Annotated in this window: 53 protein-coding genes (2 of these 53 only partly in view); 24 read left to right on the forward strand and 29 right to left on the reverse strand. The window is 44.0% G+C overall.

Annotated features, from left to right (window positions below; all coding sequences use genetic code 11):
- Window positions 1-3,179, reverse strand: the 5' end (the start) of a protein-coding gene (locus tag CLV51_RS18310; RefSeq protein WP_158267058.1) for a Calx-beta domain-containing protein. 3,898 nt of this gene lie to the left of the window's left edge; 3,179 of the gene's 7,077 nt are visible here — the first part of the coding sequence; it begins with the start codon at window positions 3,177-3,179; its stop codon lies off the left edge, out of view.
- 517 nt (window positions 3,180-3,696) lie between these two features.
- Here CLV51_RS18310 and ahcY point away from each other — a divergent pair.
- Both ahcY and CLV51_RS18320 read left to right on the forward strand, forming a co-directional pair.
- Entirely contained in the window at window positions 3,697-5,025 is a 1,329-nt protein-coding gene (ahcY, locus tag CLV51_RS18315; protein WP_106529493.1) for an adenosylhomocysteinase, read from the forward strand.
- A 149-nt stretch (window positions 5,026-5,174) separates the two neighbouring features.
- A complete protein-coding gene (locus tag CLV51_RS18320) occupies window positions 5,175-5,906 on the forward strand; it encodes a pyridoxine 5'-phosphate synthase (RefSeq protein ID WP_106529494.1) in 732 nt (243 codons plus the stop codon).
- A 266-nt stretch (window positions 5,907-6,172) separates the two neighbouring features.
- On the opposite strand, the gene lon is transcribed toward CLV51_RS18320, so the two are convergent.
- The 4 genes from lon to CLV51_RS18340 form a co-directional block, all read right to left on the reverse strand.
- Window positions 6,173-8,575, reverse strand: a complete 2,403-nt coding sequence (gene lon / locus CLV51_RS18325; RefSeq protein WP_106529495.1) for an endopeptidase La — start codon at window positions 8,573-8,575, stop codon at window positions 6,173-6,175.
- Window positions 8,576-8,776: 201 nt separating this feature from the next.
- Window positions 8,777-9,385: a porin family protein gene (locus CLV51_RS18330; RefSeq protein ID WP_106529496.1), complete on the reverse strand. Its 609-nt coding sequence runs from the start codon at window positions 9,383-9,385 to the stop codon at window positions 8,777-8,779.
- A gap of 112 nt (window positions 9,386-9,497) precedes the next feature.
- Complete coding sequence (locus tag CLV51_RS18335) at window positions 9,498-10,406, reverse strand: TorF family putative porin (protein WP_146151316.1); 909 nt, start codon at window positions 10,404-10,406, stop codon at window positions 9,498-9,500.
- Window positions 10,407-10,521: 115 nt separating this feature from the next.
- Window positions 10,522-11,790 carry a metallophosphoesterase gene (locus tag CLV51_RS18340; protein WP_106529498.1) on the reverse strand — a complete coding sequence of 423 codons (1,269 nt, stop codon included), beginning with the start codon at window positions 11,788-11,790 and terminating at the stop codon, window positions 10,522-10,524.
- Between the two features lie 450 nt (window positions 11,791-12,240).
- Between CLV51_RS18340 and CLV51_RS18345 the strand changes: the two genes are divergently transcribed.
- The 9 genes from CLV51_RS18345 (at window position 12,241) to CLV51_RS18385 (ending at window position 19,944) form a co-directional block, all read left to right on the forward strand.
- On the forward strand, window positions 12,241-12,921 hold the full coding sequence (locus CLV51_RS18345; protein ID WP_106529499.1) for a metal-dependent hydrolase: 681 nt from the start codon (window positions 12,241-12,243) through the stop codon (window positions 12,919-12,921).
- 67 nt (window positions 12,922-12,988) lie between these two features.
- Window positions 12,989-13,810, forward strand: a complete 822-nt coding sequence (locus CLV51_RS18350) for a ParA family protein (RefSeq protein WP_106529500.1) — start codon at window positions 12,989-12,991, stop codon at window positions 13,808-13,810.
- A complete protein-coding gene (locus tag CLV51_RS18355; protein WP_106529501.1) occupies window positions 13,794-14,711 on the forward strand; it encodes a ParB/RepB/Spo0J family partition protein in 918 nt (305 codons plus the stop codon). Before CLV51_RS18350 ends, CLV51_RS18355 begins: the two co-directional genes overlap by 17 nt.
- The gene (locus tag CLV51_RS18360) at window positions 14,704-15,405 is read left to right on the forward strand and encodes a DUF5683 domain-containing protein (RefSeq protein ID WP_146151317.1); all 702 of its coding nucleotides are present in this window, start codon (window positions 14,704-14,706) and stop codon (window positions 15,403-15,405) included. The genes CLV51_RS18355 and CLV51_RS18360 overlap by 8 nt, the downstream gene beginning before the upstream one ends.
- Window positions 15,406-15,444: 39 nt before the next feature.
- A complete protein-coding gene (gene dapB / locus CLV51_RS18365; RefSeq protein WP_106529503.1) occupies window positions 15,445-16,155 on the forward strand; it encodes a 4-hydroxy-tetrahydrodipicolinate reductase in 711 nt (236 codons plus the stop codon).
- Between the two features lie 121 nt (window positions 16,156-16,276).
- Window positions 16,277-16,696, forward strand: a complete 420-nt coding sequence (locus tag CLV51_RS18370; RefSeq protein ID WP_106529504.1) for an RrF2 family transcriptional regulator — start codon at window positions 16,277-16,279, stop codon at window positions 16,694-16,696.
- A 245-nt stretch (window positions 16,697-16,941) separates the two neighbouring features.
- On the forward strand, window positions 16,942-17,625 hold the full coding sequence (locus CLV51_RS18375; RefSeq protein ID WP_106529505.1) for a phosphoadenylyl-sulfate reductase: 684 nt from the start codon (window positions 16,942-16,944) through the stop codon (window positions 17,623-17,625).
- A 45-nt stretch (window positions 17,626-17,670) separates the two neighbouring features.
- Entirely contained in the window at window positions 17,671-18,579 is a 909-nt protein-coding gene (gene cysD, locus CLV51_RS18380) for a sulfate adenylyltransferase subunit CysD (RefSeq protein ID WP_106529506.1), read from the forward strand.
- A 117-nt stretch (window positions 18,580-18,696) separates the two neighbouring features.
- Window positions 18,697-19,944: a sulfate adenylyltransferase subunit 1 gene (locus CLV51_RS18385; protein WP_106529507.1), complete on the forward strand. Its 1,248-nt coding sequence runs from the start codon at window positions 18,697-18,699 to the stop codon at window positions 19,942-19,944.
- 195 nt (window positions 19,945-20,139) lie between these two features.
- Here CLV51_RS18385 and CLV51_RS18390 read toward each other — a convergent pair whose 3' ends face one another.
- On the reverse strand, window positions 20,140-21,078 hold the full coding sequence (locus CLV51_RS18390) for an NAD-dependent epimerase/dehydratase family protein (protein WP_106529508.1): 939 nt from the start codon (window positions 21,076-21,078) through the stop codon (window positions 20,140-20,142).
- 325 nt (window positions 21,079-21,403) lie between these two features.
- On the opposite strand from CLV51_RS18390, the gene kdsA reads away from it, so the two are divergent.
- Both kdsA and CLV51_RS18400 read left to right on the forward strand, forming a co-directional pair.
- Window positions 21,404-22,219, forward strand: coding sequence for a 3-deoxy-8-phosphooctulonate synthase (gene kdsA, locus CLV51_RS18395; protein ID WP_106529509.1), 816 nt, complete (start codon window positions 21,404-21,406; stop codon window positions 22,217-22,219).
- Window positions 22,220-22,252: 33 nt separating this feature from the next.
- On the forward strand, window positions 22,253-22,678 hold the full coding sequence (locus CLV51_RS18400; RefSeq protein ID WP_106529510.1) for a hypothetical protein: 426 nt from the start codon (window positions 22,253-22,255) through the stop codon (window positions 22,676-22,678).
- Between the two features lie 101 nt (window positions 22,679-22,779).
- Here CLV51_RS18400 and CLV51_RS18405 read toward each other — a convergent pair whose 3' ends face one another.
- Window positions 22,780-23,001, reverse strand: coding sequence for a PspC domain-containing protein (locus tag CLV51_RS18405; protein WP_106529511.1), 222 nt, complete (start codon window positions 22,999-23,001; stop codon window positions 22,780-22,782).
- A 344-nt stretch (window positions 23,002-23,345) separates the two neighbouring features.
- Here CLV51_RS18405 and CLV51_RS18415 point away from each other — a divergent pair, with 344 nt between their 5' ends.
- Together CLV51_RS18415 and CLV51_RS18425 are read left to right on the forward strand one after the other, a co-directional pair.
- Complete coding sequence (locus tag CLV51_RS18415; protein ID WP_106529513.1) at window positions 23,346-25,616, forward strand: aconitate hydratase; 2,271 nt, start codon at window positions 23,346-23,348, stop codon at window positions 25,614-25,616.
- Window positions 25,617-25,941: 325 nt separating this feature from the next.
- Complete coding sequence (locus CLV51_RS18425) at window positions 25,942-26,523, forward strand: LOG family protein (RefSeq protein ID WP_106529515.1); 582 nt, start codon at window positions 25,942-25,944, stop codon at window positions 26,521-26,523.
- Here the strand turns inward: CLV51_RS18425 and CLV51_RS18430 are convergent.
- Together CLV51_RS18430 and CLV51_RS18435 are read right to left on the reverse strand one after the other, a co-directional pair.
- Window positions 26,520-27,497 (reverse strand): DUF4421 domain-containing protein, encoded by a 978-nt coding sequence (locus CLV51_RS18430; protein ID WP_158267059.1) that lies wholly within the window; start codon window positions 27,495-27,497, stop codon window positions 26,520-26,522. The genes CLV51_RS18425 and CLV51_RS18430 overlap by 4 nt on opposite strands.
- Window positions 27,498-27,620: 123 nt before the next feature.
- On the reverse strand, window positions 27,621-28,091 hold the full coding sequence (locus CLV51_RS18435) for a metallophosphoesterase family protein (protein WP_281261528.1): 471 nt from the start codon (window positions 28,089-28,091) through the stop codon (window positions 27,621-27,623).
- 54 nt (window positions 28,092-28,145) lie between these two features.
- On the opposite strand from CLV51_RS18435, the gene purU reads away from it, so the two are divergent.
- On the forward strand, window positions 28,146-29,015 hold the full coding sequence (purU, locus tag CLV51_RS18440; protein WP_106529518.1) for a formyltetrahydrofolate deformylase: 870 nt from the start codon (window positions 28,146-28,148) through the stop codon (window positions 29,013-29,015).
- Between the two features lie 41 nt (window positions 29,016-29,056).
- Here the strand turns inward: purU and CLV51_RS18445 are convergent, their stop codons facing one another.
- A complete protein-coding gene (locus CLV51_RS18445; RefSeq protein WP_106529519.1) occupies window positions 29,057-29,659 on the reverse strand; it encodes a hypothetical protein in 603 nt (200 codons plus the stop codon).
- A 184-nt stretch (window positions 29,660-29,843) separates the two neighbouring features.
- Window positions 29,844-30,431 (reverse strand): hypothetical protein, encoded by a 588-nt coding sequence (locus tag CLV51_RS18450; RefSeq protein WP_106529520.1) that lies wholly within the window; start codon window positions 30,429-30,431, stop codon window positions 29,844-29,846.
- Between the two features lie 80 nt (window positions 30,432-30,511).
- On the opposite strand from CLV51_RS18450, the gene CLV51_RS18455 reads away from it, so the two are divergent.
- A complete protein-coding gene (locus CLV51_RS18455) occupies window positions 30,512-31,345 on the forward strand; it encodes a CHAD domain-containing protein (RefSeq protein WP_106529521.1) in 834 nt (277 codons plus the stop codon).
- 52 nt (window positions 31,346-31,397) lie between these two features.
- Here the strand turns inward: CLV51_RS18455 and hutG are convergent, their stop codons facing one another.
- From hutG to CLV51_RS18485, 6 genes are all read right to left on the reverse strand, one after another.
- Window positions 31,398-32,405 (reverse strand): formimidoylglutamase, encoded by a 1,008-nt coding sequence (gene hutG, locus CLV51_RS18460; RefSeq protein WP_106529522.1) that lies wholly within the window; start codon window positions 32,403-32,405, stop codon window positions 31,398-31,400.
- Window positions 32,406-32,408: 3 nt separating this feature from the next.
- Entirely contained in the window at window positions 32,409-33,638 is a 1,230-nt protein-coding gene (gene hutI, locus CLV51_RS18465; protein ID WP_106529523.1) for an imidazolonepropionase, read from the reverse strand.
- A gap of 11 nt (window positions 33,639-33,649) precedes the next feature.
- Entirely contained in the window at window positions 33,650-35,320 is a 1,671-nt protein-coding gene (hutU, locus tag CLV51_RS18470; RefSeq protein ID WP_106529524.1) for a urocanate hydratase, read from the reverse strand.
- Complete coding sequence (gene hutH, locus CLV51_RS18475; RefSeq protein WP_106529525.1) at window positions 35,298-36,866, reverse strand: histidine ammonia-lyase; 1,569 nt, start codon at window positions 36,864-36,866, stop codon at window positions 35,298-35,300. The genes hutU and hutH overlap by 23 nt, the downstream gene beginning before the upstream one ends.
- A 30-nt stretch (window positions 36,867-36,896) precedes the next feature.
- Window positions 36,897-37,376, reverse strand: coding sequence for a MarR family winged helix-turn-helix transcriptional regulator (locus CLV51_RS18480; protein WP_106529526.1), 480 nt, complete (start codon window positions 37,374-37,376; stop codon window positions 36,897-36,899).
- Between the two features lie 147 nt (window positions 37,377-37,523).
- Window positions 37,524-37,925 carry an SET domain-containing protein gene (locus tag CLV51_RS18485; RefSeq protein ID WP_106529527.1) on the reverse strand — a complete coding sequence of 134 codons (402 nt, stop codon included), beginning with the start codon at window positions 37,923-37,925 and terminating at the stop codon, window positions 37,524-37,526.
- Window positions 37,926-38,050: 125 nt separating this feature from the next.
- Between CLV51_RS18485 and CLV51_RS18490 the strand changes: the two genes are divergently transcribed.
- The gene (locus tag CLV51_RS18490; protein WP_106529528.1) at window positions 38,051-38,491 is read left to right on the forward strand and encodes a bestrophin family protein; all 441 of its coding nucleotides are present in this window, start codon (window positions 38,051-38,053) and stop codon (window positions 38,489-38,491) included.
- Between the two features lie 58 nt (window positions 38,492-38,549).
- A complete protein-coding gene (gene mgtE / locus CLV51_RS18495; protein ID WP_106529529.1) occupies window positions 38,550-39,926 on the forward strand; it encodes a magnesium transporter in 1,377 nt (458 codons plus the stop codon).
- 229 nt (window positions 39,927-40,155) lie between these two features.
- Here the strand turns inward: mgtE and CLV51_RS18500 are convergent, their stop codons facing one another.
- On the reverse strand, window positions 40,156-40,689 hold the full coding sequence (locus CLV51_RS18500) for a histidine phosphatase family protein (RefSeq protein WP_106529530.1): 534 nt from the start codon (window positions 40,687-40,689) through the stop codon (window positions 40,156-40,158).
- A gap of 102 nt (window positions 40,690-40,791) precedes the next feature.
- On the opposite strand from CLV51_RS18500, the gene CLV51_RS18505 reads away from it, so the two are divergent.
- The 4 genes from CLV51_RS18505 (at window position 40,792) to CLV51_RS18520 (ending at window position 48,150) form a co-directional block, all read left to right on the forward strand.
- Window positions 40,792-43,161, forward strand: coding sequence for a S9 family peptidase (locus tag CLV51_RS18505; RefSeq protein WP_106529531.1), 2,370 nt, complete (start codon window positions 40,792-40,794; stop codon window positions 43,159-43,161).
- Between the two features lie 289 nt (window positions 43,162-43,450).
- Window positions 43,451-45,286, forward strand: coding sequence for a glutamine--fructose-6-phosphate transaminase (isomerizing) (glmS, locus tag CLV51_RS18510; RefSeq protein WP_106529532.1), 1,836 nt, complete (start codon window positions 43,451-43,453; stop codon window positions 45,284-45,286).
- Between the two features lie 99 nt (window positions 45,287-45,385).
- Window positions 45,386-47,587, forward strand: a complete 2,202-nt coding sequence (locus CLV51_RS18515; RefSeq protein WP_106529533.1) for a DUF4954 family protein — start codon at window positions 45,386-45,388, stop codon at window positions 47,585-47,587.
- Window positions 47,575-48,150, forward strand: a complete 576-nt coding sequence (locus CLV51_RS18520; protein ID WP_106529534.1) for a DNA-3-methyladenine glycosylase I — start codon at window positions 47,575-47,577, stop codon at window positions 48,148-48,150. Before CLV51_RS18515 ends, CLV51_RS18520 begins: the two co-directional genes overlap by 13 nt.
- A 254-nt stretch (window positions 48,151-48,404) precedes the next feature.
- On the opposite strand, the gene CLV51_RS18525 is transcribed toward CLV51_RS18520, so the two are convergent.
- The 9 genes from CLV51_RS18525 to CLV51_RS18565 all read right to left on the reverse strand — a co-directional run bounded on the left by CLV51_RS18525 (window position 48,405) and on the right by CLV51_RS18565 (window position 56,122).
- Window positions 48,405-49,457, reverse strand: coding sequence for a cytochrome-c peroxidase (locus CLV51_RS18525; RefSeq protein ID WP_106529535.1), 1,053 nt, complete (start codon window positions 49,455-49,457; stop codon window positions 48,405-48,407).
- A gap of 7 nt (window positions 49,458-49,464) precedes the next feature.
- The gene (locus tag CLV51_RS18530; protein ID WP_106529536.1) at window positions 49,465-50,247 is read right to left on the reverse strand and encodes an MbnP family protein; all 783 of its coding nucleotides are present in this window, start codon (window positions 50,245-50,247) and stop codon (window positions 49,465-49,467) included.
- A gap of 67 nt (window positions 50,248-50,314) precedes the next feature.
- On the reverse strand, window positions 50,315-51,553 hold the full coding sequence (locus tag CLV51_RS18535) for a sugar MFS transporter (RefSeq protein ID WP_106529537.1): 1,239 nt from the start codon (window positions 51,551-51,553) through the stop codon (window positions 50,315-50,317).
- Window positions 51,554-51,613: 60 nt separating this feature from the next.
- Entirely contained in the window at window positions 51,614-52,396 is a 783-nt protein-coding gene (locus tag CLV51_RS18540; protein WP_106529538.1) for an L-fucose dehydrogenase, read from the reverse strand.
- 16 nt (window positions 52,397-52,412) lie between these two features.
- Entirely contained in the window at window positions 52,413-53,240 is an 828-nt protein-coding gene (locus tag CLV51_RS18545; protein WP_106529539.1) for an amidohydrolase family protein, read from the reverse strand.
- A gap of 70 nt (window positions 53,241-53,310) precedes the next feature.
- The gene (locus tag CLV51_RS18550) at window positions 53,311-53,640 is read right to left on the reverse strand and encodes an L-rhamnose mutarotase (RefSeq protein WP_106529540.1); all 330 of its coding nucleotides are present in this window, start codon (window positions 53,638-53,640) and stop codon (window positions 53,311-53,313) included.
- A 5-nt stretch (window positions 53,641-53,645) separates the two neighbouring features.
- Window positions 53,646-54,497 (reverse strand): fumarylacetoacetate hydrolase family protein, encoded by an 852-nt coding sequence (locus tag CLV51_RS18555; protein ID WP_106529541.1) that lies wholly within the window; start codon window positions 54,495-54,497, stop codon window positions 53,646-53,648.
- A 17-nt stretch (window positions 54,498-54,514) separates the two neighbouring features.
- Window positions 54,515-55,261 (reverse strand): hypothetical protein, encoded by a 747-nt coding sequence (locus CLV51_RS18560; protein WP_106529542.1) that lies wholly within the window; start codon window positions 55,259-55,261, stop codon window positions 54,515-54,517.
- Between the two features lie 78 nt (window positions 55,262-55,339).
- Window positions 55,340-56,122, reverse strand: coding sequence for an SDR family NAD(P)-dependent oxidoreductase (locus tag CLV51_RS18565; RefSeq protein WP_211302039.1), 783 nt, complete (start codon window positions 56,120-56,122; stop codon window positions 55,340-55,342).
- A gap of 147 nt (window positions 56,123-56,269) precedes the next feature.
- Here CLV51_RS18565 and CLV51_RS18570 point away from each other — a divergent pair, with 147 nt between their 5' ends.
- The gene (locus tag CLV51_RS18570) at window positions 56,270-56,947 is read left to right on the forward strand and encodes a M15 family metallopeptidase (RefSeq protein WP_106529543.1); all 678 of its coding nucleotides are present in this window, start codon (window positions 56,270-56,272) and stop codon (window positions 56,945-56,947) included.
- Here the strand turns inward: CLV51_RS18570 and CLV51_RS18575 are convergent, their stop codons facing one another.
- Both CLV51_RS18575 and CLV51_RS18580 read right to left on the reverse strand, forming a co-directional pair.
- Window positions 56,948-57,340, reverse strand: coding sequence for a hypothetical protein (locus CLV51_RS18575; protein ID WP_106529544.1), 393 nt, complete (start codon window positions 57,338-57,340; stop codon window positions 56,948-56,950). It lies immediately after the preceding gene.
- A 267-nt stretch (window positions 57,341-57,607) separates the two neighbouring features.
- A protein-coding gene (locus CLV51_RS18580; RefSeq protein ID WP_106529545.1) for a 2-isopropylmalate synthase crosses the window boundary here: on the reverse strand, window positions 57,608-57,671 show its final stretch. It continues 1,442 nt past the right edge of the window; only the last 64 of its 1,506 coding nucleotides appear in the window; its start codon lies off the right edge, out of view; it ends in the stop codon at window positions 57,608-57,610.

Raw genomic sequence — 57,671 nt, forward strand, 5'->3', positions numbered from 1 at the left:
TTAGGCAATGTAGCCGTAAGCGTACTACTGGCACCTTCCAAAACGGGGTCTGGTGTGCTGCTCAAAATAATAGTAACCGGATATTGTGCATCCTTAATAGTAAAATCCAGACCTGGTACCGGTGTAATGGTGTATGGAGTACTATAGGCATCACTAACCCCCGGAGCTAAATGAATATTTTCAGGTCCTTCCACCAGCATATCCGGTAAAATATTAAGCAATGCTGTACCTGCACCGGAAGGTCCGTTTAGTATTACAGCAGCAGGTAAATTGTAATCTGCATTACGTGTAGCCGTTCCTGTTGTATTTGATAAATCTACTGTAATCGGTATTTCAGTAGTAACACCGGCAGGTAAGGTAAAGTTAACAGGCGTACTGGTGGGGTTGCCCACTTCATTCAACGCTGTATTAAGCGCGGAGAATGTCAGCAAAGTATTGGCAGGATTTCTCCTGGTAAGATCATTAATTACCAGACTAGCATCTCCTACCTGGTAGCCGGTGGCAGCACCGGATATATTTAAGATCTCATCTTTCTCAATAATAAGATCACTGATGGCATTGATAACAGTATACTGCGTGGTAGCGGAAGTTGTATTTTTGGGCAGTGTGATAGCTGTTTGCAAAAATCCAAAATCACTATTACTAGCTTCCGTACCAACACTGTTTTTAGTAAGCGCGATAGAAATATCTTTTGCAGATGTATAACCAACTGGCAGCGCTATTTTAAAACGGGTACTATCCCCTTCATTAAGAGGAGTTGTTACCGCCGTGAGCGTAAGTTTTTTCTGGCTTACATCTGTTTGATCATTAATTGTCAGTGTTACACTACTACCTACAGTAATGCCAGTTTGCAGCGAACTACCATCTACAATCAGATCGCGGGTATCATCAAATACCTTGTTGGCTGTTGCACTGAAAAAAATGTGGTTGGAAGCCAATGCATCCTTTACAATGGTAACACTAGCAGGAAATGGTACATAGCTGCCCGGAAGAGCGGTAGAGGCGCTTCCTGCAGCCAGGTTAATGGTAATAGGAATTTCAGTAGTCAGCCCTGTTGGCAGTTCTGCCCAGAACTCTGCTCCGGGGGTATCTCCTTCGTTAGTACTGGTTACCGGAAGATGTAAAGTAATAGGATTCTTTAATGGCAGATCACCATCTATGATACTGATCGAAAATGGTGCAGCCGTAAAAGCAGTAGGCGTACCATCTGAACCTGCTGCTGAGAGTACCAGTGTTTCATCTCCCTCAATACGTTGATCTGCTATCAAACTGAGATTAACAGGAAACGAATGATCAGTGATAGTACCAGTGGAAGGTAGCAGCTTATAATCTGCCACTGCCGTGGCTACTCCTGATAGTTGACTGATATTTACGGTAATAGGAATAAGCGTAGTTACCCCGGTTGGTAAACTAACATTCAATACGCCGGCATTACCTTCTTTAAAGGAGGTAAAAGCCGGATCAGGTACCAGTGAAATAATCAGGTTTTCAGGATGGTTCCTGGTATCATCAGTAATATTAATTGGGGTACTTGTAGTTGTTTGTGCCTGCCCCATCACTACTGCGTCTACCTTAAACTTCAGTATTTGTGTTGGCTCCAGTATTTTATCTGCAACTGCTGTGATATTAATGTCTGCGTCGTGACCACCAGCAGGAATCAATACCTTGGCAGGCAGGGTATAATCCGCTGCAGTAGCAGTAGTTCCTGCCACGGTGGTGAGTGTTACCCAGGTGTCTTCTGAAACGGTAACGGTACCGGGTAAACTTACTTTGCCGGTGACGGTATTTCCTTCGTTGATACTGGCGGGTACCATAAGTGTGAGCGTTCTGTCTTCATCATCTCTGATCGTATATTTACAGGTAGTAGCAGCACCAATACTTACCAAACCAAGACTACTGCACACAGGGGGCACCAATTCAAATGTAACATCCCTGTTATATTGTAGTATATCATTTCCATGGATGATTACATTTTGAAGAGCAATTGTTTGCCCTGCTGTATATGTACCTGCCGGAATCATATATCCCGGCTCAAAATCATAATCTGTTCCCTGAACAGCAGTACCAGGGTTATTCACTTTCACATTGATATAGGAAGGCGCATTGAGAACACCACCAGTTAATACTTTCAGTTTCAAACTGGCTGGAAAGTGATTATTACCGGCATTGCCTTCATCATCCATTGCAGTAGGGGTGGCAAATTCAACCTGGATAGGTGTACTTCCGGTACTGGTAGGTCTGGAAGTTAATACACTACTCCTGATCGCTGCATAATCAGCGAAAGTAGGATCAGCACCATAACCAACCATGACGGCTGTACCAGATGCAACATTGGCATTGTCAATCTGGGGCATAGCAACGGCCGCCGCCAATCCCTTGTTCGCACCTGAAACCGTGTTGACAATATTCGATAACGCATAGTTAACCTTATCATCCCGGTAATATTGATCCCCGGCATAATAAGTATCAAATTTATCATTATTGGCAACAAATACATGTGTAAACGCCGGCGTACCAGGGCAAGTGGAAAGGTCTTTGAATTGCCCTACCAATGTGGGATGGGGCGTATTATCAATAAATCCTTTTGCACAAGTGCTGGAGGCAGGAGCATCCTGATCAGCAGCGGGATAAGTTGGATCCTGCTGAATGACGGAATATTCAGAAACATACAGATAAGGCTTATATGAGGGAGACTGTGGAGATATTACGGTATAATCCGTAATAAAATAATTATCCCCTTTCACATAGCTGATTGTCATCGTAACATTAGCATCTGTAAAAAAGGGAAAGCGGGCAATCTTGAGCGTACCGGTGATATTTACCCGGTATGGATTTGCTGTGGTGCCTGCGCCCAATACCTCAGATATCTCACATATTACTGGTTTAATATTGGCCGAACCAGTGTTCAGAGAAACATTCTTCATGATAAAAGAGCTGTTAATTCCCTGGTCACTATAGGCACCGGAGTAAGACTCTGTATTACCTAAGCGGTAAACCTGGATTGCTCCTTTTGTAGTCTGCCCACTATTATTATCTAAAGCTATTTCTATTCTCAGCCCACTTCCAGGCGTAGCGGTTCCACCACCGGGATTAATAACCCTTACAGCTTGCGCGCCGGCTGAAAAAGCCTGCAATAATAAAATCAGCAGCATTGTTGCATACCATGCGAGGGTTGACATAGTAAGCCTATATACTTTCTTAGGATGGGATAGGAGTAACATATAAGTGTGTAAATTTCTATTTATACATATAGATTTTAAGTCAAAAATGTGAAAAACAGTCCTTTGTAAAACCCTATATGCGAATATCTGTAATTGGCTCTCCCGGCACCTGTTGTAATGTTTCCTTATCTCTATCTGACGAAACTGAAAAACCGCTGCCGGCAATTATTTTAATATCTCAAATTGTACTGTGGCAAATTGCTGAAGACGCACTAATGGCGTTTTTTATGGTTTATGTATTTAATATGCGCTTTCACTTGTTCTACATTCCTCAATAATTAAATATTAAAACATATATTTTAATATGCAAATCTATAATAATATTCATATTAAATCAAATTTATTTATCTGAAGATGAGATCAGCAGGATGTAGGAAGATGATTAACAAAATTTTACACTGCTTACTGCGCTGGCCGCTCAGTACCATTATGTAAAAAGTTAAAATAACCATAGATTTGCAAAAAATAATTCAGAATGTCTACAATTGCGAAATCAAACATTGACTTTAACCTTCAGTACAAGGTTAAGGATATGTCCCTGGCGGCCTGGGGTCGTAAGGAGATAGAGCTGGCTGAAGCCGAAATGCCAGGACTGATGTCATTAAGGGAAGAATATGGCAACAGTAAACCATTGCAAGGCGCGCGCGTTGCTGGTTGTCTGCATATGACTATCCAAACAGCTGTGTTAATCGAAACATTGGTACACCTCGGTGCTGAAGTGCGCTGGAGTTCTTGTAATATTTTCTCTACACAAGATCACGCTGCTGCTGCTATCGCTGCTGCAGGGGTTCCTGTATTCGCCTGGAAAGGTCTGAACGAAACAGACTTCGACTGGTGTATCGAACAAACCCTGTTCTTCGGTGGTGCTGACCGTCCGCTGAACATGATCCTGGACGATGGTGGTGACCTCACCAACATGGTTTTCGATAAATATCCTGAGCTGATCCAACACATCAAAGGCCTGAGCGAAGAAACCACCACTGGTGTACATCGCCTTTACGAGCGTATGAAAGCCGGCACTTTACCAATGCCAGCTATCAACATCAACGATTCTGTTACCAAATCCAAATTTGATAACAAATATGGTTGTCGCGAATCCTGTGTAGATGCTATCCGCCGCGCTACCGATGTAATGATCGCCGGTAAAGTTGCTGTAGTAGCAGGTTTTGGTGACGTAGGTAAAGGTTCCGCTGAATCACTGAGAGGTGCCGGCGCCCGTGTAATCATTACCGAAATTGATCCTATCTGCGCTTTACAAGCTGCAATGGAAGGTTATGAAGTAAAAAAAATGAACGACGCTGTGAAAGAAGCTGACATCATCGTAACCACTACCGGTTGCCGCGATATCATCAACGGCGAACACTTCAAACTGATGAAAGATAAATGCATCGTTTCCAATATCGGTCACTTTGATATTGAAATTGATGTAGCCTGGTTAAACAAAAACTATGGCAACACTAAAATTGAAATCAAACCTCAGGTAGATAAATATACTATCGACGGTAAAGATATCATCCTCCTGGCTGAAGGCCGCCTGGTTAACCTGGGTTGTGCTACCGGCCACCCTTCTTTTGTAATGAGTAACTCTTTCACCAACCAGGTACTGGCTCAGCTGGAACTGTGGCTGCATTCAGACAACTACGAAAACAAAGTTTACGTACTGCCTAAGCACCTCGATGAAAAAGTAGCCCGTTTACACCTGAAGAAAGTAGGTGTGGAACTGGATGTACTGACATCTGCACAATCTGAATACCTCGGTATTCCGGTAGCAGGTCCTTTCAAACCAGACTACTACAGATACTAATAGCAGCGATTAGCTGTTAGCTTTAGTAAAAATGCAGCGGAGATGAAGTATGATACTTCTATTTCCGCTGCATTTTTACTAAAAGCTAACAGCTAAAAGCTAATCGCTTTCTGCTTTGTGCTTTCTGCTATATAAAGTAATTTTGCAGCATGACTAAGCTGAGTGTAAACATCAACAAGTTTGCTACCCTGCGAAATGCACGTGGCGGCAACCTACCGGATATATTAAAAGTGGCACAGGATTGTGAGCGCTTCGGTGCCGATGGTATCACCGTTCATCCCCGCCCGGATGAACGCCATATTCGCTACCAGGATGTAAGAGACCTGAAACCCCTTGTTACCACCGAATTCAATATTGAAGGGTACCCTTCCAAAGACTTCATGGACCTGGTCCTGGAAGTAAAACCACACCAATGCACACTGGTTCCTGACCCCCCGGATGCAATTACCTCCAACACCGGCTGGGATACCGTTAAATATCAGTCACAGTTAAAAGAGGTGATCTCTACACTGAAAAAAGCAGGTATCAGGGTTTCCATCTTCCTGAATGCAGATGTAAGTAAAGTAGCAGGCGCTAAAAGTGCCGGCGCAGACCGTATCGAACTCTATACGGGCCCTTACGCAGAAGAATATACGAACGCACGCACACAGCCGCAAAACCTGCAGCTGTTCAACGATTATAAAAACACCGCACGGGAAGCCACCGCCTTAGGCCTGGAACTCAATGCGGGTCATGATCTCAACCTGGAAAACCTTCGTTTCTTCAAACTGCACATCCCGCAACTGAAAGAAGTATCCATCGGCCATGCCCTCGTTGCAGACGCCCTCTATTTTGGATTAGAAAATACCATACAGTTGTATAAAAGGCAATTGATCGATTAGCTGTTAGCGTTTAGCGATTAGCTGTTAGCTGTTAGTAAAAATGCAGCGGAGATGAAAGTATTACACTTCTGTCTCCGCTGCATTTTTACTAACAGCTAATCGCTAAATGCTAACAGCTCTAATAAACGATAAAGCCATTCCAGGTTAATGGAATGGCTTTATCAACCCTTAAAACAATCAACATGAAGCTCATACCGGGGTCACAACAAAACCGATATGAACATTATATGAGTTACCGTCATGACTGACAGCAATGTTACGCATGTTTACCTCTTTAATAACGCAATTTCCAGCACTTGGTTCATTTGCTTCACATAATGGAACTTCATCCCTTTAATATAGGCCGGATTAATTTCCTTTATATCCTTCTCATTTTGCCAGCAAAGAATTATTTCACGGATACCTGCCCTTTTGGCGGCCAGTATTTTTTCCTTGATACCACCTACCGGTAATACCTGCCCACGGAGTGTAATCTCTCCGGTCATAGCCAGATACGACTTCACCTTACGGCCGGTAAATACAGATGCCAATGCTGTCAGCATGGTTATGCCGGCACTCGGACCATCTTTAGGTACTGCTCCCTCAGGCACGTGTACGTGTATACTTTTTTGCGTAAACAGCTTTGGATCCAGCTTCAGCTCTATTGCATGTGAATGCAGATAGCTCAGGGCGGTTACTGCCGATTCCTTCATTACATTACCGAGGTTACCGGTTAACTTCAGGTCGCCTTTACCTTCGCTCAGGCTGCTTTCAATAAACAGGATATCACCACCTACGTAAGTCCAGGCAAGCCCCACAGCCACGCCGGGAGGATTACCTACTTTATAGATCTCATTTGAATAACGGGGTTTACCCAGTATTTTCTGTAATGTAGCATCTGTAATGGCTTCCGGCAAAGGACGATGCATCGCCACTTGTTTGGCAAGGTTACGCATAACAGCCGCAAATTGCCTGTCCAGCTCACGCACACCACTCTCGCGGGTATAATCAGATATAAGTTGCTCTATCACGCTGTTGGCTAAACGAAATTTAGCGTCTTTCAAACCATGCGCATCTTTCTGCTTGGGCAGCAGGTGTCTTTTTGCGATCTCTACTTTTTCTTCAATAGAATACCCGCTCAGATCAATGATCTCCAGCCTGTCGCGCAGCGCCGGATGAATTGAATTGATGTTATTGGCAGTAGCAATAAAAAGTACCTTACTCAGGTCAAATTCCAACTCCAGGTAATTATCGTAGAAGGCGCTGTTTTGTTCGGGGTCCAGTACTTCCAGTAAAGCAGAACTTGGATCGCCGCGCATATCGTTACCTATCTTGTCAATTTCATCCAGGATCATTACCGGGTTGGAGGATTTGATTTTTCGGATAGACTGCACCACCCTGCCCGGCATCGCACCGATATAGGTTTTGCGGTGTCCTCTGATCTCACTTTCATCATGTAATCCACCCAGGCTCAAACGCACGTACTTGCGACCTACCGCATTGGCAATAGAACGCCCCAGCGAGGTTTTACCAATACCCGGAGGGCCTACGAAACAAAGAATAGGAGACTTCATATCGCCCTTCAGTTTCAATACAGCCAGGTATTCCAGTATACGCTCTTTGATCTTTTCCATGCCATAATGGTCATGGTCCAGTATTTTCTTCGCCTTTGTCAGGTCGTAGCTATCTTTTGTGTATTCGCCCCAAGGCAGATCCAGCAAGAGATCCAGGTGATTATATACCACACTGTAATCCGGGGTGCTGGGGTGCATACGCTCCAGTTTCTCAATACCTTTAGCAAAAGCTTCTGCTGCAGTGGCCGGCCATTTCTTTTCTTCGGCTTTGCGCTTCATTTCCTTGATCTCACGATCATTGGCATCGCCACCCAGTTCTTCCTTGATGGACTTCATCTGCTGCTGCAGGAAGTAATCCCGCTGCTGCTTGTCGAGGTCCGCCTTGGTTTTATTGGTAATCTTGTTTTTCAGCTCTGCCAGCTGCAATTCTGTTTGCAACAATTTCATCAACAACTCTGCACGTGTACGCAGGTTGTTGATTTCCAGCAGTTGCTGTTTATCTTTTACATCAGAATTGAGATTGGAAGAAACAAAGTGAACCAGGAAAGAGGGGTTTTCAATGTTTTTCAGGATGATGCTGGCTTCTGATGGCAGGTTTGGCGACAGCTGAATGATTTGGGCAGCCAGATCTTTGATGGAAGAAATGTATGCTTCAAACTCCGAATCATCTTCTGCAGCTTCATCTTGTAAGACCGTAATTTTTGCTTTGAAATACGGATCTTCTGTAACTATTTCATCTATTTTGAAGCGTTTGCGGCCCTGGATAATGATAGTGGTACCACCATCGGGCATCTTAATGAGCTTTACAATACGTGCCACAGTGCCCACATCGCTCAAATCCGCTACGTTCGGATCTTCTATCGTACTGTCTTTTTGCGCAACAACACCGATCAATTTGTCAGTCTTATACGCGTCATTTACTGCTTTTATAGATTTATCCCGGCCTACAGTGATAGGTAGTACAACACCCGGGAATAATACTGTATTTCGTAATGGTAATAATGCCAGTTCATCGGGAATCTTTTCATCCTCCTGTCCTTCCCCGTCTTCATTCAAAGGGATAATAGGCATGAACTCCATTTCATCTTCCGAATTTCCTAAATAAAATCTATTCATCTGAGATATTTAAAGCCTCATGAGGACATTCTGTCAGACAATCCTGTATTAGTCCTCTTTTTTTTATGTATACCTACATTGGCAAGTTTGGTGCCAAGTGACGCACTGGCAGACGCCATTGGATCGTTCAGAAAGGGTGAAAAAGAAAATGTCCCGACCAAAGCCGGGACATTTATCTTATAAAAATAAAATTAAAAAAATCTACAGCGTAACACCTACTCCTATCTGGATGCTCTGATTTTTCCAGTTGCTGGTGTTAGCTACATCTTTGTAATCTTTCACGTCGTTGAAACCAATGATGTAACGGGCACTGATGTTGATAATCGGGAGTTGCAGCCACAAACCAGCTACACCGGAAATATCACCACCTTTGAAAGCCTGATTGGCAGCGCTAAGTACTTTCTTGTCGCTTACCATAGCTCCAAACTGAGGTCCTACCTGTAATTTAATACGGGGACTGCCCAAATCAATATTAGCCAGCAATGGGATACTCAGGTAATTCATGTTAATGCTTTTTCCATTATCACTCAGATTACCTGTGTTATAAATCTGGCTGAAATCGTCTGTAGTTTTGGTTTTGGTAGAAGAGAACACTAATTCACCCTGTACTCCAAAACCCTTGATCAGGTTTACCTGCGCAAAACCGCCAATGTGGTAGCCCAACTTAAATCCATTCTGAAAGCCTGTACCATCAAGCTTTCCAAGATTTGCACCTCCTTTTACACCAAAGCGCAAAAGTTTGTTTTGTGCATTAACAGTTGAAACAGCAGCCATCATCAGCACTGCTACGGCGAAAAACAGTTTTTTCATAAAATATGTATTGTTAGTAATGGTTAAAATATAGACGTCTTTAATAACAGATACCCCTATTTTGTAATTACGATTTCCGTAGATACAAATTTCGTGCTATTTGTTAAAAGAATCAGAAACTGTACGCCATACGCGCTGTAAAATAACTCATTATGTTTTGTTCAGTGCCTGAGAAAGGCTTGAAAACAGTGAAGGAAGGCGCCAGGTTCAGCCGCCCGATAAAATAGGATAAATTCAAAGTAACATCTATAGCCCGGGCTTCAAAATTGGAATGATCTTCAAAATTCAGTTCTTTCCCGGGATGTTTTTTAACCTGCTTTAATTTAGGCGATCGTGTTACATACTGAAAGGCCTTGAGGTTGCTATAATAATTGGCCGTGCCCATAGTAAAATTCACTGATGGGGTAAACAGCACCACATCTCTCCTGCTCATCACGGCATTAAAAATAAACGGATGCCTGAGGGCGGCAATGAAATTAAAATCGTTACCACGGAAGGTTTCTTTTGTGTGGTTTCCTTCCAATGCATCTTTTCCCCAGCCATAATCCAGGCTCACACCCGGTTGCACCCACCATTTACGATAGTAGAAATATGCAAATAATTCATTCGTTATAGGCGTAGTGGGTACATCGCTGGAGTCCGTAAACTCATAATGTGTATAGGAAATTCCTGTCAGGAAATTTTTGTTTTTCGTGTAGTCGTAACCGGCAGTCAGATCCCATTCAAACCAGGGTTTGTTGAGGGAATTAAAAAGATAATAAGCGCTAACGCCGGCGTAAAAACCGCTTTTATGATAATAAGATAAGGAGGGAGAGACAAATGTTTTTAAGATAATCGGCAATTCGAAGTTGGTAGTTTTGCTACCATAAGCCGGATTGTTGCCATAACCAACACCTAATACAACTTCACTCTTTTCCTCTTTGCGCAACAACGAATCCAGCTGTTTTTCCAGCTCAGCTAAAGATTGGCTCGCCGCCACATGGCTACATAGCAATAACAAGATTAAGAAGTATAGGCGCATGTTTTAAGTAGTACGTGCCCACAATATAAGCGTAATTCAGCATTTAACTACGCGCTACCCGTGAATGAGGATAATGTGCAGTTAAACGCTGTTTTTTTGTCGTTCAGCTCATAAATTATACCAGGTCGATGACGGTAATTTCAGGAAGTACACCTACTCTGCCCGGATAACCCAGGAAACCAAAACCTCTGTTTACATAAAGGAATTGTTCGCCATTTTTGTACAGTCCTGCCCATTCTTTATAAAAGTATTGTGCAGGGCTCCATTTCAGTCCGGGTATTTCAATACCAAACTGCATACCGTGGGTATGGCCGGCCAGCGTGAGCGCAATATCCGGATAATCGGTACGTATCTGTGAATCCCAATGGGTTGGATCGTGTGACAACAGGATCTTGAACGGAATATGATCAGTGCCTTCGTAAGCGCGTTTCAGGTCGCCATAACGCGGGAAGCGTTTTAGTGCGCTCCAGTTTTCTACGCCCAGCAAAACAATCTGTTCACCATTGCGCTCCAGGATAGCATTTTCATTCATCATCAGCTTCCAGCCCAGTTCTCCATGAATGGCTTTTAAGCGTTCCAGGTTCTCATGCTGCAAAGCGCTGTAGCCATTGGGCGTTTTATCCGGCCATGGGTAATAGTCGCCATAGTCGTGATTACCAAGGGTAGAATATACGCCCATGGGGGCTTTTACCTGGCTAAACACATCCATCCATTCATGCATTTCATCGGCACGGTCGTTCACCAGATCGCCGGTAAACAGTATCAGGTCCGGCTTCTGGTCGTTGATCAGCTTTACTCCTTTTAACACAGCTTCCCTGTTGGCAAAGCTGCCGGAGTGGATGTCTGATATCTGCACAATGCGCAAGCCTTTAAATGAGGCTGGCAGATGCTTAAAGCTCATTTTTATTTTATGTACCCGGTAATTGTATTTGTTGGAGAAGCCATATACGAGGGTAGCAAACAGTGATCCTCCGGCAATCAGCCCCAGTCTGTTCAGGAACTGGGATCGGGATAAGCCGCTTACCACGCCTTCCATAGCTACCGCCTGGCTTTCGCCGGTAAGTTTGCGAAACACCCATAACACTCCTCTGCGCAGGTCGTCAATTAACAGGAATACAGCTGTTAACAGTTTAGCCAGCACCAGTCCTATGAAAATGGCCATCAGATAGGATTTCAGCTGAGCCGGCCAGTTATGCCAGTTAATATAAGGCAGTAATGCTATCATTATCAGACAGCTGACAGATATCAACCAATAAACAGTATAGGTAACATTTCTTACCCTGGGGGTAGACATATACACCATGGCCCGTATGGCCTGGAATACATAAATATCCAATAAAAGGAGGAAAACTATAAGGATGACGGAATTTAACCCAGATCGCATTATGAAAATTTAATATAGATATAAAATGAACAAGCAATTTAATACAACTTATCTGGTCAGAAAAGTTAAAACCAGTTGGTTGTTGGTATGTAGACGAATAACACGCGGATGAATTGTATGTTTTTATTTTTTTTATTAGGAAGAGAGAAACATTACATTTGCTGGCCGACCGGGCTTATTGTAGATAATTTTAATATTTTCTTAATATATTAATCTTACCCCTGCTGAAACTGGCTAATAATTAACCCATTAACATGTTGAGGGAACTGTTCTGCGAACAGTTTGTGTATAAATAAATATACTACAGCGCCCGAATTTTACCTAATCGTTGTATTTTTGTCCGATTGGGGCTACTTTTAAATAAAGGTGAAGGATTAATAGCAATTAATTGAGGTGATACAAGATACAAAATTCTCAATTATTACATATTAATTGTTAATTGGTTAGACGATGAAATATACTTGTTACGGACATTCCTGCTTTGCGGTGGAAATAAAGGGTAAAAGGATTCTTTTTGATCCTTTCATCACCCATAATGAGCTGGCGAAAAAAGTAGACATCCATGCCATAACGGCGGATTACATTTTTGTTTCTCATGGTCACGAGGATCATACTGCGGATCTTGTGGAGCTGGCAAAGAGAACCAATGCCACAGTAGTATCTAATTTTGAGATAGTTACCTGGGCAGGTAAGCAGGGCATAGAGAAATTGCATCCCATGAATACCGGTGGTAAATGGAAATTTGACTTTGGCACCGTAAAATGTGTGGTGGCACAGCATTCCAGCAGCTTACCCGATGGTACCTATGGTGGCAATCCTATGGGATTTGTGTTTATGACGGAAGAAGGCAATTTTTATTATTCCGGCGATACGGCGCTCACAATGGATATGGAACAGATACCGACAATAGCAGCACTGGATTTTGCAGTGTTACCTATTGGCGATAATTTCACCATGGGCATAGAAGATGCCATTGCTGCAGCTGAACTGATAGAATGCGATAAAATAATCGGTGTACACTACGATACTTTCGGCTACGTTAAGATTGACACAAAGGAGGCCGTGCAACAATTTGAAGATGCTGGTCTGGATCTATTGCTACCTGAAATAGGAAGTACCATAGAGATTTGAGGAAGAGGCGATCATTGCTAATTTATCCTTTATCCTATAAATAACCTTTGAATTTTTAAATTACACAATGGCTAGAATAATCGCAATCGCTAACCAGAAAGGTGGCGTAGGAAAAACTACAAGTGCAATAAACCTGGCAAGCAGCCTGGCTGTGCTGGAATTTAAAACACTGCTGGTAGACGCCGACCCACAGGCAAACAGCACCACAGGGCTTGGTTTTGACCTGCGCAATGTGCAGCAAAGCCTGTATGACTGCATGGTGAATGATGTTCAGGCCAAAGATATCGTACTGGAATCCGATACACCCAACCTGAAAGTAATGCCTTCCCATATAGACCTGGTAGGTGCGGAAATGGAACTCATCAATCATCCTACCCGGGAAAGAGTGATGAAACAGGTGATAGATAGCGTAAAAGATGATTATGATTTTGTTATAGTTGACTGCTCTCCCTCACTTGGTTTGATTACTGTAAATGCCCTCGTGGCCTCTGACTCCGTGATTATCCCGGTACAATGCGAATTTTTTGCACTGGAAGGTTTGGGAAAATTGCTGAATACCATTAAAATTGTACAGAGCAATCTGAATAAGGAACTGGAAATTGAAGGCATCCTGATGACCATGTATGATGGTCGTTTGCGCCTGAGCAACCAGGTGGTGGATGAGGTGAAACAACACTTTGAAGAAAGCGTTTTTAACACTATCATACACCGCAATACCAAACTGGGTGAAGCTCCCAGCTTTGGTAAATCTGTAATTATGTACGATGCAGCCAGCACAGGTGCCATCAATTATTTGAATCTGGCAAAAGAAATTCTGCAGAAACATGATTACACACAAATTAAATCTAAAGACAAAATCCTAGCTATTAACGATGACCAATCCAAGTAAGAAAGAGGCGTTGGGTAAAGGCATCCGCTCACTGCTTCAAAACATAGATACTGATCTGAAGCAAACCGCTGGCGCCCTGGGCGAAAAAGCGGCTGCGGCTGCAACCGGTATGGAACGCATATCGCTGGATCAGATTGTGACCAATCCGAAACAGCCGCGTCGTGACTTTGATGAGGTTTCTTTACAGGAGCTGAGCCAGTCTATCAGGCTGCACGATGTTATTCAACCTATTACGGTTGCCAGGATCACCAATAAGAAATTCCAGCTCATTGCAGGGGAAAGACGTTTAAGAGCCAGCAAAATGGCTGGTTTGAAAGACATCCCCGCCTACATCCGTCAGGTAAATGATCAGGAATTGCTGGAACTGGCGCTGCTGGAAAATCTTCAGCGCGAAAACCTGAATGCCATTGAGGTGGGATTGAGTTACAAACGGTTAATGGAAGAATGCACCCTTACACAGGAGCAGGTAGCCGACCGTATGGGCAAAGAAAGAAGTACTGTAACCAACTATATACGTTTGTTGAAGCTGCCGCCTGATATCCAGGTAGCGGTGCGTAACGCACAACTCAGCATGGGCCATGCCCGTGTACTGACCGGTGTTGAAAATGTGGAGAACCAACTTTTTCTGTATAACGAAATACTGAAAAACGGTTTGTCTGTAAGACAAACAGAAGAACTGGCACGCAGAATTAACCAGGCAGATAAGGGTCATCAACAGAAGTCTGTAAAAATAAAATTACCGCCGGCTTTCCAGAAGATACAGGACAACCTGGCTTCTCATTTTTCTACAAAAGTGAAACTGGACAGAGGCAAAAGCGGTAAAGGCAGCATTTTGATTGAATTCTATTCAGATGAAGAGCTGGATAGTATCCTCGAAAAAATAGATATATACGGTGGCTAAGAAGGCTGGATACATGTTTCATTCACTACGTTACTTTTTCCTGGTATTGCTGACGATTGTTATGTCTGTTCCCTTGCGGGCACAGCACGATACTTTACGTCCGGCTGCCAAAACAATGGATACTGTGATCCGGCTCACCAAGGCGCCCGGAACAGATACCCTTAAGTCAAAGCACTACAAGGATTCTACCTTCGCAGTGGCAACACCACTGCCTCATAGTCCGCGTAAAGCAGCTTTGTACTCCGCCGTATTACCCGGCCTGGGACAGGCTTACAACAGAGAGTACTGGAAAATACCACTGGTATATGCCGCATTGGGTACCTGTACTTATTTTTTCATTGATAACATGAAATTGTACAAATCCTTCCGGGATGCCTACCGCATACGTAAGAATGGCAACCCTGGTATTGTAGATCAATATGCCAACCTGATTCAGGATGCAGAGGGATTAAAACAATACAGGGATTACTACCGGCAAAACGTGGATTACTCTGTATTATTCTTTGTGCTGGCGTATGGTTTAAATATTGCAGATGCCACAGTATTCGCGCATCTGCGCACCTTTGATATGTCCAGTGATCTCAGTATGCGTATATCACCTACTTTGATCAACAACCGTACACTGGGCATAGGTGTGAATATTTCGCTGGGAGGCAAAAAAGCTGGTAATAGCCGGTACGTTGCCGGTCGCTGATAACTATCAATCAATATCAACATACAATTAGCAAGGGTCATGAAAATAGCGCTCATCGGATATGGTAAAATGGGACAGGCAATAGATGCTATTGCTACTGCTAAAGGGCACGAAATAGTGCTCCGGGCAAACAGTAAACACCCGCTGGCAAAGGAACACCTGGAACAGGCAGACGTAGCCATTGAATTTACCACTCCTGAAACAGCTTATCATAATGTATTAAAGTGCTTTGAAGCCAATGTACCCGTAGTTTGCGGTACCACGGGATGGCTGGATAAATTGCCTGAAATAAAAGCGATTTGTGCAGAAAAGCAGCAGGCGTTTTTACATGCTACCAACTTCAGCATTGGTGTGAACATATTTTTTGAAGTAAACAAGAAGCTGGCCGCCCTGATGGCCAGTCAGTCGCAATATGATGTATGGATGGAAGAAATTCACCATACACACAAAAAAGATGCACCAAGCGGTACTGCCCTTACACTGGCAGAACAGGTACTGGCGTCTGTAACACGTAAGACAGGTTGGGCAAATGAAGAAAGCAAACAACCGGAAACCCTGTCTATCATTTCCAAACGCATAGATCCGGCTCCGGGCACACATACCATTACCTATACCTCCGGCATTGATGATATCACCATTACGCATACTGCCCATTCCAGGGAAGGTTTTGCCGCAGGTGCCGTTGTTGCCGCAGAATGGCTGAAAGGCAAGACAGGGGTATTCACCATGAGAGATGTGCTGAACCTTTAGTTTTTATCTGTCAGTGCCTGTCTTTGGGCCTAATAGCTAACAGCTAAAAACAGCTTATCTTTGTTTGGTCAAAAATGTTCACCGACCTATAGTTCATCCGGGGGGATGCAAACCAGTCAGTATGTTATCAAAAAAAACACAATACGCATTTCACGCACTAGTACACCTGGCAGAGAATATGGATAAAGGACCCATCCTTATCTCAGAAATCGCACAGGAAAAAAATATCTCTATCAAATTCCTGGAAAATATATTGCTGGAATTGAAGAATGCAGGTATTCTGGGTAGTAAAAAAGGAAAAGGTGGTGGTTATTACCTCCTGCGACCTCCAAAAGAAATTGCATTGGCTAAGATTATCCGCTTGCTGGACGGGCCTATTGCCCTGCTCCCCTGCGTGAGTCTGAACTATTACGAACGTTGCGAAAACTGTCGTGATGAAGCTGTTTGCGGCCTTAACGAAGTCATGAGTAAAGTAAGGGACTCCGCCTTAAAAATACTGGAGAATAAGACCTTGAAAGATATCCTTACCCGGAATTCATAACCGGGGATACTACACCAAACGTTACAGCCGGCAATCTGGCCGGCTACCGATATTATCTCCCTACTGGAGTGTTTTGTTAATCCTGCTTCCGATATATTTCTCGCTACCACAGGGCCTTTCATAGGTAATGTGTAATTTTTTATTTTATTAGTCTATCTTTTTTATAGGATTTATGTATTTTTGTTTACGGAGTAGCTGTAATTACTCCGCTGGCACTAGACATACAATTAATAAGGAAGATCTACATGACAGACATTACCACCGCACTTGCCAACAAACCGATAGTGGAAGCTATACAGTATTTACTGGAACAATATCCCGGCGCTGTAGCATTCTCTACTTCTTTTGGCCAGGAAGACCAGGTGATATCAGATATTATCTGGCGCAACCATTTACCGGTCAGGGTATTCACCCTGGACACGGGCAGGCTTTTTCAGGAAACATACGACCTGATGGACCTCACAATGGCCCGTTATAAACAACCTGTGGAAGTTTTTTTCCCGGAAACATCCGCGGTAGAAAAGCTGGTAGCTGAAAAAGGTCCCAACAGCTTTTACGAATCAGTGGAAAACCGCAAGGAATGCTGTGGCATTCGCAAGGTAGTACCACTGAACAGAGCATTGGAAGGTGTTAAAATATGGATTACCGGGCTACGTGCGGAGCAATCAGAAAACCGCCATAGCATGGAAACCCTCGAATGGGATGAGCAACGCCGTCTCTACAAATACAATCCGCTGATTCACTGGGGTTATGATGAAGTGTTGTCTTACCTGGCAACACATCAGGTACCTTATAACAAGCTGCACGACAAAGGCTTCGTGAGCATTGGCTGTGCACCGTGTACACGTGCCATTGAGCCGGGAGAACATCCGCGCGCCGGCCGGTGGTGGTGGGAACAGTCGCACAAAGAATGCGGCCTGCACGGATAGCATATTAAACAAGGTACAAGGATTTTGAAGTTTTAAATATAGTCTATGACTAATCAAATAAATTGGGAATTTCCACAGGCGCTGGAAGATGAAGCGATCTACATACTTAGGGAAACAGTTGCTCAGTTTGAGAAACCAGTGCTCCTGTTTTCAGGTGGCAAAGACTCTATTACCTTAGTAAGACTGGCACAGAAGGCCTTTTACCCCGGTAAAATTCCCTTTTCCCTATTACATGTGGATACTGGACATAATTTTCCTGAAACCATTGAATTCCGCGACTGGCTGGTAAATACGCTGGGCCTGGATATTATCGTAAGAAATGTACAGGATAGCATTAACCAGGGAAAAGTGCAGGAAGAAACCGGCAAATATGCCAGCAGAAATGCTTTGCAAACCGTTACCCTCCTGGATGCTATCGAAGAAGGTAAATTTGATGCCTGCATTGGTGGCGCCCGCCGTGATGAAGAAAAGGCCCGTGCTAAAGAAAGGATCTTTTCTGTACGCGATGAATTTGGACAATGGAACGCTAAAATGCAGCGCCCTGAACTGTTTGATATCCTCAATGGAAAAATTAATATAGGCGAAAACGTTAGGGTATTCCCTATCTCCAACTGGACTGAGCTGGATGTATGGAACTATATTCGCCGTGAAAAACTGGAAATTCCTTCTATCTATTTCTCTCATGAAAGAGAGATCATAGAACGTGATGGACTTTACTGGCCTTATTCTCCTTATCTCAATACTACTGCTGATGAAGTGCCTTACCGCCAGAAAGTACGTTTCCGTACTGTAGGTGATATGACCTGTACCGCAGCTGTTGTTTCTGAAGCGGATAAACTGGAAGATATCATTGCCGAAATCATGGAAGCAAAGATCTCTGAACGTGGTGCCCGTATAGATGACAAACGCTCAGAAGCCGCTATGGAAAAGAGAAAACAAGCAGGATACTTTTAGCAGCTGTTAGCTATTAGCTTTTAGCTTTTAGTTTTCTATGCACATTAATTTTATTTGAACAAATTTCTTTGGCTATAAGCTAAATGCTAATAGCTAAAACCTAAAAGCTAAAACAATATGGAGGTTTTACGTATAGCCACTTCCGGTAGTGTAGATGATGGTAAAAGCACATTGATTGGCCGTTTATTATATGACACCAATTCTATTCCGCAGGATAAAATGGAAGCGCTCCATGCCGCCAGCAAGCGCAAAGGACTTGATTTTACAGATCTCTCCTTATTAACTGACGGACTGGTAGCAGAACGTGAGCAAGGCATCACGATAGATGTAGCACACATTTATTTTTCCACACCAACCCGCAAATACATTATTGCGGATACGCCGGGGCATATTGAATATACCCGCAACATGGTAACCGGTGCTTCCAATGCACAGGTATCACTGATCCTGATTGATGCCCGCAGAGGTATTGTGGAACAAACACACCGTCACTTTTTTATTGCCAACCTGCTGCGTATTCCGTACCTGGTAGTTTGTGTAAATAAAATGGACCTCGTGGAATATAGTGAAGCCCGCTTCAATCAGATTATGGAAGATTTCCAGCAAATGCTGGACAATGCAGGGTTTAAGGGACAGGAAGTAAAATTCATTCCCATCTCCTCTTTATATGGCGAAAACGTAGCAACACGTACCGGTGCTATTAACTGGTATGAAGGCGCTACTTTGCTGGAATACCTGGAACAGGTGTCTTTTGATCATGAAGATCGTTTACATCCGGCACGCTTCCCTATACAGAGCGTGATCAGGCCCAGAACTACCGAGTACCACGACTTTCGCGGATTTGCCGGTAAAGTGGCCAGCGGCCATTTTAATGTAGGGGATGAAGTAGTATCATTGCCTTCCGGACAAAAAAGCCGGATCAAAACAATTGAACAATTTGAAAAACAATTAACGGTAGCGCATGCACGTGAAAGCGTGATCATTACCCTGGAAGATGAAATAGACAGCAGTCGCGGTAACATGCTGGTAAAGGCCACAGAAGTGCCTGTACAGCTAAAAGAAGTGAGTGCGCACATCTGCTGGATGGATCAGCAAAAACTAACTGCCGGCAAAACGTATTTATTGCAGCATGGTATTAACCGTGTGAAAGCAAAAGTGCAGCAAATCAACTACGTAACAGATGTAACCAGCCATCTCCAAACAGCAGATAAAGCTGATATGGGGCTCAATGATATCGGTAAAATTTCGCTTAAAACTGCTGCCCCGATATTTGCAGATTCCTATCATACAAATCCCGCCAATGGCGCTTTTATACTGATAGATGAATTTAATAACACCACCGTAGCAGTAGGATTTATAGAATAGATTGTCTTTCTCCCGATTAGGATGATTATACTGATTACCCTGATTTTATTTTTTTGATTTAAAAAAGATTAGCGAAGATCAAAGCGATATTATTCGCTTAATCTTCGCTAATCTTTTTTAAATCTTTCTATACTCAAAAAAATAAAATCAGGGTAATCAGTATAATCATCCTAATCGGGAGAAAGACAATCTCCGCTAAATATTTGCCAGCATATCCGCCGTCATCTTGCTCAAGTCAAATTCGTGTTTCCAGCCCCAGTCGTTACGTGCCAGGGAGTCATCAATGCTATCGGGCCAGCCATCAGCAATCTGCTGGCGGTAATCCGGCTCATAGGCGATGGTGAACGCTGGAATATGTTGTTTGATTTCTGCTGCTATTTCTTTTGGAGAGAAACTCATTCCGGACAGATTATATGCAGAACGCACAGATATTTTGGAGGCATCAGATTCCATCAGTTCAATGGTAGCCCTGATAGCATCCGGCATGTACATCATTGGGAGGTACGTATTTTCAGCCAGGAAGCTGGTATATTTTTTATGTTCTTTCGCCTCATGGAAAATTTCAATCGCATAGTCTGTGGTACCACCACCAGGTGCTGATTTGTAGCTGATCAGGCCGGGATAACGCAAACTTCTTACGTCTACGCCAAAACGGTGGTTGTAATATTCACACCAGCGCTCACCTGCAAATTTGCTGATACCATAAATGGTAGTAGGCTCAATGATGGTGTGCTGTGGTGTATCCATTGCCGGTGAATTAGGACCAAAAACAGCGATGGAACTAGGCCAGTATATTTTGTCAAGATTTTCTTCTTTCGCAATATCCAGTACATTCAGCAGGCTTTGCATGTTGATATGCCAGGCCAGTAAAGGATTTTTTTCGCCGGTAGCAGACAGTATCGCCGCCAGCAGGTAGATCTGGGTGATGTTGTGCCTGATAACCAGTACATGCAACATTTCCTTGTTCATTACATCCAGCGACACATAGGGTCCGGTTCCTTTCAGCAAATCATGCTCTTCACGCAGATCGGATGCCAGTACGTTGGCATCTCCATACATTTTCCTTAACGCCAGGGTCAGCTCCACGCCTATTTGTCCACAGGCACCAATAAGCAGAATCTTATCTTTCTTCATACAAAACTATAATTGTAAGCTATTTTTTAAATCGGACCGTAATATTAACGGGTTCGCGGATATTTCCGCACACCACATCTCAGCGCTTGACAATGCTATAACAATAAAAACTCCCACGGGTTATATTGATTGTTTTGGCATTACAATACTATGACAATTTTGTCTTTTCACATGATTAGACTGATTATGCGGATTACCCGATTTCTTTTGTTCATCTTAAAGACATTAAAAGTTTAACAAAATCGGCGTAATCAGCATAATCAGTCTAATCGGGAGAAAGACTATCTTTGCACCTTCTATTAAATGACCCAATTTTTAATAAAATATGAAGCATTTAAAATCATTGTTCAAAGAGCAATACAACCCGGAAAATTTCTTCCTGATTGCAGGTCCATGTGTGATTGAAGAAGAAGAAATACTGATGACAGTAGCGGAAAAAGTAACGACTATCTGTAAAAGATTAGCTATCCCATATATTTTTAAAGCATCATATCGTAAAGCCAATCGTACCAGTGTGCATTCTTTCACTGGTATTGGTGATGTAGAAGGGCTGGAACTGCTGCAGAAAATAGGAAAAACATTTAATGTACCGGTTACTTCAGATATTCACTCTGCTGCAGAAGCTGCCATGGCAGCGGCTTACGTAGATGTATTACAAATACCTGCATTTCTTTGCAGACAAACAGATATCCTGATTGCTGCTGCAGAAACAGGTAAAGTGGTGAATGTAAAAAAAGGACAGTTTCTCAGTGGTGAGTCCATGAAATTTGCCGTGGAAAAGATCAAAGGAGCTGGCAACGACCATATCATGCTGACAGAACGCGGTACCACCTTTGGTTACCAGGACCTGGTAGTGGATTATCGTAATATTCCTATCATGAAACACCTGGGAGAGCCTGTAGTAATGGATTGTACGCATTCCCTGCAACAGCCAAACCAAACCAGCGGTGTAACCGGTGGCAATCCGCAAATGATCAGTACCATTGCCAAAGCAGCTATTGCTACCGGTGCAGATGGTTTATTCATTGAAACACATCCGGATCCTTCCAAAGCGAAGTCTGATGGTGCCAATATGCTGCGCCTGGATCTGCTGGAAGAGCTCCTGGAGAAACTGGTAGAGATCAGAAAAGTAGTGAGATAACCTTTTTTATTCTGCCTTGTTTTATGTAAATTCATGAAACACAAAAATCAGCTCACTATGATTAGTATCAATGCATTAAAATCAGGTGATACCGTTATCACAAACTATGCTGGGGCAGAGAAAGAGGGAAAGATTTTGCAGATAGATCATGAAGATAAAAAGGTATTGGTTGCTACCAGTGATAACAATGAATTTTGGTATGACCTTGACAACCTCTATCCTATTCATCTTTCAGAAGCTGAATTGCTAAAGTTGCAATTTCATAAAGACGAGGCTGCCTCTTCAAATGGTAGTCATTTGTATGTGAGAGGGCCGTTTTCCGTACGTTTATACACAGAAGGACACAAACCCTTACTAGAGCTTCACTACCGGGATGAAACGCGGGGATTGAATGAGCCTATCACGTTAAATGAGCTGCAGAATCATTATTATGCAATGACAAATTTCCACCTGGAATAAAAATATTATCACCATAAAAAAAACACTGCCCACCGGCGGTGTTTTTTATTTAATAGCTATGCATGAATGCTTTGCTGTTGTTTAGCAGTAGCAATGATGAGTTATAAATAACGTAGCGGATTTCTCCTGGCATTCTGGATATAGTGCTTCATGTTCATCCAGAAAGCAAGAATCATATATACGATGAGTGGGGACCCCATCGTCAGAAAAGTGGCATAAATGAAAAAGATACGTATCCGGGAAGTGGCTACTCCTAGTTTATCTCCTATAGCAGCACATACACCGAACGCCTTCCATTCCACAAAATCTTTTATCCGGTTCATGAACCAAATTTATCAAATTCCTGCCGTAAAACCAAGTAGAAAACCGGGGATCGTTGCTGCTTCTGTAGTGGCCTGAATATCAGTAAGTTTATGCGGGATGGGCTTCTTTAAGTGCGGGAATGGTAAATTAAGCAACCGCGATAACTTTAATATAACAATAAATACTACTTTTTGAAGCCACAATAATAACCCCATTTCCTTGTCAGGAAAGTGTTTAAACATTGCGTTAAAGTATAGAAAGTTTATGTTGGGATGGTACAGGCTTCAGTATTTAATTTAAAAACTTGCTGATTTTAGTTAATTTTGCGTGCAATTTTTAACCGCTCTTAAAATATTTTTTTCCCATGGTGTTTGATATTGACATGATTAAAAAAGTGTATGCGGCACTACCGGGTAAGGTGGAAGCAACCCGTAAGATGTTAGGTCGCCCGCTCACACTTGCCGAGAAGATTTTGTACGCTCACCTTTATGCACCTACTACCTCGCCTTATGAGAGAGGCAAATCCTACGTTGAATTTGCTCCGGATCGTGTAGCAATGCAGGATGCAACCGCCCAGATGGCATTGCTCCAGTTTATGACCTGTGGTCGTGATCAGGCAGCGGTTCCTTCTACGGTACATTGTGATCACCTCATACAAGCCAAGGTAGGCGCTACAGAAGATCTGGCAACTGCTATTGACACCAATAAAGAAGTTTACGATTTCCTTTCTTCTATTTCTGATAAGTATGGCATTGGTTTCTGGAAACCAGGTGCTGGTATTATCCACCAGGTAGTGCTGGAAAACTACGCATTTCCCGGTGGTATGATGATCGGTACTGACTCCCACACCCCTAATGCCGGCGGTTTAGGCATGGTGGCGATTGGCGTTGGCGGTGCTGATGCAGTAGATGTAATGGCAGGTTTACCCTGGGAGCTGAAAATGCCGAAACTGATCGGTGTGAAGCTGACAGGAAAAATGAGCGGCTGGACTTCCGCTAAAGATATTATCCTGAAAGTTGCTGGTATCCTCACTGTAAAAGGTGGTACAGGCGCTATCGTGGAATACTTTGGTGAAGGTGCGGATAGCCTGAGCGCTACCGGTAAAGGTACTATCTGTAACATGGGTGCTGAAATCGGTGCGACCTGTTCTCTCTTCGGTTACGACAGCAAAATGGCTGACTACCTGAAAGTGACCAGCAGAGCTGAAGTAGCTGCACTGGCTGACGGCGTAAAAGAACACCTGCGTCCTGATGCTGAAGTATATGTAGATCCTGCTAAATACTACGACCAGGTAATTGAAATTAACCTGAATGAACTGGAACCACATGTAAATGGTCCGTTCACTCCGGATCTGGCATGGCCTATCTCCAAATTTGCACAGGCGGTGAAAGAAAACAACTGGCCTGAAAAACTGGAAGTAGCCCTGATCGGTTCCTGCACCAACTCTTCTTACGAAGATATTTCCCGCTCTGCTTCCCTGGCTCAACAGGCCATCGACAAGCAACTGGATATGAAATCCGAATTCACTATCACTCCGGGTTCTGAACTGGTACGTTTTACCATCGAAAGAGACGGTTTACTGAATACTTTTGACCAGGTTGGTGGTGTAGTACTGGCCAACGCCTGCGGTCCGTGTATAGGCCAGTGGGCGCGTCATATTGACGATCCTACCCGTAAGAACTCTATCATCACTTCCTTCAACCGTAACTTCGCGAAGAGAAATGATGGTAACGCTTCTACCCACGCATTTGTAGCTTCTCCGGAAATTGTTACCGCACTGGCGATTGCAGGCTCTCTGTCTTTCAACCCACTGACCGACAAACTGAAGAACAAAAATGGTGAAGAAGTAATGCTGGATGAACCAGTTGGTTTTGAACTGCCTACCAAAGGTTTCGCGGTAGATGATGCCGGCTACCAGGCACCTGCTGCTGACGGTAGTGCTGTTCAGGTGAAAGTATCTCCTACCTCTGATCGTCTGCAACTGCTGGCGCCATTTGCTGCATGGGAAGGTACTGATCTGAAAGGTCTGAAACTGCTGATCAAGGCAAAAGGTAAATGTACGACGGATCATATCTCTATGGCAGGTCCATGGCTGAAATACCGTGGCCACCTGGATAACATTTCCAACAACATGCTGATTGGTGCGATCAATGCATTCAACGATAAAAGCGATACCGTTAAGAACGAATTAACCGGCGAATATGGCGCAGTTCCTGCTACCATGCGCGCTTACAAAGCTGCTGGCTTAGGTGCAGTAGTAGTAGGTGATGAAAACTACGGTGAAGGCTCCAGCCGCGAACACGCTGCCATGGAACCCCGTCACCTTGGTGTACGTGCTATACTGGTGAAATCATTTGCCCGTATCCACGAAACCAACCTGAAAAAACAGGGTATGCTGGGTCTGACTTTCGCTAACAAAGAAGACTACGATAAAATTCAGGAAGATGACAATATCGATATCCTCGGTTTGACTTCTTTTGCTCCAGGCAAACAACTCACTATTGTACTGCATCACAAAGATGGCAGCACAGACGAGTTTGCAGTAAACCATACTTACAATCAACAACAGATTGAGTGGTTTAAAGCTGGTGGTGCACTGAACGTAATCCGTGCAGAAGCTGCCAAAAAAGCGTAATCATCTACGTTTGAAAATATAAAAGAGACCGTCTCCAACAGCGAGACGGTCTCTTTTTTTATGCGGCTATTTCTTTTTAACTTGCCCGCCTAAAGCCTCCCTTGTTTATGCCCGCAGATATAAAGACTACCTGGCTGGAACTGAACAGACAGCAAAGGAATACGCGATCTATCCAAATGCAGTATACAATCCCGGACGTAAAAAAGTGTTGCAGCACTTCCTTGGAATGCCTGCTATTTATTGTACGGGTACATTCAGCACATTGTATGAAAAGCCCGCCAGGCAAAACATACAAACAGAAATTGAAACTTTATAACTGAGATATATGAAACGAATTGTGGTTTTTTGCGGCTCCAGTGCGGGGCAGGATCCAATATATACACAGCAGGCCACCTTATTAGGCGCCGCTTTGGCCAAACGCAATATAGGGCTGGTATATGGTGGCGCAAAAGTAGGCCTGATGGGCGCTGTAGCAGATGGTGCAATAAATGCCGGTGGTGAAGCAATTGGTGTAATCCCTCATTTTTTACAACAAAAAGAACTCGCGCATGAAGGGTTAACAGCATTAATACTGGTAGATACCATGCACGAACGAAAAACTAAAATGAATGAATTGTGCGATGGAGTGATTGCATTGCCAGGCGGCTTCGGCACTATGGAAGAACTCTTTGAAATGCTTACCTGGGGCCAGTTAGGATTGCATAAAAAGCCAATAGGATTATTGAATATAAATGGCTTTTATGATGCACTCAACCAACTCTCTCACACCATGACGGCAAAGGGTTTCCTTACAGCAGAAAACCGTGATATGCTGTTATGCAATGATAATATTGAGGGACTGTTATTACAAATGGAAAAGTACCAGGCGCCTTCCAAAACCAAGTGGATCACACCTTCACAGAGTTAAATCTCTTTTGTTTTCCACAATGGTTTTTTCAATGCAAACCTGCGGACTAAACTTACCCTGAAATTGCCGGTACCAAATGTTTGATAAGTGCCTGGTATCGGCATTTTACTGCGGGTGGTCATGCCTACATAGTGAATGCCTGCAAAGTAGCGACTGGAATTATATCCTATAGAACCACGGATGGTGTTGCTGAACTGTAATCCGACGTTGTGGCTGACATGACCGTTTTCAAAAAAAAGCCTGGTTTGATTGGCACCTAACCCTCCTGTGAATGACAAGGATACAAAAAAATGTTTTTTAAATACATACGTGTACGCATATCCGAAGTTAGCAGCGATACTCGCAATACCACTGCGATAATAGTGCTCATCTCTTAAAAAAGTAGTGTCAATAATATTAGCCGGTACCAGGGAAGAATCTCCCTCTATCTTTGCAAAAAATATCTCAGCTCCCACTATAAAAGATCCGGCGCTTTTTTTCTGGTATTCATTCTGCAGATTAGGTGCCCGGTAAGAAAACTTTTTATCATTGAAAATATACTGCACGTTGAGACCCAGATTCAAATTCTCAATATCAGGGCGCATAGGATAAGGATTTAGGGCAGCATAATCATTACCAAAAACCGCTTTGGGATTAGCAATGTAGTAACCTTTGTAAGATTGCCCGTAAAAATCTACCACCAGTTTACGCAAATAGATATGTGTTTGCAGATCGAGATAAGTTGTTTTCCCGTATTTGTCATTGTGTTGGTTAACGAAGGGAAGATTAAACCCAAGGTTAACTCCTATGAACCGGTAGTTTACCCCGAAACCCAGGTTAAACGGTGTGTTGGGGCGATACAAAATATGCCGCTTTTGTTTTGTATCTGCTATATCGTATTTAGTATATTTTTTAGAGCCGTACAGTCGAAAGGTAATATCTTCCGTATGATCTTCAATATAAGTAGTATCATTCTCCGTCTTCAGCCATTTCATCAGTTTGCTTTGAGCTGCCACCGGAGCGGTGCAACTACAAACTATTATCAACAAAAGTAAAATTCGTTTATTCATAAACGTTATAGCGTTGTGTAACTTATAAGGTTATGTTGATGTCAATTGTCAGGGTAGTTCAACTACTTCCAGCTGTTGAATGTTACCTGCATCCAGCTGAAATCGCAGGAGCGTTTTTACTTTGTGCCAGCCTTGCTGCCCGCAGGCGCCCGGGTTCATGTGCAACAAATGCAGTGCCGGGTCAGGCATTACTTTTAATATATGCGAATGCCCGCAGATAAAGAGTTTGGGCGGATGCAGCTTTAACTGGTCTTTAATACCGGGGGCATATTTTCCCGGATAGCCGCCAATATGGGTCATCATAACAACTACTCCTTCCAGTGTAAAATGTAAGGTTTCCGGGTAACGGATACGGATATCCGCACCATCTATATTACCAAATACTGCCCGGAAAGGTTTAAAAGCCTCCAGTTTATTGGCAAGGTCTACATTACCGATATCGCCGGCATGCCAGATCTCATCTACTTCTTCGAAATACTTAAATACCTGTGGATGCAGATAACTATGGGTATCTGACATCAGTCCTATCTTTTTCAATAGCGAATTATATTATAATTTTTTATTTTGGGGTATATGTTAAATACACAATCTAACAATATAACCGCCTGTTTATTGATTTGCTGTCCCGACAGGCCCGGCATAGTAGCCGGTGTATCACAGTTTCTGTACCTATTGGGTGCAAATATACTCGATGCCAGTCAACACAGTACTGATCCCCGGGAAGGTTTATTTTTTACGCGCATGGAATTTCAGCTGGCGCTAACGGATAAAGTCATGCTGGAAGAGTCTTTCCAGCAACAGGTAGCCGCTCCGCTGCAGATGGAGTGGAAAATTGATTATAGTGACCGGCGCAAACGTATGGCCATCATGGTATCTGCTTATGATCATTGTTTGATGGAATTATTATGGAGATGGAAAAGCGGGGAATTACCGGTAGACATTCCGTTGGTGATTTCCAATCATCCGAAGCTGGAAAAGGAATGTACCGTGCTGGGTATCCCCTTTCATTACCTGCCGGTAGCAGCCAGCAGCAAGGAATTACAGGAGCGGGCGGCTATCCGGTTGCTGGAGGAACATGCCATTGATTTTACTGTGCTGGCCAGGTATATGCAGATATTATCGCCGCAGTTTGTTCGTTTGTATCCGCAGCGCATCATCAATATTCATCATTCCTTCCTGCCTGCTTTTGCGGGAGCAAGACCTTACCTTAACGCCTATACGAGAGGTGTAAAACTGATTGGAGCCACTGCACATTATGTTACCAATGAACTGGACGAAGGCCCTATTATAGAGCAGGATGTGGCCAGGGTAAGCCATAAACATACGGTAGACGACCTCGTGATGCTGGGAAGGGATATAGAGCGGCAGGTGCTTACCAGGGCGGTAAAAGCACATATTGATAACCGGGTCATCCTCCATGGCAATAAGACAATTGTATTCTAAAAAAGCCTGGCAATAATTATTACCAGGCTTTTTAACTGTATTTATTTTGCTTTCTTTTTGATAAACTTACCGAGTTTCTTACCTGATATCGCATAAGACTCAGCGAGACGGGTACCGGTGTCGAAATCATAACCACCAAAAGTACCACCAGGTGCACCATCGATAGTTACTTTAGCCAGTACTTTGCTTTTATCTGCTGATTCAACAATCAGTGCTTCCGCATCGATCTTCGCTTTTTTACGTGCTACGCCAACGTTCCAGCCGGGTTCAACGAAAGTAGTGTGGAAAATAAGGGTGTATTTAGCATCCTTATAATTACCTACCTGCAACTTGCCTTGTTTGTTGAACAGCTCGTCGAATTTAGGTTCAAATCTTTTTACGCGATCTGATCTCCAGGCTTTCACCCAGGTATCACCTCTTCCGGGTTCTTTTTTGTTGTACTCCGTTACTTTTTTGTTGATGTAGTCATCTTCGTTGTCAAATTTTCCAACGCTGAGGCTGTCGTAAGTGTACAGTACATTGATTTTGGTTTCTCCTTTCAACATAGAAAGTTCACCATCCTCCAGTTTGATTTTTTGAGCCGAAGCGCTCAGGCTTAGGGCTGTTAATGCTAACAGTGGCAAGGCCTTGGGGATAAATTTCATTTTCAATATAAGTTTCCGCAAACTTATAAATAAACTTACATATAAATGCAATTATACATGCGAAATATTTTCACATCTGATACTATAGGAAATGGCTATACGAAATATAAAATAAATTCCCATGCCCCTCCTTGCCAGGAGGAGAACTTTGCAGCGCGGATGAAAGGGGATAAAAAGAGGTAATTTATTTACCCATAAATTTGGCCAGCTTCTTTCCTGATACGGCATAAGCTTCCATAATACGCATGCCGGTATCAAAATCAAAACCCATCATACGACCGGGTGCATTATCAATGGATATTTTAGCGACCACCTTACTTTTATTCCCGGTTTCCACTATCTGCACTTCTGCATCGATGTAAGCGTTTTTACGTGCTATCCCTACATTAAAGCCAGGTTCCATAAAGGTGGTATGGAATATCATGGTGTATTTAGCGTCAGGGAAATCACCTACGCTGATATCGCCATTCTCATTAAATAATGAATCAAATTTAGGCTCAAACCGGGTGGGGCGGTCATCTTTCCAGGCTTTAGCCCAGGTATCGCCTTTACCTGCTTCCTTTTTGTTGTACTCGTCTGTTTTCTTTCTGACGTAATCACTCTCGTTGTCTTTGCCAACCGACAGATGATCATAAGTAAATTCCATATTGATCTTTTTCTGGTCTCTTATCGGCGACAGATCACCATCTACCAACTTAATTTTCTGTGCCAGTGCGGGGATGCACATCACAGCCAGCAACACAGTGGTTGCCACTTTGGGGAATAGTTGCATAACATGACAATTTGCAACAAAAATATCGAAAATATACGATACCCCTGATCACCGGAAATTTTATTTTAACTTTAGTAACAATGCTACAAACAGCCTTATATAACTATCTCCGCAAGGAATGCGACATCGTACTCGATGCCTGCGCACAATTGCAGGAAACACCCGGCAATCCCGCTGCTATTCACGTAATACGTGTAGGCGCAAAAAAGATCAGGGCCTTTTTTACACTCGCGAAGCAACTACCGGATTATGATTTCAATGCCGGTAAATACCTACGTACACTAAGACTCATACAAGCCATAGTCGGCACTTCCAGGGATCCGCAATTACAGGCAAAGCACCTGCACCATTATGAGAAAAATATAGCCTGGCGCTTTTCATTTGCACATTTATTACTACATAATAAGCAAGTTACCGCCGATGAGTTACTGCAGACAGCCGTTAAGCTTACTTCTGTCAAGCAGTTAGGCGCCCTACCGGAAAAATTCCGGGAAGCCATTGCTGAAACAGACAGTGAATCCGGCACTGATGCCCTGCTCACTTACATGAAAGATCAATACAGGTCTACTGCCCTGCCCGGCAGCAGGGCACATCATACCGTGTGGCATGCGCTGCGCAAACAAATGAAAACGTTGTATTATCAACTCACTATTATGGAGCAGGTATTACCGGCATCACACATCAGCAAAGAGCTGGTGGGTCCTACCAAAAAGGCCGGTGAACTATTGGGACAATGGCATGATACAAGTGAGTTATTATTATTTGTGAAAGCCAGCATCGCACAGCTGAAGAGAGAAAAAATCACCTTGCCGGTGAATGCGTCGGCGCTCGTACAATTGCTACAGCTGGATACCAAAGAGCAGCTGGCACAATGTTCCGTACACATGAGGCAGCTGTTAGCTGTTAGCTTTTAGCGGTTAAATACTGCCCTTCGGGTACTAACTGCTAATAGCTAACTGCTAACAGCTACAAACTAAGATCTTCCCCGCAATAGGCCATCACTATTTCAAATATAAGCGCAGCACCCAGTTTAGCGGTACGGTTATCTATATCCAGCGAAGGATTGAGCTCTGCTATATCTGCACTTACTACTTTTCCGCTCTGTAAAATAGCGCGGTAACATTGCAGGAACAGGCCTCCCGGCATAATTCCGTTATAGGCGGTGGCACTCACACCAGGTGCAAACGGGGCTGCAAAAACATCCAGGCAGGTAGTCAGGTATACCATATCTACCTGTAGCAGAAAATGTTGTATGGCCGCAAACAGTGTGTCTTTATCATTCAGATGAAATGCGTCGGCACTCACATAGGTAGTGCCTTCTTCACCGGCTATATTAAAGAGCTGACGGGTGTTCCCGTTTTTCTGTATGCCCAGTGCGAGGTAATTAAATGTATCTCCAGATTGTTTGCAATCCTGTGCCAGTTGCCAGAAACCCGTGCCTGAGCTGGGGCCTTCTTCTCCAGGTACCCGGATATCAAAATGCGCATCGAAGTTGATAAATCCTACCCGTTGTTTTTGCGCATATTTACGGATACCGCTGGCATGACCATAGGTAATTTCATGTCCGCCTCCCAGCAATATTGGCAAATAACCCGCTGTAAGAATAGCTTTCACAGCTTCGCTGAGTACTTCCTGTGCTTCTTCCAGTTGCCCGTTTTTACACAGGACATCACCTGCATCCAGTAAAATCGTATGTGCGTTGAAGTGAGCCGGAAAATTAGCAATGACTTTACGCAACGCAGCAGGGCCTTCTGCAGCGCCGGTTCTGCCTTTGTTACGGCGCACGCCTTCATCGCTGGCGAAACCTAACAGCACCATTCCTTTTTCGTTGGGTGCTAATACCGGTAAAGGTGCCTGCAGCAGGTCCACTACTTTTATTACCTGGTGCCAGCGCAGAAAATCTGCGTCTGTACCGTCTATACGACCGGTCCAACTTGTTGCCACTGCGGGCTGATAGCTCTCCTTCGTTATCATAAATTATTGTACTGGTTCTCCTTTTTTCCACACCATCACAGGTTTCATCTTACCCTGATAATATAAAATATCCCGGTAATCACCTGTGGGATATGCCTGCAGGTCTGCGGCGTATCCTACTATGAGCTGCCCGACATCCTTCAACTGCAGCGCTGGTGCAGCTCTAAAGGTAAGTGCTGCCAATACTTCTGCTGTGGACAATTTTTCTGCTGCACTCATCACAGCTGCCTGTATCAGCAAATCGCCCATGGGGGCTGATCCAGGGTTCCAATCGCTCGCAATGGCCACACAGGCACCCGCATTCAATAATTTGCGTGCCGGTGCATACTGCATGCCTAAACCTAATGAAGCACCCGGCAAAACTACAGCAACTGTATCTGATTTAGCGAGTAAAGCAATTTCTTTTTCTGTGCTGGCTTCGAGATGATCGGCAGAAAGTGCACCGGCAGCCACTGCTACCGCGGCGCCACCTGCACTGAATTGGTCGGCATGCACCGTAGCTGCAAAGCCTTGCTGCATGGCCTTTTGCAGGAATCCGGCGGCAGCCTTCGCAGAAAATGCTGTTTCTTCAATGAAAATATCTACCCGGTTAGTGAGCTGTTCTTCCTGCAATACCGGTAACAGTTCCTGTAATATCCATTGCAGATATTCCTCTTCTGTACCAGTGTAATCGCGCGGTTTCATATGCGCAGCCAAACAAGTAGATATCAACGTAGCCTGCGTATGCATGCCCGCCTGTTGTATGGCGCGCAGCATTTTTATTTCACTTTCCAAATTAAGACCATAGCCACTTTTTACTTCGATAGTGGTTACGCCTTCTTTTATATGGCGGTTTGCACGGGCAACCGTATTTTCTACCAGGGTAACGATATCGGCTACACGTGTTTTGGTAACAGAGTCCCATATACCGCCACCAGCGCGGGCTATCTCCAGATAGCTTTTACCGGCAATACGCATGGCATAATCGCGGTTGCGGGTACCATCATAACAAATGTGTGTATGACAATCAATAAACCCCGGCAATAACACCATGGGGATATCTATAAAAGAGATCTCGCATTCCGGATATTGCTGTTGCAGCAATTTGTATTCCGCTATAGCAATGATCTTACCATCATCCACTACAATGCCGCCTTTTTCTATCACTTTCAATTGCTCATCCTGCAACGTACCTTTTAAGGGTAACCCTGTCATGGGCAGTATTTGAGCAAAGGGACCGATTAACATTTTCATGGGCTGCTGTATTAAATGGATATACCAAATTTATCTCCCCATTCCTGTGCTTTTTCATAGCCTGCATCTGCATGACGGAAAATACCCAAAGCCGGATCATTAAACAATACACGGCTCAAACATGCTGCTGCACGGTCTGTACCATCCGCCAGCACTACCATGCCGGCATGTTGTGAATAACCCATGCCTACGCCACCGCCGTGGTGGAAAGATACCCAGGTAGCGCCGCCACCGGTATTGGCCATGAGGTTCAGTAATGTCCAGTCGCTTACAGCATCAGAGCCATCTTTCATGGATTCTGTTTCGCGGTTGGGAGAGGCCACGGAGCCACAATCCAGGTGATCACGACCAATCACAATCGGTGCTTTTACCTTACCGGATTTTACCAGGTCATTAAAAATAAGACCGGCCTTTTCGCGCTCACCCAGTCCCAGCCAGCAAATGCGGGCAGGCAAACCCTGGAAGGCTACCTTTTCCTGTGCCTGTTTCAGCCAGTTGATGAGGTGCGTATTTTCCGGAAATGCTTCCATCAATGCGCGGTCGGTGGTGTAGATATCTTCCGGATCGCCGGATAAGGCTACCCAGCGGAAAGGGCCTTTCCCTTCGCAAAATAAAGGGCGTATATATGCAGGCGTAAATCCGGGGAAGTTAAAGGCATTGGCTTCTCCACCTTCTCTCGCAAATTCGCGCAGGTTGTTACCGTAATCAAATGTAACCGCACCTTTTTGTTGCATGGTTAACATAAAGCCCACGTGGCGTGCCATGCTTTTCAGTGACAACTGCTTATAGGCAGCAGGATCGCTCTTACGCAGGGCCAGTGCGGCTTGCAGCGACATACCATTTGGTACATATCCGTTGATAGGATCATGTGCAGATGTTTGATCAGTGAGGATATCGGGGATGATATTGTCTTTCAGCATACGTTCCAGCATATCACCGGCATCGCTCACCAAACCTATCGACAATGCTTCTCCTTTCGCCTGTGCTTCCTGCGCCCACTGAATCGCTTCTTCATAAGAATGCGTCATACGATCAAGGTAGCGGGTATCTATTCTTTTTTGTATGCGGGTAGGGTCTATGTCTGCGCCGAGGAACACGGCACCGGCCATAGTAGCCGCCAGTGGCTGCGCGCCACCCATACCACCAATACCGGCAGTAACAAGCAACTTGCCTTTGAGGCTACCGTTAAAATGCTGACGACTGCACTCCATAAAGGTTTCATAGGTTCCCTGCAGGATACCTTGTGTACCAATATAGATCCAGCTGCCGGCAGTCATTTGCCCGTACATCATTAATCCTTTTGAACGCAGTTCGTTGAAATGCTCCCAGGTAGCCCATTTAGGCACCAGGTTACTATTGGCCAGCATTACACGGGGAGCCTGCGGATGTGTGCGGACAATACCCACTGGTTTACCGGATTGCACCAGTAGTGAGTGGTCTTCATCCAGTTCCAGTAACAACTCAATAATTTTTTGCAGCGATTCGCGGTTACGTGCAGCCTGACCAATACCACCGTATACCACCAGTTCATCGGGGTTTTCGGCTACTTCGCCATCGAGGTTGTTGAGCAACATGCGTAGCGGAGCTTCTGTTTGCCATGATTTAGCATGCAGGGTGGCACCATGTGGTGCTTTATAATGCGGGTGTGCCGCGTATGTTTTAATAAAGTCCAAACTGGTCATTATAAAGTCCGTTTAAGGTTAATTGATGTTGGGCGGCGGCTTCGTTGGCTACACGCACCAGTGATTGATCGGTGATGATATTATGCAGTGCTGCTATGTCGTACGCAAAGATGCGGTCTTTGGTAGCGAAGGTTACTTTTTCCCTGGTATATTGATGTACTGCTTCCAGCACCGGACCAGATTTCAGCGGACGGCGGAAATCCACTGCCTGTGCGGCATAGAGCAGTTCAATAGCCAGTATATATTCGAGATTACCAATTACCTGGTTGAGTTTACGGCCACTGATAGATCCCATGGATACGTGATCTTCCTGACCGAGTGAGGTAGGCACGCTATCCGCGCTGGCAGGGAAACACAGCGTTTTATTTTCTGTTACCAGTGCAGCAGTAGTGTACTGTGGGATCATAAATCCGGAGTTCAGTCCTGCATCCTGGATCAATAATTTAGGCAGTCCGTATCTTCCTTCAATCATCATATAACAGCGCCTGTCGGAAATATTACCCAGCTCCGCAGCCGCTACAGTGGCGTAGTCCAGCGGTAATGCCAATGGCTGTCCGTGGAAGTTACCACCGCTGATAGTATCAGTAGCACTGAAGATGATGGGGTTATCGGTAACTGCATTCAGTTCAATAGTAGTAAGCTCCTGCAGGTGCTGCCATGCCGTGCGGGAAGCGCCGTGTACCTGTGGCATACAGCGCAGGGAGTAAGGGTCCTGTACGCGGCCACAGTCCACATGCGAAGACATGATCTCTGAATTATCCAGCAATGTTTTCAGGCGGTGGGCTACCAGCTGATTACCGGGAAACGGACGGATAGCATGTAAGCGCGGGTCAAAAGGTTTGGCGGTGCCCATGAGTCCTTCCAGTGATAAGGCACCAATGATATCGGCCGCCTCCAGTGCGTTGTGCAGGCGTTGTACTGCTTTCACTGCAAAAGATAAAATAAACTGGGTACCGTTGATGAGCGCCAGTCCTTCTTTAGGACCAAGCACGATGGGCTGGATGCCTTCCTGCTGCATTACAGATTGTGTATCTGTTTTTTGTCCCTTGTACCATACATGCCCCAGCCCAATCAGTGGCAGGAACAAGTGCGCTAGCGGCGCCAGGTCACCGGATGCGCCCACAGAGCCTTTTTCGGGCACCAGTGGTGTAACGCGGTTTTCGATGTGCCAGATGATACGCTCCAGCGTAGCCAGGGCAGCGCCTGAATAACCTTGCGCCAGGGCATGCACTTTGGTGATGAGCATGATGCGGGCAATTTCTTCGGGGATACTTTCGCCCACGCCTACGCTATGACTTTGCAGGATATTGTATTGCAGTGCACGGGTATCTTCTTCAGAAATTTTAGTATCACATAACGGACCAAAGCCGGTGTTGATGCCGTATACCGTGGTATGCTGTGATACAATAGTTTGTACATACCCATAGCTGGTTTGTACACGTGTAATGACTTCCGGTACCAGTACGCCCTTCACCTTTCCTGCAGCAATGTCTATCACTTTGCCTACAGTGAGATGGTCTATACCGTACTTAAAAATATCACTCATGGTTAGAAGATTTATCTGGTGTATGATTTATTATAATTGTTGCCTGATTCTTTCAGACAAAGGTTTTTGTTGTACCGATTGTTCAATCTGCGCGATGGCTGCCAGTATCTGCTGGCTTTGTTTATTTTCCGTTACCAGCTCGTTCATGGCCTCCGAAATAGCGTTCCATACGGGTTGTATCTGATGGAGCAGGTCTTCCCCTTTTTTAGAGAAGGCAACCAATTGGCGACGGCCGTCTTCCTTGCAGGGCGTTGTTTTCAGCAGCCCTTTCTTTTTCAGGTTGGTCACCATCTGGCTCACGGCGGAGTGAGATATCTCCAGCTGATCCGCTATTTCTATCATCGGCATCGGCTGTTGTTTTGACAACAGGTAAAATACCGGAAACCAGCTGGCATCAAAGGAGATACCCGCTTGTTCATATACTTTATTTACTTCCATCAGGAAGTATTCACTTAATCTGCGCAGGCGGCTTCCAAAAACGAGGTAGCCTAATGTTGGATAGAAACTCATGTTTGATATTCAGCTATTTATGTAAGTGCTTATATAATAAATATTATGTAAGCGCTTATACAATAATACAAAATAATTACGAATTGGGAATTACGATTATAAGCGAAGATCGTTTCGATCCGTAATTCCCAATTCGTAATTCGTAATTTATTTCTCTACTTGTTTCTTTTTTAAATCGAACCAAACGGGAGAGCTGTCGGTCACTTCACCATTGTAGTTAATGAAGAGTTCTTCCCCTTTTTTAATCTCACGGCGGGTAATGATACTCATGGTTTCTTCATCGAAATCCATCTCGTACTCACAATTGGGGGTATAGTCGTGATTATAAATAGAGCAAAAGCCCAAAGCCACACAGGAGCGGGTTTCTCTTACACCCCAGAGGAAAATATAATTATGGAGTTTTGTTTTGTCCACAATTTCTGTATCGTCGTTAGAGAGGACCAGCACGGGCGAAGTTTCAATTCTTGTTCCGGCAGGAATCTTTTCTTTTGTGAAGACTCCCCTTCCTTTTCCCTTAGACTTTTCAATGTACAAGTACGGCTTTATCATGTCGTTATTTCAAATAAAAGAAGACGTAAAGTAAACTTAAAGCAGGAAGTTATCAAAATCCTATTTAAAAAATTTAGGTTTGCGGCCCGGAAAATATTTTTTTTGCCTTTCAAGTACTGACGCATATGATCAATTATAACCCGAAGGAATGGTTTACGTTTATCTTCCGCATCCATAAAGCGGATACGGTAAGGAAGCTCTTTCCCATGTTCATTGCCTTGTCTGTTTATTCGGGCATTGTTGCCTGGCTGGAGTTGGAGGTATGGCGACCCTCTTTCACAGCTGTATGCGGGGCCTGTGAGCGCATCAGAAATACACCTATCCCGTTTTCTTACAGTGTATTTATTAAAAAAATTATTTTCTTTTATGTGATGTCCATGCCATTTGGATATGTATTCAGTCTGGGTTATCTTATTATACCAATGATTGTCTTTATCTTTTTTGTGCTGGCCAGTCTGGAGCTTATTACAGAAGAAATTGAAGATCCATTCGGGAAAGACCCTAATGACCTGCCCCTGGATACTATTTGCGGCAATATCCGCCTGCATGTAGCAGAATTATTATAACGACTGTCCGGGCAGCGTGCTATTTTAACTTATTTTCGCAGATAGAGGCAATTTGTACATGGAAAATGAAGCTTTACTGGAGAAATTCCAGACACTGACAGAAGAAAAGAATTATCGTGAACTGTCAGTATATCTGGACGACCAGTTGATTACGGATATAGCTGAACTTATTCACGACGACCCTGATGAGGCCGACAAGATTATTAATAATCTGTCTATCACCAGAGCGGCGGCGGCTTTCCGTATCCTGGACTTTCCTCTGCAGGAAGATGTGATCAGAATCTTATCTCCCGCCAAAATAGCAGAGCTCATGAATGAGCTGCCAGCAGATGACCGCACCTCTTTCCTGGAAGAGTTACCCAGTGAAGCGGTGAAGGAGCTGATAAAACTGCTGGACCCCGAAGAACGGCGGATTACTTTATCACTGCTTGGTTATAAGGAAAACAGCGTAGGTCGTATCATGACGCCCGACTACATTGCTGTGCGGGAAGAATGGACAGTGAAAGAAGTACTGGATTATATCCGCGAACATGGCAAGGACAGTGAAACGATCGACGTAATATATGTGATAGACGAAAAGGGACACCTGATGGATGACTTCCGGATACGGGAGTTTCTGCTGGTATCTACAGACACCGTTGTACATACGTTGATGGATGACCGCTTTGTATCGCTCCATGCCAACGACGACCAGGAAGAGGCCATACAGGTATTCCGGATGGAAAACAGGGTAGCCTTGCCCGTTGTGGATGACCAGAGTATCTTGCTGGGCATTGTGACCATTGACGATATGTTATGGATCGCTAACGAAGAACATACGGAAGATATCCAGAAGATTGGTGGTACCGAAGCATTGGATGAACCGTATCTCGATATGCCCTTACTGAAACTGGTAAAGAAGCGCGTAGGCTGGCTGGCCATACTGTTTATCGGTGAAATGCTCACTGCCACAGCAATGGCATTTTTTGAAGATGAAATAGCCAAGGCGGTAGTTCTTGCCCTGTTTGTGCCACTGATCATTTCCAGTGGTGGTAACAGTGGCTCACAGGCTGCTACCCTTATTATACAAGCCATGGCCCTCGGTGAAATCACTGTTGCCGACTGGTGGCGTGTTATGCGCCGCGAGCTGCTATCCGGTATGTTGCTGGGCAGTGTACTGGGAGCAATAGGCTTTATCCGTATCATGCTATGGAGTTATTTCTTTCATTCTTACCATGGTCATGGCATGCTGATAGGTGCTACTGTAGGCTTTTCACTGATAGGTGTAGTGCTATGGGGAACACTTTCCGGCTCTATGCTGCCATTGTTGCTGAAGAAATGCGGTGCAGATCCGGCTACTTCTTCTGCCCCGTTTGTGGCCACCCTGGTGGATGTAACCGGGTTACTTATTTATTTTACGGTAGCATATACCTTGATGAAAGGTATATTACTATAAGGGGAAGGCCTTCGGCCTTTGTCTTTTCTTTACCATGATTTTGATGATTAATCATGATTTTTCTGATTTTATTTTCTTTTAACAGATAGCTAAAGCGTTTTATAATATGCTTTTATAAAATCAGAAGGGGTAATGATTCGAAAGAAATGAAATCAGAAAAATCATGATTAATCATCAAAATCATGGTAAAGAAAAGACAAAGGCCGAAGGCCTTCCCCCACAATTATTTTCAATAACATATCTCCTTCAGCGTCGTCCCCTCTCTGTTCTTTCTTACAATAAACAACCGGTCATATTCCTTATCTCCTATAGAATCTATACGGGGCTTCGCTCTCAGGCTATGTAATATGGGAATGAGCGTATTGGCATGACCTATCACGAGGAGCCGTTTGCCCCAGTCTTCATGACGCGTTATTTCATAAATGAGCGATTCTCCGCTGGTATCTGCTTTATAAAAACAGGTATCGAGATGGAGGCGTAAACGCAGGCTATCAGCGGTACCGATGCTTCTTTTATAATGTGTAAGATAGATCTTGTTTAAACCAGAATCTTTTAGCAGGGCGTATAAGGCGCCTGCACGCTGTAATCCGGCTGCCGTTAGTGTAGAATCCGGGCCGGGATTTCTTTCCGCATGTCGTATTATATAAAAGGTGCCTGTTAGAAAAGTAGTGTCTTCTGATACCAATACAGGTGTCCGTACTGGCTGTTTGGGCTTACAACCCACTACAATGATGAGGGAAAAAAGTATTGGCAGTAGGCGCATAAAGCTGATTTAAAGCAGATGACCGCAGTACGTCCATCCAAAAGTTACGGCAATTTATGATTAAACCGTTACATTTATTCCCCAACAAAATAATGAACCGCTATGAGAAAATGGGTTATACCCGCCATTATTTTTTTATCAGCCAACCATATAAGTGCCCAACAACCAGGGCCGCTAACTGTAGAAAAGATCATGCGCGATCCTAAATGGATAGGAACTTCTCCCGACAATGTTTTCTGGGGGACTGACAATCAAACGGTATACTTCAGCTGGAACCCGGAAAAGAACCTGACGGACTCCCTGTATTATGCCGGCATTAAAAATAATACACCCCGCAAAACTGCTGCTGATGAGCGTGCGCTTATTGAAGCAAAAGCTGCAGGCACCTACAATACAGATAAAACGCTATTAGCTTATAGCCACCAGGGGGATATTTTTTTACTGGAGATAAAAACCGGGAAGGTTACCCGCATTACCAATACAACAGCTGTGGAAGCCAATCCGGTATTCAGTTTTGGCGGTAAGCAGATTGTATACCAGCAAAACCGCGACCTGTATGCATGGGACAGAACATCCGGCCTTATCAGCCAGCTGACCAGCTTTGACAGCGGCGACAAGCCCGCTGATAAAGACGATGCCAATAAAGGCAATGCGGAAGAGAAATTTCTGAAAGCCCGGCAACAGGAACTGATGCAGATCATCCGCGACAAAAAAGCAAAAGCAGATGCGGCTACTGCCTTTAATAAAGCCCACGAACCAAAGGAACTCCGCCACCTATACCTGCATGAAAAAAGATTACAAAACGTACAAATCAGTCCGGACGGGCGTTTCATCACTTACAGCTTGTACAAGGCACCCGCAGATGCCCGCAATACTATTGTACCCGAATTTGTAACTGCTTCCGGCTTTACAACGGATATTCATGGTCGTGATAAAGTAGGTGCACCACAGGGTAGCTTCGAAAGTTTTGTATACGACAGGCAGCGGGATACAGTATTGCCCGTTAAAACTACCGACCTGCCCGGCATCAAAGATTTACCTGATTACGTAAAAGACTATACGAAAAAAGACAGTGCGCAAATAAGGGAAGTAATTGTGAATGGTCCTTACTGGTCGGCACAAGGCATCCATGCCATTGCAGATATCCGCTCACAGGATAATAAAGATCGCTGGATTGTATTACTGGATGCTGCCACCGGTACGGTAAAAACACTGAACCGCCAGCGCGATGAAGCCTGGATCGCCGGTCCTGGTATTGGCTGGAGCCAGGGTGGCAGCAGCATTGGCTGGATTGATGAAAACACTTGCTGGTTCCAGTCGGAGGCCAGTGGTTATTCACATTTATATACCAGCAATGTAAATAGTGGCGACACCAAACAGCTCACCAGCGGCAACTACGAAGTACAGGAAGCGCAACTGGCACTGGATAAAAAATACTTTTATCTTACTACCAATGAAGTACATCCCGGCGAAAAACAATTTTATCGTATAGCCGTTAACGGTGGTAAAGCTGAAAGAATTACCACCATGCAGGGCGCTAATGATGTCAGTATTTCTCCTGATGAAAAATGGATTGCCTTCCGTTATTCTTATTCCAACAAGCCCTGGGAGCTTTACCTACAGCCTAACACACCTGGTGCAAAAGCAGTACAGGTAACAGACAAGGCACAGTCGGATGAGTTCCGCGCGTATGCCTGGCGCGATCCGCAGGTCATCACCTTCACCGCAAGAGATAACCAGCCCGTATATGCACGGTTATACACACCGGACCCGGCGAAAAGAAATGGTGCAGCCGTTATCTTTGTACATGGCGCAGGATACCTGCAGAATGCACATAAGTGGTGGAGTAATTACTTCCGGGAGTATATGTTTCACAACCTGCTGACAGATAAAGGTTATACTGTATTAGACATGGATTACCGTGGCAGCGCGGGTTACGGCCGTAACTGGCGCACCGGTATCTATCGTTATATGGGTGGAAAAGACCTGGATGATGAGGTGGATGGCGCGAAATATCTGGCAGAGAAATTGCAGGTGGACGCGAAACGCATAGGTATATATGGTGGTAGTTATGGCGGGTTTATGACGCTGATGGGTATGTTTACACAACCAGATGTATTTGCTGCCGGTGCGGCTTTGCGCTCTGTTACCGATTGGGCACATTACAATCATGGTTATACCAGCAATATCCTGAATGAGCCATTTACAGATAGTATTGCTTACCACCGCTCTTCTCCCATTTATTATGCAAATGGGCTGAAAGGCAAGCTGCTCATGTGTCATGGCATGGTAGACACCAATGTGCATTTCCAGGACATTGTACGTTTATCACAACGCCTGATAGAACTGGGGAAAAATAATTGGGAACTGGCCATATATCCGGTAGAGGATCATGGATTTACTACACCCAGTAGCTGGACAGATGAATATAAAAGAATACTTTTACTTTTTGAAAGTACATTAGTGAAATAATTACGAATTGCGAATTACGAATTACGGATCGAAGCGATCTTCGCTTATAACCGTAATTCGTAATTATGTTCTAAAAAGGGAATACAGTGAATGATGCATGTGAATGTTAAGTAATCTTAATTTTTCACAGGGTTCATTCCTGTATTCCCTTTTTCATTTTATTTTAGGATTGATGTAGCACGCGATACAGACCATATCTCAACTTAAACAATATTCACATTTTCTGATGTGATTTTCACAATTAATGCGATATTGCAATGATAAACCTTACCACAAATCCAAAAATTCTATGTGTGGAATAGTAGCTTATATCGGGCAGAGAGAAGCCTACCCGATAGTTTTAAAAGGACTTAAACGACTGGAATACCGCGGCTACGACAGCGCAGGCGTAGCCATTATTAACAACGGGCTACAGGTATACAAAAGAAAAGACAAGGTTGCCGCCCTGGAGGAATTTGTTGAAGGCAAAGATATGCGCAGCCATATCGCTATTGGTCACACCCGCTGGGCCACCCACGGAGAGCCTTGTGACCGCAATGCCCATCCGCATAAATCAGGCGATGGCAAGCTGGCGATGATCCACAATGGTATCATCGAAAACTATGTACAGTTAAAACAGGAACTGGTAAACCAGGGTCATGTTTTTATCAGTGATACAGATACAGAAGTATTGCTTCATTTCATTGAAGAGATCAAAAAACAAAACCAGTGCCCACTGGAAGAAGCCTTGCGTATAGCGCTTAAAAGAGTAGTGGGTGCTTACGTAATTGTACTCATTGATGAAGACAATCCCGACACACTTATTGCTGCACGTAAAGGCAGTCCGCTGGTGATAGGTGTTGGTAAAGGAGAACATTTCCTGGCCTCCGATGCCTCTCCCATTATAGAATACACCAAAGAAGTAGTATATGTAAATGACTACGAAATAGCCATCATCAAAGCAGATGAGCTGATCCTTAAAAACATCTCCAACGAAAGACAAACACCTTACATACAGAAACTGGATATTGAGCTGGCAGCTATAGAAAAAGGTGGTTATGATCATTTCATGCTCAAGGAAATATTTGAGCAGCCACAAACGATATTCGACAGCTTACGCGGTCGTCTTGATGCTAAGAACGGTACCCTCACCATGGGTGGTATGCGTGAATATGCTGAAGTGCTGAATAATGCCAAACGTATTATCATCGTGGCTTGTGGCACTTCCTGGCATGCTGGTCTGGTAGCAGAATACATGATTGAAGAATTATGCCGCATACCGGTAGAAGTAGAATATGCCTCTGAATTCCGTTACCGCAATCCGGTGGTTGGCGCAGGTGATGTAATTATTGCCGTATCCCAGTCCGGTGAAACGGCTGATACGCTCGTAGCCATTGAAGCTGCCAAAGAAAAAGGAGCTATCATCCTGGGTGTATGTAATGTGGTAGGTTCCTCTATTGCCCGCCTGTCTCACGCCGGCGCTTATACACATGCAGGCCCTGAAATTGGCGTAGCAAGCACCAAAGCCTTTACCGCGCAGCTGGCAGTACTTTGTCTCGTAGGCCTGAAAATAGGCATCGATAAAGGCACTATTACGCCGCAACGTTTCCAGCACCTGCTGGATGAACTGGAGCAAACACCGGAAAAAGTAGCTATCGCACTGAATCTGGACAACCAGATCAAACAAATTGCCGCTAAATATAAAGATGCCCGCGACTTCCTTTACCTGGGCCGTGGATACAACTTCCCGGTAGCACTGGAAGGAGCACTGAAACTAAAAGAGATCTCTTACATACATGCAGAAGGTTATCCTGCTGCTGAAATGAAACACGGGCCTATAGCCCTGGTAGATGAAAACCTGCCGGTGGTAATAGTGGCTACTAAAGACAGCTACTACGAAAAAGTAGTGTCTAACATCCAGGAAATTAAAGCCCGCAAAGGCAAAGTGATAGCTGTTGTAACAGAAGGCGACAATATCATTCCACCCATGGTTGATGATGTAATTTTTGTACCTGCTGCTGATGAACTGGTAGCACCGATCATCTCCGTTATTCCATTACAATTACTCGCTTATCATATTGGTGTATTAAAAGGATTGGATGTGGATAAACCAAGAAACCTCGCAAAGTCAGTAACGGTAGAATAAAAAATTACGAATTACGAATTGCGAATTACGGATCGAAGCGATCTTCGCTTATATCCGTAATTCGCAATTCGTAATTCGTAATTCCAAAAAAATATCCTCATGAATAATATCCAAAAAAGGCCCCTGTCTGATCTGGGGTATAATTTCATTGAAACCACGTTACCGAAAGGCAAGGATGAATATTACCTGCGCAACGAGCAATGGAGCCGGCAAGATCAATACAGAAGATTAACAGCATATGAAGTAGAGGCGCTGGTACGCAATGACAACACCTCTGATGACTGGAACATCATTTTTGTATCCAACGAATTTAATCCGCAGCTGGTGCAGCACTGTCACTTTTTTGGGATGGTACGTATCGGAAAACTGGAGCCCTACTACCTGGAGTTCCATAACCTGCGTATGCCGGTAGGCCTGTACAACAGCACTATCTGTGCATGCGATTTCGGAGATAATGTAGTGGTGCATAACGTGAATTATCTCTCCCATTATATTCTTGGTAATGAAGTAATAGTAGCCAACGTAAATGAAATGGCGACCACCGATTATGCCAAATTTGGTAATGGTATTCTGAAAGACGGAGAAGCAGAAGCTGGTCGTATTCACATGGAATTATGCAATGAAAACGGTGGCAGAAGTGTGATGCCATTTGATGGCATGCTACCCGGAGATGCTTACCTGTGGACCCGCTACCGGGATGATGATCAGCTGCAACAACAATTCAAAGTATTTACTGAAAAACAATTTGATAAAAGACGCGGCTATTATGGCATGGTGGGCGATCGTAGTGTGATCAAGAATTGTAAGATGATCAAAGACGTGACCATTGGTACCGATGCCTACCTGAAAGGCGCCAACAAACTGAAAAATCTTACCATCAACAGCAGCAGTGATGCTTCCTCACAAATAGGAGAAGGTTGTGAAATGGTGAATGGCATTGTAGGCTATGGCTGCCGGGTATTCTATGGTGTAAAGGCGGTGCGTTTTGTGATGGCTTCGCATTCACAGCTTAAATATGGTGCACGACTGATCAACTCTTATCTTGGTAACAACGCTACTATCTCCTGCTGTGAAGTGTTAAATTCACTCATCTTCCCGGCACATGAGCAGCACCATAACAATTCGTTTTTGTGTGCAGCGCTCATCATGGGACAAAGCAATATGGCGGCCGGTGCTACCATTGGCTCCAATCACAACTCCCGCGGTGCTGACGGTGAAATCATTGCCGGCAGAGGCTTCTGGCCCGGCTTATGCGTGAGCCTGAAACACAATTCCAAATTTGCCAGCTTCACGCTGATCTCCAAAGGCAATTATATGTCTGAACTGAATATCAATATTCCTTTCAGCCTGGTGTTAAATGATGAACACGACAATCGCCTGAAGATCATGCCTGGCTACTGGTTCATGCATAATATGTATGCCATTGCACGCAATTCCTGGAAGTATGTAGACCGTGATAAACGTACCGATAAAGTACAACTCATCGAATATGATTACCTGGCTCCAGACTCTGTAGAAGAGATGTTCCAGGCGCTGGCGGTCATGGAACTCGCTACCGGTAAAGCCTGGTACGCGATAGCAGAAAATGCACCAAAGAAGGAACTAACGGAAAAGGATATACGTAAAAAAGGAAAAGAGCTCCTGCTGAATAATCCGGAAGAAGTAGCAGCACTTACCATACTGGCCACCGGCATGGAAAACAGCTCCCGCGAGGTACAGCTACTGAAAGTACAAAAAGCCTATCCGCTGTTCCGGGAACTGATTGTACTCTATGGCATTAAAAATATCATAGCGGCCAACAAGCCCTCCTACCTTGCCTTACAGGCGGCTGTTAAAACAGCCAAGCGTACGGACTGGCTCAATATCGGCGGACAATTAATGAAAGCCGAAACAGTGGCAACACTCAAAACAAAAATCAAAAAGAACAAAATCAGCGGATGGCCTCAACTGCATGATGCCTACCAGGAAATTGGTAAAGAATATGCGGCCGACAAGCTGCAACATGCCGTAGCCAGCTTACTGGAAATAAAAGACCTGGCCATCAAAAATCTGACGACTGCACACCTGGCACAATGGCTGACTGATTCTATTGAAACAATGGAATGGATCACCAGCAACATCCGGCGTTCCAGGGAAAAGGATTATAAAAACCCTTTCCGTCAGCTGGCTTATGAAAATGAAAAAGAGATGAATGCAGTGATTGGTAGCCTGGAAGATAACAGCTTTATTAATCAAACAATCAACGACCTGGAAGAATATAAAACCCGGGTAAGACAAATCATCAACGAATGGGAACTGTAGAAAAAGTCAGGTGCGGCTGGAGTATAAAAGACCAGCTATATAAAGACTATCACGACAACGAATGGGGTGTACCTAATCATGATGATCAGCATCTGTTTGAAATGCTTTGCCTGGAAGGCGCTCAGGCCGGCCTGAGCTGGTATACCGTGCTGACTAAAAGAGAAAATTACCGCAAAGCATTTGATAACTGGGATGCCAAAAAGATAGCGAAGTATGATGAAAAGAAAATAGAAAAGCTGCTACAAAATGAAGGCATTATCCGCAACCGCTTAAAAGTTAATTCCGTTGTTTCCAATGCCAAAGCTTTTTTAGCAGTACAGAAAGAATTCGGCAGCTTTGATAAATACATCTGGTCGTTTGTAAATCACAAACCTGTCATCCATCATCATAAGAGCATGAAAGAGGTACCCGCCAAAACAGCCATCTCTGATGCGATGAGTAAAGACTTGCTGAAACGCGGTTTCAAGTTTGTAGGTTCTACTATCTGCTATGCTTATATGCAGGCTACGGGTATGGTAGATGATCATGTTGCTGATTGCTGGCGGAGGGTGTCTGAACTGTGATTTTTGTGATTTTTATGATTATCCTGATGAGCGAAGATTTCAGCGGATTTTGTCTGAACCAGGATTTTTAGGATTGAATGGATTACCCTGATGGATGCCGAAGATCATAGTAAAGATATTCGCGTATATCTTACAGACCAACAACATAACACCCATCAGGGTAATCCATTCAATCCTAAAAATCCTGGTTCAGACAAAATCCGCTGAAATCTTCGCTCATCAGGATAATCATAAAAATCACAAAAATCACAGTCCTAATTTATCAGCACCTCACTCAGCGCGGTGCTTTTTATCAGCGTATAATCTGTTAATGTATTCAGGAAAATATATAATTGCCGCTTTTCCACAGCAGATAAAGGAATGCCGTTCCTCACCAACGGATCAGTGCCGGGAGTAACTTGTACACCATGGTCATAGAAGTCAAATACCTGGTAAATATCGAAGTAACGGCCATCATGCATGTACGGTGAGCTTTTGAGGATATTACGCAGGGAAGGCACCTTAAAATGCAAATAATCCGCCGTGCTGTTGGTGATCTTCATACGGCCTACATCATTCAGTGCCGGCAGGTAAGGCAGACCGTTGCTGCGATAGCTCAGATCTGTAAATAAAGGCTCTTTATGGCAGGCAGCGCATTTTTGTTGGAAGATGGTATAGCCCGCCTGTTCTTCTTCAGAAAAAATAACGCCTGGTGCTTTACGCATCACACTATCATATTTGGAATTGGCAGATATCATGGTGGCCACAAACTGCGTGATGGCTTTGAACATACGCTCACTGGTAATTGCTTCCGAGCCAAAAGCTGCCTTAAACATGCTGCGATATTTAGGATCACGTTGCATTTTCTGCAACAGTTCTTTCAGGTCCACCGCCATTTCGTTATGGTCTGTCAGTGGCGTTAGTGGCTGTATTTCAAGATTATTAACGCCCCCATCCCACATAAAAGCTTTTTGCCAGATCATGTTAAACAACACCGGTACGGAGCGTGTGCCTTGTTGTCCGCCTACACCATGGGCAAGCGGATGATCAAAATGCCCAAACGCGGCAAACTGTTGATGACAGAATCCGCAGGATACGGTGCTGTCGCGCGAGAGCCGGAAATCATAAAACATAAACCGGCCCAGTGCAATACCTTGTTTGGTAAGCCGGTTATTAGAAAAATCGTATACCGGCTTAGGAAATCCCGGGGGCAACTGCAATATAAAAGGCTCAGGACCTCCGCCCCTCCTGCTCTTCTTGGTTTGCGCATGCACCAGCATCAGCAGCAAACAGAATGCACCTGCGATATATATTGCTTTATGCTTCATGCAGCCATTAGTTAGCTATATTTTTAACCGTAAACATTTCCTGGTAGTTTGCGGCCACTTTCCGGGCATTGACACCGGGTGCCATGATCACAGCAACGTTTTTGAAACTGATAGTATCCGGTGCAAACCATTTTCCGGCATCTGCCAGGATATTGATCTGTGGCTGCTTATCCCTGGATACTACTACTGGTTGCGGGAAAGACAGTGAAACATATTTCAGTACATTATCCGATGTTTTATAACCACCTACATGAAACAAAAATTCATGTGTAGGCGAAGCCACAGCCGGGGCAAAACCTTCCATCTTTGCCATGATATAACCACTGTTCCAGGTCCAGAACATGCCTGTTTCCGCAGCCAGGGCACCCGATTGTGCGCCGCTCACATTGCGGATACTATCTACCCCTATAAGAAAACGAATGCTTTTATAAGTGCCTGTTGGCACGCTGTTGAGCTTAATTAATTTAGTAGTATCATTCGCCTCATCTACCAGGAAGTAAGCCGCCGGCAGTGTGATCATTTTACCTGCAGCGGTTTCCAATGAAAAATTACTGAGAAAATACCGGAACCGGGTAATGGTGAAAGATTCGCCGGAAGGATTTCTGTATTCAACCGTCTTAAGTATCAGTGGTTGATTGTGCATCATATGGGTGATGGACAGTTGCAGGGAAGATATTTCAGCGGGTATCTGCGTGATGGGTTCACTCCTGTAACTGTTTGTGAGCGAAGCACACCAACAGTTCAGCATCAGGAACCAACAAGGATAGAAAACAAAAATCCGCAAAATCATGTATCTTCTTTTGTGTAAGAAAGTTACAATGATTTTGCGGATTAGATATTAAAAAGAAATCAGGTGATTAACTTCTGCGATATCCTCTCCAGCCGTAGTAAAATACTACCATAAAACAAAACATAGGAATACCGTACGATACCGCTGTTGATTTCCATTCTGTTACAATCCCCATCAGGTAAGGAACAGAGGCACCACCTACAATAGACATCACGATAAATGAAGCGCCTTGTTTGGTATGCTTACCCAGATCTTTTACACCTAATGCAAAGATGGTAGGGAACATGATAGACATAAAGAAGAATACAGCAATCAGTGCGTATACAGACAGCGCACCGTTACCGGTCATTACAAATGCGCAAAGTAAAACATTGATAAATGCATACACTGCCAGCAACTTGTTAGGTGCAATTTTACGCATCAATGCGGTACCTACAAAGCGGCCGCTCATAAACAATGCCATGCCTACTGCCAGCAGGAAAGAGGCCTTTTTATTAGAAACGCCGTGCCAGTATTCTGTTACATAGTTAATAAACAAAGCACCTACGCCTACCTGTGCTGCCACATAAAAAAACTGGGCAACCACTCCCCAAACAAAATGTTTATGTGCAAACAGTGGACGGGTATCTTTCAATACTGCTTCCCCTTCCACTTCTGCTTCTTTTATTTCAGGCAATGGTGTTCTGTAAAAGAAAGCGGCAATCAGTAATACCACTACACCAATTACAATGTAGGTAAGCTGTACCGTAGTAAGATCTTTGTTGTCGCCACCGAAAAATAATTGTCCACCAATGATAGGGCCGAGGAAAGATCCCAGTCCGTTAAAACATTGAGATAAATTTAATCGTTGTTCAGAAGTTTCCTTAGCACCCAATACGGTAACATATGGATTGGCAGCTGTTTCCAGGCAAGCTAACCCACAAGCTAATATAAATAATGCGAGCAGGAAGAAATCAAAATTAAGCGCTCTTGCAGCCGGATAAAAGAGGAAAGCACCAGCAGCATAAAGCAGCAGGCCCATGATAATTCCTTTCTTATAACCAAACTTATTCATGAACATTCCCGCAGGTAATGCCATCAGGAAGTAGGCACCAAAATAAGCGCCCTGTAACAAAGTGGAACGTTTGGTGGTGATATTCAATACTTCCTGGAAGTGCTTGTTGAGCACATCCAACAGGCCGTATGCCAGTCCCCATAAGAGGAACAAACTCGTTACTAATATAAACGGGAATAGATAATTGCCAGGCTTGGTGCCTGCTTTGGCATTGCTGGTATAGGTGGAATTACTTACTGCGCCTCCGGCCATAACGAAGAATTTAATGTTTCAGGTGAATGTATATTGATAACGTGTGTTGGCTCTCTATCCTTAGCTGATGGATCTGTCGAGATGGGTATAACCACCGTCTACATATAAAATTTGTCCGGTTGTATGCGATGAACGTGATGATAACAAAAATACAGTAGTGTTAGCTATTTCTTCAGAAGTAGTCATTCTTTTTTCGAATGGAATTTTGGAAGTGATCGATGCCAGTTTTTCTGTTGGATCCGGCAACGAGTTGATCCATGTTTCATACAGTGGTGTCCATACTTCTGCAGGAATAACGGTATTAATACGTACAGAAAATGGCAGCATTTCTACCGCCCATTCGCGCGTTAATGCATTGATAGCTCCTTTGGAAGCCGCATAGCCGGAAGTGTTACCCTGGCCGGTGGTGGCTACTTTGGAGCCAATGTTCACAATATTACCTTTGCTTTCTTTCAGGTAAGGCAATGCGTAATGTGCGAGATTATAGTAGTGAGATAAATTATTTTGCAGTGATTGCATAAATTTTTCAGGATTACCACTTTCCAGTCCTACACCATCATTAGCGCCTGCATTGTTTACCAGGCCGTCAATTCTGCCATATTTTGCCACGGTTTCAACGATCACTTTTTTACAGTCTTCCACATTTCCCAGCTCTGCTGTTACTGCCAGGGCTTTACCGCCGGCGGCAACAATTTCTGCTACTGCTTTTTCATTATCTGCTGCGTTTCTGCCGGCAATTACAGCGATGCCGCCTTCTGCTGTCAGTAGTTTTGAAATCGCTTCTCCAATACCTTTAGCGCCACCGGTAACTATTACCACTTTATCCCGTAATCCTAAATCCATGGTATGATATTAATTTTTATAGATGATAAAATGAGATGGCATTGCCTCCCATTATTTTGTTTTGTTCTGTTGTTGATAATGTGCTGATATAATCTGTAATGATGCCCTTTACCTCCTCGTATGCGCCTGCCAACAAACATACCGGCCAGTCGGAGCCAAACAGCAACCTGTTTGCACCAAAGGCTTCCAGGGCCACTTCCAGAAAAGGTTTGAAATGATCCGGCTGCCAGTGTTGCCAATCGGCTTCTGTAACCAGGCCACTCAGTTTACAGTATACATTCGGTGATTGTGCAATGCGACGCATATGCGATGCCCACGCGTTCAGCTCTCCTGCTCTGATATCCGGTTTAGCGAGATGATCTATAATCAGTTGCTGCTGCGGAAACTGTTGCACAAATTCTTCTACCGCAGGTAACTGTTTCGGATATACGAGAATATCGTATGTGAAATGATACTGCGATAATGCTTTAATACCACGACAAAAATTTTCTCCGAGGATAAAACGGTTGTCGGGTTCTCCCTGTACAATATGCCGGAACCCTTTCAGCTTGGGCTGTGCAGCGTATTGCGACAGTTGTTCGTGTATGTCATCGGCACGCAGATCTATCCAGCCTACCACACCTTTGATGATATCATGTTGATCTGCCAGTGCTAATAAAAATGCTGTTTCTTCGGTCGACTGGTCTGCCTGAACGGCCACGCAACCATGTACACCGTTGGCTTCCAGCACGGGTGCCAGATCTTCCGGCAGGAAATCGCGCCGGATCACCTGCATGGATTCATTTATCCATGCATCCCGAACGGGATGGTACTGCCAGAAATGTTGGTGCGCGTCAATAATCATATGTATGATTTGGTTATTTTCTTGTTTGATTATTCAGCAGCTAACAGCTGAATAATCAAACAGGAAAATCTTACAATGCAAAAATCTGATCCATAATAATCCACTTCTCCCCTTCCCTGGCTACCGGCAATGATTGCTGGTATTTCCACATCAGCTGCTCCCATACCTGTACGGCAGGATTGGCAGCATCCATGGCATCTTTGCGTTCAAAAGAAAAGGTGTCGTCTACTTCCATGATCATGAACAGGCGGTTGCCGGCACGGTAAATATCCATGACGGTGATACCACTATCTGTGATACTTTTTTTTATTTCAGCAGATACATTGCGGTGATAAGCTTCGTATTCGCTGATCAGCTGCGGATCATCTACCAGGTCCAGCGCCAGACAATATCTCTTCATAATAACTATTTGTATGCTACAGCTGTTTGTTTGGAAGTACCCAGACCATCAATGCCCAGTTCTATTACATCACCTGCTTTGAGGTATACCTGTGGATTCATGCCAAGGCCCACACCAGCCGGCGTTCCGGTAGAAATGATATCGCCCGGGAGCAGGGTCATGAACTGACTCAGGTAAGACACTACAAAGGGTACGTTGAAAATAAAGTTGGAAGTATTGCCATCCTGCATTTTCTGGCCATTAACGGTGAGCCATAAACGAAGATTGTTAACATCTGCTATCTCTTCTTTAGTAGCGAGCCATGGACCTAAAGGAGCAAAAGTATCGCAGCTCTTTCCCTTTACCCATTGTCCGCCTCTTTCAATCTGGAAAGCTCTTTCGCTGTAATCATTATGTAAGCAGTAACCTGCTACATAATTCAGTGCATCTTTTTCTTCCACGTAGCTGGCCTTTTTACCAATTACTACCACCAGTTCAACTTCCCAATCAGTTTTCTGACTGTTACGTGGAATCACCAGGTTATCATTAGGGCCTACCAGTGCAGAAGTACTTTTGAAGAATACAATTGGTTCTGCCGGTATAGCGGCATTGGTTTCCCTGGCATGATCAGCGTAGTTCAGGCCAATACAGATTATTTTGGAAGGACGCTGAATAGGTGCGCCCAAACGTGTACCGGCAGGTACCTGATGACATTCGTTACCATGCTGGGACCACCACTGCGACAAACGTTCCAGCCCGTTGGTTTCAAAGAATTTCTCTCCATAATCTTCTCCGAATGCACTTACATCAAACATACCTGCATCTGTAACAACACCCGGTTTTTCTTCTCCCGGTAAACCAAACCTGATCAGTTTCATTTCAATATTTTTTATTGTTAGTCTTTCGTAATTTCTTTCAGTGTCTTTATTTGTAGCCTTCCGTTTTCCACATGCATATCAATCATAGGTTCTGCTTTTCCATCTTTTACGAGAGAGAAAAGGACATGATCAACATTGGCTGTTTCCTGGATGGTAGGCTTATACCCTTTAGGAATCGGCATAAACATACTTTTTCTGACACCACCAAATTCCACATAGAGTTCCAGGCTATCCGGCGAAGCATCGGGTCTGATTTCCGCAATAAATTCTCCCAGGATCTTTCCTGACTGAATATTCTTACGGTACTTATCTGCGAGCTGTCCGCCTACAGACACTTTACCCAAGCCCATGGTATTTTCCATATATTGCCAGATCTGTTCCGGAGGAGTTGGCACCCATAATATTTTCAGGTCGTTGCCTTTCACTGATGCGTGATAATAACGGGCCTGGTGACTGGGTTTCAACACGCCGATGTAACAACTGTTGGGGGCATCCCACAACACTTTATACTCGTCAGTTTCCGACACACCTTTTAACACTGCCTGTTCAAATGTTTTTTCTTTTTTCAGATCTTTTATCTGAAACTTAATAGTGACCAGCTGTGTATCTTTCTCCTTATCTGTAACAACTACTGATATGGTTCCTTCCGGAGTAGCAGGTTTCACTGTAGCATCTGTAGATGCATTATTGTTAGCCTTATTACCGGGGTTACAAGCTGAAAATACGGCTATAGCCAGTGCCAGCCCTACACGAAAATGTTGCATGATTGTAATTAATAATGAATGAATAATTGAAAGATACGGTAATCACCCGCACTAAGGTACACTCATCACATTAAAATATTAATTATTCAACCGGATAAATCCGCCATCAATCGGATAGTCGCTACCTGTGATAAAACCTGCTTCATCAGAGCACAGGTATAACGCCAGGTTGCCCACTTCCACTGGTTTAGCCATGCGACCGATAGGCTGTGTTTTACTCAGCTTTTCAAACATTTCCGCTTCCTTGCCAGGATAGTTCTTCGCAATAAAGCCATCTACAAATGGTGTATGCACCCTTGCCGGCGACACACAGTTACAACGAATATTTGCACCCAGGTAATCTTTGGCTACAGATAATGTCATGGTCAGTACCGCGCCTTTACTCATAGAGTAGGCCAGCCTGTCCGGTATACCCACACTGGAAGCGATAGACGCTACGTTGAGGATCACCCCGCCGCCCTGCGCTTTCATTTGTTTGATAACTGCATACATGCAGTTATAAGTACCTTTTACATTTACCTGGTATACCCGGTCAAAATCCTGCTCACCGGTGTTTTCCAGGTTACCAACATGTGCAATACCTGCACAGTTCACCAGGATGTCCAGCTTACCTGCTGTTTTCACAATGCCATCCATTGCGCTGATAACGGCTGCCTGATCGGCTACGTTACAGGCATGTACAAATGCCTGCCCACCAGCTGCTTTGATCTCCTCCGCCGTGGTTTTACCACCTTCCTCATTCAGCTCAATGATGTGCACCTGTGCACCCTGTGCGCCAAAAGTTTTCGCTATTGCCTGTCCTATGCCGCTACCACCACCTGTAATAACCGCCACTTTATTATCTAATCTGAACAGTTCCATCGTTAAAAAATTTAAGGGTTCTAAAATACCTATTAATATAAGGTGAATACAATTGTATTTTCACTGTATTTCATACTTTCTTGCCTAATTTTCGCAAAATTCAATAATTCCAGTCGAATTTGAGCCTTTTTTCTGAATTTTAAGAACATGAGAACACTGTTACTACTAAGCCTCCTCGGGATCATAAGCGACCAGGCAGCTGCCCAGAAAATTCCGGTAAATAAATATGGATTGACGGTACTCACCACACAACAACAATATCAGCAACTAATAAAAGCCGATAGTAACCAGCAACTAATAAACCTGGAAACCTATATTCCGGATATTAAGAAAGATGTGAGATATGCGACCACCAATAATTTCACGCACCAGCGATTATATACTAAAACAGCTATCTACATGCGGCTGCCCGCAGCCAAATCATTGAAAGCTGTGCAAAGTGCACTCCGTAAAAAAGGGTATGGCCTCCTCATTTATGATGCCTACCGCCCCTACCACATAACGGAAGCGATGTTTAAGATAGTCCCCAACGATTTATATGCAGCAGATCCTAAAAAGGGTTCGGGCCACAACAGAGGCGTGGCTGTTGACCTGAGCATGGTAGACCTGAAAACAGGAAAGCCCGTGGCCATGCCTACGGACTTTGACGACTTTACCACGAAAGCCCACGAAAATTATATCCCATCCGATCCAACGGTAACAGCTAATCGTAAATTACTGCGCAACACAATGATGCAACATGGTTTTAAAGGGTCTACTACTGAATGGTGGCATTTCTATCTCCCTGATTATAAAAAATACCCGCTGATGGATATCTTTTTTTAATTAAGGTATACGCACCGTATCCACCCGGCCAGGTAGTCCCTCCCATTTTATATAATAGGTACCGCGACTGCTCGTCTGAAATGAGTAAGTTTTAGTTTGCGGCATAGCAGCCTGCGTACAAACCGTGCAAAGCTGATAAACACCTTCTGCTTTTACAGTCCAGGTATTGCCGTTTTTATCTTCTGTAAACCGGTATATAGCGCCACAGCCATTGGAGAAGTTACAGGTCACATCAAAAAAAGCACCTTCATCCCCTACCATACCCGATCGCGTCTGGCCCATGTATCGGACATTGATGATATTGGTTGTTTTATATTGTGTACAGCTGTCCCCGCTATTTTTTTTGCAGGCAGTCAGGAGTAGTAATGCGAGTACAATATGGGTTATTTTCATCAGGGAGGTATATTGATTATATACCTGTTAAACGGGGCAGCGTGAGGATATGTTACAGACTGCGATTTTGTCTTTCTCCCGATTAGACTGATTATGCTGATTACCCTGATTTTCTTTTTTTGATTTTTGAAAGATTTAAAAAGATTAGCGAAGATTAAAGCGAATAATATTTGCTTTGATCTTCGCTAATCTTTTTATAATCAAAAAAATAAAATCAGGGTAATCAGCATAATCAGTCTAATCGGGAGAAAGACAAAATCGCAGTTCCTAGTATATTTTATTCAGCGCATCCACATATGCATGTACAGATGCGTTAACGATATCAGTAGAA

This window comes from Chitinophaga niastensis (assembly GCF_003014755.1).
Taxonomy (GTDB): domain Bacteria; phylum Bacteroidota; class Bacteroidia; order Chitinophagales; family Chitinophagaceae; genus Chitinophaga; species Chitinophaga niastensis.

Excerpts from the sequence above, each read along its gene's own strand:
- CLV51_RS18385 (WP_106529507.1), top strand. The coding sequence starts at position 18,697 with ATGGAGGTTTTACGTATAGCCACTTCCGGTAGTGTAGATGATGGTAAA.
- kdsA (WP_106529509.1), top strand. The coding sequence starts at position 21,404 with ATGAAGCATTTAAAATCATTGTTCAAAGAGCAATACAACCCGGAAAAT.
- CLV51_RS18490 (WP_106529528.1), top strand. The coding sequence starts at position 38,051 with ATGATCAATTATAACCCGAAGGAATGGTTTACGTTTATCTTCCGCATC.
- glmS (WP_106529532.1), top strand. The coding sequence starts at position 43,451 with ATGTGTGGAATAGTAGCTTATATCGGGCAGAGAGAAGCCTACCCGATA.
- CLV51_RS18575 (WP_106529544.1), bottom strand. The coding sequence starts at position 57,340 with ATGAAAATAACCCATATTGTACTCGCATTACTACTCCTGACTGCCTGC.
- CLV51_RS18570 (WP_106529543.1), top strand. The coding sequence starts at position 56,270 with ATGAGAACACTGTTACTACTAAGCCTCCTCGGGATCATAAGCGACCAG.
- CLV51_RS18525 (WP_106529535.1), bottom strand. The coding sequence starts at position 49,457 with ATGAAGCATAAAGCAATATATATCGCAGGTGCATTCTGTTTGCTGCTG.
- CLV51_RS18535 (WP_106529537.1), bottom strand. The coding sequence starts at position 51,553 with ATGGCCGGAGGCGCAGTAAGTAATTCCACCTATACCAGCAATGCCAAA.
- CLV51_RS18335 (WP_146151316.1), bottom strand. The coding sequence starts at position 10,406 with ATGCGCCTATACTTCTTAATCTTGTTATTGCTATGTAGCCATGTGGCG.
- cysD (WP_106529506.1), top strand. The coding sequence starts at position 17,671 with ATGACTAATCAAATAAATTGGGAATTTCCACAGGCGCTGGAAGATGAA.
- CLV51_RS18555 (WP_106529541.1), bottom strand. The coding sequence starts at position 54,497 with ATGAAACTGATCAGGTTTGGTTTACCGGGAGAAGAAAAACCGGGTGTT.
- CLV51_RS18450 (WP_106529520.1), bottom strand. The coding sequence starts at position 30,431 with ATGCAACTATTCCCCAAAGTGGCAACCACTGTGTTGCTGGCTGTGATG.
- hutI (WP_106529523.1), bottom strand. The coding sequence starts at position 33,638 with ATGAAAATGTTAATCGGTCCCTTTGCTCAAATACTGCCCATGACAGGG.
- dapB (WP_106529503.1), top strand. The coding sequence starts at position 15,445 with ATGAAAATAGCGCTCATCGGATATGGTAAAATGGGACAGGCAATAGAT.
- CLV51_RS18425 (WP_106529515.1), top strand. The coding sequence starts at position 25,942 with ATGAAACGAATTGTGGTTTTTTGCGGCTCCAGTGCGGGGCAGGATCCA.
- CLV51_RS18435 (WP_281261528.1), bottom strand. The coding sequence starts at position 28,091 with ATGTCAGATACCCATAGTTATCTGCATCCACAGGTATTTAAGTATTTC.
- lon (WP_106529495.1), bottom strand. The coding sequence starts at position 8,575 with ATGAATAGATTTTATTTAGGAAATTCGGAAGATGAAATGGAGTTCATG.
- hutG (WP_106529522.1), bottom strand. The coding sequence starts at position 32,405 with ATGATAACGAAGGAGAGCTATCAGCCCGCAGTGGCAACAAGTTGGACC.
- CLV51_RS18560 (WP_106529542.1), bottom strand. The coding sequence starts at position 55,261 with ATGCAACATTTTCGTGTAGGGCTGGCACTGGCTATAGCCGTATTTTCA.
- CLV51_RS18330 (WP_106529496.1), bottom strand. The coding sequence starts at position 9,385 with ATGAAAAAACTGTTTTTCGCCGTAGCAGTGCTGATGATGGCTGCTGTT.
- CLV51_RS18505 (WP_106529531.1), top strand. The coding sequence starts at position 40,792 with ATGAGAAAATGGGTTATACCCGCCATTATTTTTTTATCAGCCAACCAT.
- CLV51_RS18545 (WP_106529539.1), bottom strand. The coding sequence starts at position 53,240 with ATGATTATTGACGCGCACCAACATTTCTGGCAGTACCATCCCGTTCGG.
- hutU (WP_106529524.1), bottom strand. The coding sequence starts at position 35,320 with ATGACCAGTTTGGACTTTATTAAAACATACGCGGCACACCCGCATTAT.
- CLV51_RS18520 (WP_106529534.1), top strand. The coding sequence starts at position 47,575 with ATGGGAACTGTAGAAAAAGTCAGGTGCGGCTGGAGTATAAAAGACCAG.
- CLV51_RS18370 (WP_106529504.1), top strand. The coding sequence starts at position 16,277 with ATGTTATCAAAAAAAACACAATACGCATTTCACGCACTAGTACACCTG.
- purU (WP_106529518.1), top strand. The coding sequence starts at position 28,146 with ATGTTAAATACACAATCTAACAATATAACCGCCTGTTTATTGATTTGC.
- CLV51_RS18405 (WP_106529511.1), bottom strand. The coding sequence starts at position 23,001 with ATGAACCGGATAAAAGATTTTGTGGAATGGAAGGCGTTCGGTGTATGT.
- CLV51_RS18320 (WP_106529494.1), top strand. The coding sequence starts at position 5,175 with ATGACTAAGCTGAGTGTAAACATCAACAAGTTTGCTACCCTGCGAAAT.
- CLV51_RS18515 (WP_106529533.1), top strand. The coding sequence starts at position 45,386 with ATGAATAATATCCAAAAAAGGCCCCTGTCTGATCTGGGGTATAATTTC.
- ahcY (WP_106529493.1), top strand. The coding sequence starts at position 3,697 with ATGTCTACAATTGCGAAATCAAACATTGACTTTAACCTTCAGTACAAG.
- CLV51_RS18340 (WP_106529498.1), bottom strand. The coding sequence starts at position 11,790 with ATGCGATCTGGGTTAAATTCCGTCATCCTTATAGTTTTCCTCCTTTTA.
- CLV51_RS18355 (WP_106529501.1), top strand. The coding sequence starts at position 13,794 with ATGACCAATCCAAGTAAGAAAGAGGCGTTGGGTAAAGGCATCCGCTCA.
- CLV51_RS18390 (WP_106529508.1), bottom strand. The coding sequence starts at position 21,078 with ATGAAGAAAGATAAGATTCTGCTTATTGGTGCCTGTGGACAAATAGGC.
- CLV51_RS18415 (WP_106529513.1), top strand. The coding sequence starts at position 23,346 with ATGGTGTTTGATATTGACATGATTAAAAAAGTGTATGCGGCACTACCG.
- CLV51_RS18400 (WP_106529510.1), top strand. The coding sequence starts at position 22,253 with ATGAAACACAAAAATCAGCTCACTATGATTAGTATCAATGCATTAAAA.
- CLV51_RS18350 (WP_106529500.1), top strand. The coding sequence starts at position 12,989 with ATGGCTAGAATAATCGCAATCGCTAACCAGAAAGGTGGCGTAGGAAAA.
- mgtE (WP_106529529.1), top strand. The coding sequence starts at position 38,550 with ATGGAAAATGAAGCTTTACTGGAGAAATTCCAGACACTGACAGAAGAA.
- CLV51_RS18485 (WP_106529527.1), bottom strand. The coding sequence starts at position 37,925 with ATGATAAAGCCGTACTTGTACATTGAAAAGTCTAAGGGAAAAGGAAGG.
- CLV51_RS18345 (WP_106529499.1), top strand. The coding sequence starts at position 12,241 with ATGAAATATACTTGTTACGGACATTCCTGCTTTGCGGTGGAAATAAAG.
- CLV51_RS18530 (WP_106529536.1), bottom strand. The coding sequence starts at position 50,247 with ATGATTTTGCGGATTTTTGTTTTCTATCCTTGTTGGTTCCTGATGCTG.
- CLV51_RS18445 (WP_106529519.1), bottom strand. The coding sequence starts at position 29,659 with ATGAAATTTATCCCCAAGGCCTTGCCACTGTTAGCATTAACAGCCCTA.
- CLV51_RS18375 (WP_106529505.1), top strand. The coding sequence starts at position 16,942 with ATGACAGACATTACCACCGCACTTGCCAACAAACCGATAGTGGAAGCT.
- hutH (WP_106529525.1), bottom strand. The coding sequence starts at position 36,866 with ATGAGTGATATTTTTAAGTACGGTATAGACCATCTCACTGTAGGCAAA.
- CLV51_RS18500 (WP_106529530.1), bottom strand. The coding sequence starts at position 40,689 with ATGCGCCTACTGCCAATACTTTTTTCCCTCATCATTGTAGTGGGTTGT.
- CLV51_RS18540 (WP_106529538.1), bottom strand. The coding sequence starts at position 52,396 with ATGGATTTAGGATTACGGGATAAAGTGGTAATAGTTACCGGTGGCGCT.
- CLV51_RS18565 (WP_211302039.1), bottom strand. The coding sequence starts at position 56,122 with ATGGAACTGTTCAGATTAGATAATAAAGTGGCGGTTATTACAGGTGGT.
- CLV51_RS18550 (WP_106529540.1), bottom strand. The coding sequence starts at position 53,640 with ATGAAGAGATATTGTCTGGCGCTGGACCTGGTAGATGATCCGCAGCTG.
- CLV51_RS18455 (WP_106529521.1), top strand. The coding sequence starts at position 30,512 with ATGCTACAAACAGCCTTATATAACTATCTCCGCAAGGAATGCGACATC.
- CLV51_RS18480 (WP_106529526.1), bottom strand. The coding sequence starts at position 37,376 with ATGAGTTTCTATCCAACATTAGGCTACCTCGTTTTTGGAAGCCGCCTG.
- CLV51_RS18430 (WP_158267059.1), bottom strand. The coding sequence starts at position 27,497 with ATGAAATGGCTGAAGACGGAGAATGATACTACTTATATTGAAGATCAT.